This is a genomic window from Vibrio sp. 1-1(7) (assembly GCF_013048485.1).
GTDB lineage: Bacteria > Pseudomonadota > Gammaproteobacteria > Enterobacterales > Vibrionaceae > Vibrio > Vibrio fujianensis.
In genome coordinates this window covers 1,153,433-1,211,103 of sequence record NZ_VHSP01000001.1, presented here as the reverse complement: position 1 = coordinate 1,211,103, position 57,671 = coordinate 1,153,433, and the positions used below count along the sequence as shown (strand labels likewise).

At 43.5% G+C, this 57,671-nt stretch carries 49 protein-coding genes (2 of these 49 running past the window's edge); 22 read left to right on the top strand and 27 right to left on the bottom strand.

Going from position 1 to position 57,671, the window contains the following annotated elements:
* Positions 1 to 400, bottom strand: partial view of a PhoH family protein gene (locus FKN05_RS05570; RefSeq protein ID WP_170887057.1) — the 5' portion only. 701 nt of this gene lie to the left of the window's left edge; only the first 400 of its 1,101 coding nucleotides appear in the window; its start codon is at positions 398 to 400; its stop codon lies beyond the left edge, outside the window.
* A 109-nt stretch (positions 401 to 509) separates the two neighbouring features.
* Here FKN05_RS05570 and FKN05_RS05565 point away from each other — a divergent pair, with 109 nt between their 5' ends.
* On the top strand, positions 510 to 689 hold the full coding sequence (locus FKN05_RS05565) for a hypothetical protein (RefSeq protein WP_157928705.1): 180 nt from the start codon (positions 510 to 512) through the stop codon (positions 687 to 689).
* On the opposite strand, the gene miaB is transcribed toward FKN05_RS05565, so the two are convergent.
* On the bottom strand, positions 663 to 2,087 hold the full coding sequence (gene miaB, locus FKN05_RS05560) for a tRNA (N6-isopentenyl adenosine(37)-C2)-methylthiotransferase MiaB (protein ID WP_099612082.1): 1,425 nt from the start codon (positions 2,085 to 2,087) through the stop codon (positions 663 to 665). The two genes, FKN05_RS05565 and miaB, sit on opposite strands and share 27 nt — an antisense overlap.
* Positions 2,088 to 2,323: 236 nt before the next feature.
* On the opposite strand from miaB, the gene FKN05_RS05555 reads away from it, so the two are divergent.
* The gene (locus FKN05_RS05555) at positions 2,324 to 3,481 is read left to right on the top strand and encodes a 2-octaprenyl-3-methyl-6-methoxy-1,4-benzoquinol hydroxylase (protein WP_170887056.1); all 1,158 of its coding nucleotides are present in this window, start codon (positions 2,324 to 2,326) and stop codon (positions 3,479 to 3,481) included.
* 88 nt (positions 3,482 to 3,569) lie between these two features.
* Here the strand turns inward: FKN05_RS05555 and crr are convergent, their stop codons facing one another.
* The 5 genes from crr to cysZ all read right to left on the bottom strand — a co-directional run bounded on the left by crr (position 3,570) and on the right by cysZ (position 8,490).
* A complete protein-coding gene (gene crr, locus FKN05_RS05550; RefSeq protein ID WP_099612084.1) occupies positions 3,570 to 4,079 on the bottom strand; it encodes a PTS glucose transporter subunit IIA in 510 nt (169 codons plus the stop codon).
* Between the two features lie 128 nt (positions 4,080 to 4,207).
* Complete coding sequence (ptsI, locus tag FKN05_RS05545; RefSeq protein WP_161428168.1) at positions 4,208 to 5,932, bottom strand: phosphoenolpyruvate-protein phosphotransferase PtsI; 1,725 nt, start codon at positions 5,930 to 5,932, stop codon at positions 4,208 to 4,210.
* A 146-nt stretch (positions 5,933 to 6,078) separates the two neighbouring features.
* The gene (locus tag FKN05_RS05540) at positions 6,079 to 6,336 is read right to left on the bottom strand and encodes an HPr family phosphocarrier protein (RefSeq protein ID WP_099612086.1); all 258 of its coding nucleotides are present in this window, start codon (positions 6,334 to 6,336) and stop codon (positions 6,079 to 6,081) included.
* Positions 6,337 to 6,633: 297 nt separating this feature from the next.
* Complete coding sequence (gene cysK / locus FKN05_RS05535) at positions 6,634 to 7,602, bottom strand: cysteine synthase A (protein ID WP_170887055.1); 969 nt, start codon at positions 7,600 to 7,602, stop codon at positions 6,634 to 6,636.
* Positions 7,603 to 7,743: 141 nt separating this feature from the next.
* A complete protein-coding gene (gene cysZ, locus FKN05_RS05530) occupies positions 7,744 to 8,490 on the bottom strand; it encodes a sulfate transporter CysZ (protein WP_099612087.1) in 747 nt (248 codons plus the stop codon).
* Positions 8,491 to 8,718: 228 nt separating this feature from the next.
* Between cysZ and zipA the strand changes: the two genes are divergently transcribed.
* From zipA to cueR, 5 genes are all read left to right on the top strand, one after another.
* On the top strand, positions 8,719 to 9,546 hold the full coding sequence (gene zipA / locus FKN05_RS05525; RefSeq protein WP_099612088.1) for a cell division protein ZipA: 828 nt from the start codon (positions 8,719 to 8,721) through the stop codon (positions 9,544 to 9,546).
* A 63-nt stretch (positions 9,547 to 9,609) separates the two neighbouring features.
* A complete protein-coding gene (ligA, locus tag FKN05_RS05520) occupies positions 9,610 to 11,619 on the top strand; it encodes an NAD-dependent DNA ligase LigA (RefSeq protein WP_170887054.1) in 2,010 nt (669 codons plus the stop codon).
* Positions 11,620 to 12,093: 474 nt separating this feature from the next.
* On the top strand, positions 12,094 to 13,173 hold the full coding sequence (locus tag FKN05_RS05515; RefSeq protein ID WP_170887053.1) for a porin: 1,080 nt from the start codon (positions 12,094 to 12,096) through the stop codon (positions 13,171 to 13,173).
* A gap of 68 nt (positions 13,174 to 13,241) precedes the next feature.
* Complete coding sequence (locus FKN05_RS05510) at positions 13,242 to 13,889, top strand: DUF2057 family protein (RefSeq protein ID WP_170887052.1); 648 nt, start codon at positions 13,242 to 13,244, stop codon at positions 13,887 to 13,889.
* Between the two features lie 10 nt (positions 13,890 to 13,899).
* Positions 13,900 to 14,325: a Cu(I)-responsive transcriptional regulator gene (gene cueR / locus FKN05_RS05505; protein ID WP_099612091.1), complete on the top strand. Its 426-nt coding sequence runs from the start codon at positions 13,900 to 13,902 to the stop codon at positions 14,323 to 14,325.
* Between the two features lie 103 nt (positions 14,326 to 14,428).
* Here the strand turns inward: cueR and FKN05_RS05500 are convergent, their stop codons facing one another.
* From FKN05_RS05500 to FKN05_RS05480, 5 genes are all read right to left on the bottom strand, one after another.
* On the bottom strand, positions 14,429 to 14,899 hold the full coding sequence (locus tag FKN05_RS05500; RefSeq protein WP_170887051.1) for an NfeD family protein: 471 nt from the start codon (positions 14,897 to 14,899) through the stop codon (positions 14,429 to 14,431).
* The gene (locus tag FKN05_RS05495; protein ID WP_161428209.1) at positions 14,896 to 15,825 is read right to left on the bottom strand and encodes an SPFH domain-containing protein; all 930 of its coding nucleotides are present in this window, start codon (positions 15,823 to 15,825) and stop codon (positions 14,896 to 14,898) included. Before FKN05_RS05495 ends, FKN05_RS05500 begins: the two co-directional genes overlap by 4 nt.
* Before the next feature lie 308 nt (positions 15,826 to 16,133).
* Positions 16,134 to 16,988: a co-chaperone YbbN gene (locus FKN05_RS05490; protein WP_161428208.1), complete on the bottom strand. Its 855-nt coding sequence runs from the start codon at positions 16,986 to 16,988 to the stop codon at positions 16,134 to 16,136.
* A 316-nt stretch (positions 16,989 to 17,304) separates the two neighbouring features.
* Positions 17,305 to 18,132 (bottom strand): SDR family oxidoreductase, encoded by an 828-nt coding sequence (locus tag FKN05_RS05485; protein ID WP_099612094.1) that lies wholly within the window; start codon positions 18,130 to 18,132, stop codon positions 17,305 to 17,307.
* 10 nt (positions 18,133 to 18,142) lie between these two features.
* Positions 18,143 to 19,057: a TIGR01777 family oxidoreductase gene (locus FKN05_RS05480; RefSeq protein WP_099612095.1), complete on the bottom strand. Its 915-nt coding sequence runs from the start codon at positions 19,055 to 19,057 to the stop codon at positions 18,143 to 18,145.
* A 204-nt stretch (positions 19,058 to 19,261) separates the two neighbouring features.
* On the opposite strand from FKN05_RS05480, the gene yfcE reads away from it, so the two are divergent.
* Positions 19,262 to 19,810 (top strand): phosphodiesterase, encoded by a 549-nt coding sequence (gene yfcE, locus FKN05_RS05475; protein ID WP_099612096.1) that lies wholly within the window; start codon positions 19,262 to 19,264, stop codon positions 19,808 to 19,810.
* Positions 19,811 to 19,845: 35 nt separating this feature from the next.
* On the opposite strand, the gene FKN05_RS05470 is transcribed toward yfcE, so the two are convergent.
* Both FKN05_RS05470 and FKN05_RS05465 read right to left on the bottom strand, forming a co-directional pair.
* Complete coding sequence (locus FKN05_RS05470; protein ID WP_099612097.1) at positions 19,846 to 20,367, bottom strand: regulatory protein ToxS; 522 nt, start codon at positions 20,365 to 20,367, stop codon at positions 19,846 to 19,848.
* Between the two features lie 11 nt (positions 20,368 to 20,378).
* Positions 20,379 to 21,224: a winged helix-turn-helix domain-containing protein gene (locus FKN05_RS05465; RefSeq protein ID WP_099612098.1), complete on the bottom strand. Its 846-nt coding sequence runs from the start codon at positions 21,222 to 21,224 to the stop codon at positions 20,379 to 20,381.
* Between the two features lie 387 nt (positions 21,225 to 21,611).
* Here FKN05_RS05465 and htpG point away from each other — a divergent pair, with 387 nt between their 5' ends.
* The 3 genes from htpG (at position 21,612) to hemH (ending at position 25,545) form a co-directional block, all read left to right on the top strand.
* Positions 21,612 to 23,519, top strand: a complete 1,908-nt coding sequence (gene htpG, locus FKN05_RS05460; RefSeq protein WP_099612099.1) for a molecular chaperone HtpG — start codon at positions 21,612 to 21,614, stop codon at positions 23,517 to 23,519.
* A 314-nt stretch (positions 23,520 to 23,833) separates the two neighbouring features.
* Positions 23,834 to 24,478, top strand: a complete 645-nt coding sequence (gene adk, locus FKN05_RS05455) for an adenylate kinase (protein WP_099612100.1) — start codon at positions 23,834 to 23,836, stop codon at positions 24,476 to 24,478.
* Positions 24,479 to 24,579: 101 nt separating this feature from the next.
* Positions 24,580 to 25,545 (top strand): ferrochelatase, encoded by a 966-nt coding sequence (gene hemH, locus FKN05_RS05450; protein ID WP_099612101.1) that lies wholly within the window; start codon positions 24,580 to 24,582, stop codon positions 25,543 to 25,545.
* 112 nt (positions 25,546 to 25,657) lie between these two features.
* On the opposite strand, the gene dtpA is transcribed toward hemH, so the two are convergent.
* The gene (gene dtpA / locus FKN05_RS05445; RefSeq protein WP_346656353.1) at positions 25,658 to 27,235 is read right to left on the bottom strand and encodes a dipeptide/tripeptide permease DtpA; all 1,578 of its coding nucleotides are present in this window, start codon (positions 27,233 to 27,235) and stop codon (positions 25,658 to 25,660) included.
* Between the two features lie 379 nt (positions 27,236 to 27,614).
* Here dtpA and rfaH point away from each other — a divergent pair, with 379 nt between their 5' ends.
* Positions 27,615 to 28,121 (top strand): transcription/translation regulatory transformer protein RfaH, encoded by a 507-nt coding sequence (rfaH, locus tag FKN05_RS05440; protein ID WP_099612102.1) that lies wholly within the window; start codon positions 27,615 to 27,617, stop codon positions 28,119 to 28,121.
* 229 nt (positions 28,122 to 28,350) lie between these two features.
* Here the strand turns inward: rfaH and asnB are convergent, their stop codons facing one another.
* The 4 genes from asnB to nagA all read right to left on the bottom strand — a co-directional run bounded on the left by asnB (position 28,351) and on the right by nagA (position 34,256).
* Entirely contained in the window at positions 28,351 to 30,015 is a 1,665-nt protein-coding gene (asnB, locus tag FKN05_RS05435) for an asparagine synthase B (protein ID WP_099612103.1), read from the bottom strand.
* A gap of 217 nt (positions 30,016 to 30,232) precedes the next feature.
* Entirely contained in the window at positions 30,233 to 31,819 is a 1,587-nt protein-coding gene (locus tag FKN05_RS05430; RefSeq protein ID WP_170887049.1) for a cation:proton antiporter domain-containing protein, read from the bottom strand.
* Between the two features lie 83 nt (positions 31,820 to 31,902).
* Entirely contained in the window at positions 31,903 to 33,117 is a 1,215-nt protein-coding gene (gene nagC / locus FKN05_RS05425; protein WP_170887048.1) for a DNA-binding transcriptional regulator NagC, read from the bottom strand.
* Positions 33,118 to 33,119: 2 nt separating this feature from the next.
* On the bottom strand, positions 33,120 to 34,256 hold the full coding sequence (gene nagA / locus FKN05_RS05420; protein ID WP_099612106.1) for an N-acetylglucosamine-6-phosphate deacetylase: 1,137 nt from the start codon (positions 34,254 to 34,256) through the stop codon (positions 33,120 to 33,122).
* Between the two features lie 474 nt (positions 34,257 to 34,730).
* On the opposite strand from nagA, the gene nagE reads away from it, so the two are divergent.
* From nagE to purF, 9 genes are all read left to right on the top strand, one after another.
* A complete protein-coding gene (nagE, locus tag FKN05_RS05415) occupies positions 34,731 to 36,212 on the top strand; it encodes an N-acetylglucosamine-specific PTS transporter subunit IIBC (RefSeq protein ID WP_099612107.1) in 1,482 nt (493 codons plus the stop codon).
* 394 nt (positions 36,213 to 36,606) lie between these two features.
* Entirely contained in the window at positions 36,607 to 38,277 is a 1,671-nt protein-coding gene (gene glnS, locus FKN05_RS05410) for a glutamine--tRNA ligase (RefSeq protein WP_099612108.1), read from the top strand.
* A gap of 283 nt (positions 38,278 to 38,560) precedes the next feature.
* Entirely contained in the window at positions 38,561 to 43,336 is a 4,776-nt protein-coding gene (locus FKN05_RS05405) for a FimV/HubP family polar landmark protein (RefSeq protein ID WP_170887047.1), read from the top strand.
* A gap of 152 nt (positions 43,337 to 43,488) precedes the next feature.
* Positions 43,489 to 44,283, top strand: a complete 795-nt coding sequence (truA, locus tag FKN05_RS05400; RefSeq protein ID WP_170887046.1) for a tRNA pseudouridine(38-40) synthase TruA — start codon at positions 43,489 to 43,491, stop codon at positions 44,281 to 44,283.
* A gap of 165 nt (positions 44,284 to 44,448) precedes the next feature.
* Positions 44,449 to 45,375: an acetyl-CoA carboxylase, carboxyltransferase subunit beta gene (accD, locus tag FKN05_RS05395; protein ID WP_170887045.1), complete on the top strand. Its 927-nt coding sequence runs from the start codon at positions 44,449 to 44,451 to the stop codon at positions 45,373 to 45,375.
* Between the two features lie 43 nt (positions 45,376 to 45,418).
* Positions 45,419 to 46,684: a bifunctional tetrahydrofolate synthase/dihydrofolate synthase gene (folC, locus tag FKN05_RS05390; protein ID WP_099612111.1), complete on the top strand. Its 1,266-nt coding sequence runs from the start codon at positions 45,419 to 45,421 to the stop codon at positions 46,682 to 46,684.
* Positions 46,685 to 47,227: an SPOR domain-containing protein gene (locus tag FKN05_RS05385; protein ID WP_099612112.1), complete on the top strand. Its 543-nt coding sequence runs from the start codon at positions 46,685 to 46,687 to the stop codon at positions 47,225 to 47,227.
* Positions 47,228 to 47,289: 62 nt separating this feature from the next.
* Positions 47,290 to 47,781 (top strand): CvpA family protein, encoded by a 492-nt coding sequence (locus tag FKN05_RS05380; RefSeq protein WP_099612113.1) that lies wholly within the window; start codon positions 47,290 to 47,292, stop codon positions 47,779 to 47,781.
* Positions 47,782 to 47,815: 34 nt separating this feature from the next.
* A complete protein-coding gene (gene purF / locus FKN05_RS05375; protein ID WP_170887044.1) occupies positions 47,816 to 49,330 on the top strand; it encodes an amidophosphoribosyltransferase in 1,515 nt (504 codons plus the stop codon).
* Positions 49,331 to 49,429: 99 nt separating this feature from the next.
* Here the strand turns inward: purF and FKN05_RS05370 are convergent, their stop codons facing one another.
* Entirely contained in the window at positions 49,430 to 50,755 is a 1,326-nt protein-coding gene (locus FKN05_RS05370) for a Na+/H+ antiporter family protein (protein ID WP_099612114.1), read from the bottom strand.
* Positions 50,756 to 50,783: 28 nt separating this feature from the next.
* Positions 50,784 to 51,443, bottom strand: coding sequence for a ribonuclease T (gene rnt, locus FKN05_RS05365; RefSeq protein ID WP_170887043.1), 660 nt, complete (start codon positions 51,441 to 51,443; stop codon positions 50,784 to 50,786).
* 529 nt (positions 51,444 to 51,972) lie between these two features.
* On the opposite strand from rnt, the gene motY reads away from it, so the two are divergent.
* A complete protein-coding gene (gene motY / locus FKN05_RS05360; protein WP_170887042.1) occupies positions 51,973 to 52,857 on the top strand; it encodes a flagellar protein MotY in 885 nt (294 codons plus the stop codon).
* A gap of 97 nt (positions 52,858 to 52,954) precedes the next feature.
* On the opposite strand, the gene gloA is transcribed toward motY, so the two are convergent.
* The 6 genes in view from gloA to rsxC are tightly spaced (at most 30 nt apart) and all read right to left on the bottom strand, a layout consistent with a single transcriptional unit that may run on beyond the window.
* Entirely contained in the window at positions 52,955 to 53,371 is a 417-nt protein-coding gene (gloA, locus tag FKN05_RS05355; protein ID WP_170887041.1) for a lactoylglutathione lyase, read from the bottom strand.
* Between the two features lie 9 nt (positions 53,372 to 53,380).
* Entirely contained in the window at positions 53,381 to 54,022 is a 642-nt protein-coding gene (gene nth / locus FKN05_RS05350) for an endonuclease III (RefSeq protein ID WP_099612118.1), read from the bottom strand.
* A gap of 30 nt (positions 54,023 to 54,052) precedes the next feature.
* Entirely contained in the window at positions 54,053 to 54,745 is a 693-nt protein-coding gene (gene rsxE / locus FKN05_RS05345; protein WP_099612119.1) for an electron transport complex subunit E, read from the bottom strand.
* The gene (gene rsxG, locus FKN05_RS05340; RefSeq protein WP_170887040.1) at positions 54,738 to 55,376 is read right to left on the bottom strand and encodes an electron transport complex subunit RsxG; all 639 of its coding nucleotides are present in this window, start codon (positions 55,374 to 55,376) and stop codon (positions 54,738 to 54,740) included. Before rsxG ends, rsxE begins: the two co-directional genes overlap by 8 nt.
* A gap of 10 nt (positions 55,377 to 55,386) precedes the next feature.
* Entirely contained in the window at positions 55,387 to 56,433 is a 1,047-nt protein-coding gene (rsxD, locus tag FKN05_RS05335; protein ID WP_170887039.1) for an electron transport complex subunit RsxD, read from the bottom strand.
* On the bottom strand, positions 56,433 to 57,671 hold the 3' portion of the coding sequence (rsxC, locus tag FKN05_RS05330) for an electron transport complex subunit RsxC (protein ID WP_170887038.1). 942 nt of this gene lie beyond the right edge of the window; only the last 1,239 of its 2,181 coding nucleotides appear in the window; its start codon lies beyond the right edge, outside the window; it ends in the stop codon at positions 56,433 to 56,435. Before rsxC ends, rsxD begins: the two co-directional genes overlap by 1 nt.

The following is a 57,671-nucleotide window of genomic DNA, read 5'->3' as shown; positions in this document are numbered from 1 at the left end:
TGTTGACTAAATATTGAGCTTGATTCGGCGTGCGAGGTTTGATTACCCCTTTTTTCGTTTTGATCAACACCTCTTTACCATGAGTGATAGCGGATGCCTGATGTTGCTCTAAAACCCCAGCCTCTTTAATCGCAAGGTGCAGCTGCTCAGGGTCAATATCAGGAATTTGGCCACGAACCGGCGCAGTATCAACATAAAGAGTTTTGAGGAGATCTATCGCAGCAGAAGCTGTGTGAGCTTTACCAACAACGGTAAACAGATTACTACGGTGATTGATCTCCACCCCTAATCGACGCTCTAGCTGTTTGATATTATCGTCGAAAGGGCCACATAAACTGGCTAGGCGGTGGTTATCAGAAGGTTCAAGATTAATTTCTAAGGTTACGACTTTATTGCTCAAATTGGCCTCTCAATCAGTCATTGAATGGTGCCCGATGATAACGGGCATACAATGACACTATGTGCTAGTTTGGTGGTAAAATCAGCTGCGCCGATTTTAGTAACTAAGCGTGAGTACTCCTTTCTCCGAGCGAGATCCCTGTGATCTTAAAGTTGCCACTAAGCTCAATCGCCCCAATCACATGGTCAGTGCTATGTTCATGGGGCATGCTTATCACCTATCGGCAACGCCAAGTGATTTTGGCATTAAAGTTCATCAAGGTTTATGGGGTGAAAGTAGCCACACCTAGCTCATCTTCACGACGAGTTTTAGCCATCATTTGTGATGGAGAAATCAGGACGCGAAGGTTCATTTCTTGTTCGGTACGCACCAGTTCCCCACGTAAGGAATTTGGGAACACATCGACAATTTTTACATCAACAAACTGGCCGATAAGTTCAGCTGGCCCTTCAAAGTTAACGACGCGGTTATTTTCAGTACGACCACGCAATTCCATCAGGCTTTTCTTTGATGGACCTTCAACTAAGATGCGCTGTTCAGTGCCCAGCATTAGGCGCGAGTAACGCATCGCTTGACTGTTGATCTGTTGCTGTAATTCGTACAGTCGTGCTTTTTTGGTCTCTTCAGACAGGTCGCATGGGTAGTCTGCGGCCGGAGTTCCTGGTCGAGGAGAAAAAATAAAGCTAAAGCTCATGTCAAAATCAACCTCACGAATGAGCTTCATAGTGTCTTGGAAATCTTTATCCGATTCACCAGGGAAGCCGACGATAAAGTCGGAGCTGATTTGAATATCAGGACGAGCTTTACGTAGTTTACGAATGATCGATTTATACTCAATCGCGGTATGTGGGCGTTTCATCATGGTTAAGATGCGATCACTGCCACTTTGTACTGGAAGATGTAGGAAGCTGACGAGCTCTGGTGTATCTTCATAGACGGCGATGATGTCATCTGTAAACTCTAATGGATGACTGGTCGTAAAGCGAATGCGGTCAATACCATCAATTGAGGCGACTAAACGTAGTAATTCAGCGAATGAACAAATGGTGCCATCGTGCATGGGGCCACGATAGGCATTGACGTTTTGTCCGAGCAGGTTCACTTCACGAACCCCTTGTTCTGCTAGTTGGGCAATTTCATACAACACGTCATCCATTGGACGGCTAACTTCCTCACCACGCGTATAAGGCACAACGCAGTATGTACAGTATTTAGAGCAGCCTTCCATGATCGAAACAAAGGCGGTTGGCCCTTCTGCACGAGGTTCTGGCAAACTGTCAAATTTTTCAATTTCAGGAAAAGAAATATCCATCACTGGGGCTTCGGTCGATTGAGATTGTCTGATCATTTCAGGCAAACGGTGTAGGGTCTGCGGCCCAAAAATAACATCCACAAAAGGTGCACGCTCACGGATATGATCCCCTTCTTGGGTCGCGACGCAGCCACCTACGCCAATCACTACATTTGGCTTTTTATCTTTTAATGTTTTCCAGCGGCCAAGCTGGTGGAAAACTTTTTCTTGCGCTTTTTCACGGATCGAACAGGTATTTAGTAGTAGGACGTCTGCTTCCTCTGGCTCTTCCGTTAACTCATAGCCATTTGCTGCATTAAGCAGATCGGCCATTTTGGATGAATCGTATTCGTTCATCTGGCAGCCCCAGGTTTTTATTAGCAGTTTCTTACTCATCTCACTTTCGCTCGTTCAATAATTCGTTCAAATAGGAATCCGCCATCTCAGCGGTAGCGGCGTATTGTACTGCTTTCGTTTGTGACTGACTAGTGATAGACAAAAATCTCTGCTAACCATTTGTCAGTACTTAGTTTTTTCCTTACTAACAGCAAGGTTTTTAGTGAAATATATTCGCAAAAAAAGCCTTAACACGTACAATGGGTTACAAGTAAAATTAACCTAAAGTGGCGAAGATGAACCCGTTTGATGTGATTGTAATTGGTGGGGGAATGGTAGGTGCAGCAGCAGCATTAGGCCTTGCTAAACAGGGGCGACGAGTTGCTCTGGTTGAAGGGGAGGCTCCAGTGCTGTTCTGTCCAGAGCAGCCGATGGATGTTCGAATTTCAGCTATTTCGCACACCTCCGTTGCGTTACTCGATACGTTGGGAGCATGGGAAGGGGTGAAGCAAAAACGAGTTTGTCCTTACCGCCGCTTAGAAACGTGGGAACATTCAGCGTGTCGAACTCGTTTTACTAGTGAAAGTTTAGGTTTAGCCCAATTAGGGTTTATGGTTGAAAATCGAGTGATCCAATTAGCCATTTGGGAACAGTTCAGCCATTGTCCTGAGTTGACCGTTTTTTGTCCAGATAAACTGAGTAATATCCAGTATCAAGCAACCGGTGCACACCTAGTTACCTTGCAGTCGGGCACAACGCTGGCAGGCGAGTGGATTATAGGTGCGGACGGAGCCAACTCTCAGGTTCGTTCATTTGCCCACATCGGAGTGACCGCGTGGGATTATCGTCAACATTGCATGTTGATTAATGTGCAGACAGAAAAACCGCAACAAGATATTACCTGGCAACAGTTTTTTCCTTCAGGCCCTCGCTCATTTTTACCGCTGCAAGGCCAGCAAGCTTCATTAGTTTGGTATGATTCGCCGAGACGAATCAAGCAGCTTATGAACTTGAGTGATCAGCAGTTAGGTGATCAAATAGTCAGTCATTTTCCTTCTGAACTGGGCAAGATCTCCGTGATTCAACGAGGGGCGTTTCCATTAACTCGTCGTCATGCCCAGCGTTATGTTAAGCAAAGATGTGTTCTTATTGGGGATGCAGCTCATACGATTAATCCTTTGGCGGGGCAAGGGGTTAATTTAGGTTTCAAAGATGTTGCCGCTTTATTGGCTGTGACACAAGGAGAGCAAAAGCTGACAGAGGAACGGTTTCAATGTTACGAACGCAAACGTCGTTCGGATAACTTATTAATGCAAACGAGCATGGATCTATTTTATAAAACCTTCAGCAATCATTCGCTTCCATTAAAACTGATACGCAATATGGTGTTAAAAGGAGCGGAGCATTCAGGGCCGATTAAAACACAGATTTTACGGTATGCGCTTGGACTTTAGGTTGGGTTTAAATAACTAATGGTAACAATCTCAAAATAAAAAACGCTGCCGGGTAAGGGCAGCGTTCCAGTCAAGATATCGTATTGAATTACTTGGTTACACGAAGTACAGGTGTTTCACCTACGGTTACCGAGCCAGACAATTTGCTAAGCTCTTTAATTTCATCCATGTTAGAAATAACAACAGGAGTCAATGTCGATTTCGCTTTCTCTTCGAGTAGAGCAAGATCGAATTCGATGATGGTGTCGCCGACTTTTACCGCTTGACCTTCTTCAGCAATACGTTTGAAACCTTCGCCTTTTAGCTCTACGGTATCGATACCGAAGTGAACAAATAACTCAACGCCATCATCCGATTCAATAGAGAAAGCATGGTTAGTTTCAAAGATTTTACCGATAGTACCATTTACAGGGGCAACCATTTTGTTACCTGCTGGTTTAATCGCAATACCATCACCAACGATTTTCTCGGCAAACACGACATCTGGCACGTCTTCAATGTTTACAATTTCACCAGAGAGAGGTGCAATAATGTCGATTGCACCTGCGTCAGCGCTGTCGTCAGAGACTAGCTTCTTAAGTTTGTCAAACAGACCCATTGTGTCATGCTCCTAACGTTTAAATTTATTTTATTGAAGTATAGTATACCAATCCCAAACAATAGACGACTATTTTTATACCCTTCAAGGAGTTTGCTCATCATCACCTATTGTAGGGGAGATTTTTCTTATTGGCACTTCTCTGCGATGAATTTTTCAACGCAAGCTTCAATTTCTGCCGCAGTTGGTAGAGATAATGCTTTCTGTGCCATTGCTTTTACTTCGGCAAAGTTCGAGTTACGGATGACTTTCTTCACTTTAGGGATAGAAATGCCACTCATAGAAAACTCGTCTAAGCCCATACCTAACAATAACAGCGTTGCACGCTCATCGCCAGCAAGCTCACCACACATACCGGTCCATTTGCCCTCTGCATGGGAGGCATCAATCACTTGTTTGATGACCGTTAATACTGCCGGTGACAGTGGATTATAGAGGTGAGAAATCATTTCGTTACCGCGATCAACCGCGAGTGTGTACTGCGTTAAATCGTTGGTACCGATAGAAAAGAAAGACACTTCTTTTGCTAAATGATGAGCAATCGCTGCAGCAGCAGGGGTTTCTACCATCACACCAATTTCGATGTTTTCATCAAACGCTAACCCTTCGCGACGAAGTTCCGCTTTATATTCTTCAATCGCTTCTTTTAGGGCTCGAATTTCTTCAACTGATATGATCATCGGAAACATGATACGCAATTTACCGTGTGCGGATGCTCGTAAAACACCACGTAATTGGTCACGTAAAATTTCACGGCGATCTAAACTGATACGGACTGCGCGCCAGCCTAAGAAGGGGTTCATTTCTTTTGGCAGGTCCATGTATGGAAGATCTTTATCGCCGCCAATATCCATGGTACGAATAATAACAGATTGCCCATCCATCGCTTCAGCGACTTCTTTATAGGCTTGATATTGTTCTTCTTCGGTAGGCAGAGCATCGCGATCCATAAATAGGAATTCGGTACGGTAAAGGCCGACACCTTCGCCACCATTACGGATGATACCGTCACAGTCTTTCACGGTGCCAATATTACCGCACACTTCTACACGATGGCCGTCAAGCGTTTCTGCGGGTAAATCTTTCAGCTTTGCCAACTCTTCTTTTTCCGCTAGGAAAGCTTGTTGAACTTGTTTTGCCTGCTCAAGCTCAGCTTCTGTTGGGTTGACAAAAATTTGGTTATTGATCGCATCTAGAACTAACGTGTCACCATTTTTTACTTGTTTGGTGATGTTGTTAGTACCAACAATGGCTGGCAGCTCTAAGGAGCGAGCCATAATTGATGTATGTGAGGTGCGCCCCCCAATATCACAGGCAAAGCCAAGCACGTAATCAAGGTTGATTTGTGCCGTTTCAGATGGCGTTAGATCGTAAGCAACCAGAATGACTTTTTCGTCGATATCACTAATAGATACAATATGAATACCAAGTGCATTTTTTACAAAACGAGAACCAATATCACGGATATCAGTTGCGCGTTCTTTTAGGTATTCATCATCAAGAGATTCAAGCGCGGTTGCTTGTTCTTCGATCACTGTGTAAATAGCGTTATCAGCAGAAAGTTTGTCGTTTTTGATGAGCGCTAAAATTTCTTCTTCTAGCTCTTCATCTTCAAGCAACATGATGTGGCCTTCAAAGATGGCTTCTTTTTCTTCACCAAAAGTTTCCAGCGCTTTTTGTTTGATTACTTCAAGCTGAGCCGCTGATTTTTTACGAGCGTCATAGAAGCGTTGAATTTCTGAATCAACTTGAGCGTCTGAAATGGTGTTTGTGTTTAGGACAATTTCATCTTCTTGAAGTAGTAATGCTTTACCTATAGCAATACCAGGAGATGCTAGGATGCCTGAAATCATAGCCTTACCTTAAATTGGTCAACTGTAAACGGGAGAAAATGGACGTTAGTGCTAACGATAATATGTAGCCTATTCTCGGACATATTTCCAATAAAGCCATTTTGTTGAAGACAAAATGGCTTGGATTTTCCAATAGGAAATGCTTATTAGTGAAGCTGATCCATGAGTGCAACTAGGTGGTCAACCGCTTCTTTAGCTTGAGGACCCTCTGCAGAAATAGTCACAACAGTACCTTTTACTAGGCCTAGCGTTTGAAGTTTGAATAGGCTTTTGGCACTCGCACTTTTACCGTTTGAACTTACGGTGATGTCTGCATCAAAAGCTTTTGCTTCTTTAACAAATTGTGCTGCTGGACGAGTGTGAAGGCCGTTTTCTGCCGTGATTTCTACTTGCTTCTCGTACATGTTTTATACCCCAATTAATTTAGTTTTTGTAAGTTGTTAACTTGCATAAGCTTAACCTTAACCGATCATTTCTGCTAGAGCAGTAAACGTATTTTCGTGTTAGAGCTTATCCTCGTCTAAAACAATCAACAGTTTTTATTCGTCAAAGCGAATGGTAACCCTTGATTCTAATCTAGTTGGCTTCTTTATTTTGAAGCTAAAAATAAAACACCCCGATATTACCAAAGGTGGGGCAAGGATCAACAAAAAAGCCCCAGTACGGGGCATTTTTAAACGAAAATTTGATTTCACCACATATTATTGTTGGTTTTCTTTTTCAGTGAAAATACCCGAAAATAGCGCAGTGCTAAGGTAACGTTCAGCCGAACTTGGTAGAAGAGCAACGATGGTTTTTCCTTCAAATTCAGGAAGTTCTGCAAGTCTATTAGCCGCAACGACCGCCGCGCCTGAAGAAATGCCAGCTAAGATACCTTCTTCTTCCATAAGGCGACGAGCCATGTCAATGGCTTGATCGGATGTGACCGTTTCAACCCGATCTATCAGTGTTAAGTCGAGGTTGCCAGGAATAAACCCGGCACCAATCCCTTGAATTTTATGTGGTGCCGGTTTGATTTCTTCACCAGCTAAAGCTTGAGTAATGACAGGAGATTCGGCGGGTTCTACGGCAACCGATACAATGGCTTTTCCTTTTTCGCCTTTTATATAGCGGCTGGTTCCAGTGAGTGTACCGCCAGTACCAACTCCGGCGACAAATACATCAACTTGGCCATCGGTGGCATCCCAAATTTCAGGCCCAGTGGTTTTTTCATGGATCGCGGGGTTGGCTGGGTTATCGAATTGTTGCAGCAGTAAGTATTTATTAGGGTTGCTTGCTACAATTTCTTCCGCTTTGGCAATCGCCCCTTTCATCCCTTTCGCCGCTTCGGTGAGTTCAAGGTTGGCACCGAGCGCTTTTAATAACTTGCGACGTTCTAGGCTCATCGACTCTGGCATGGTTAACGTTAATTGATAGCCACGTGCTGCAGCAACAAAGGCAAGAGCGATGCCAGTATTACCACTGGTAGGTTCAACCAGCTCTATGCCTGCTTTTAGTTTACCTTGCTTTTCTGCCTCCCAAATCATGTTTGCACCAATACGGCATTTCACGCTAAAGCTTGGGTTGCGGGCTTCAATTTTTACCAATACGTTACCTTTGCTCACCTTATTTAAACGAACAAGTGGTGTATTACCAATAGTTAGTGAGTTGTCTTCGTAAATTTTGCTCATGGTGATATTCCTTCATTACGCAGATTTAGCGTGTGATGCGTTGAGATAATTAGTCAATACCGTCTCAGAATAGAGTTTGCTGAAAGAAGGTAAAAGGACTAAAAAGTTATAACTTATTAAAGATTTAACGGTATTGAGCCGTTACCGCTTATATTCGGCTTTAAATTCATGCACCCACATTACCGTCGCGCCACAGACGGCGACAGGCATAATAAAAAGGTTAACAATGGGAACAGCAGTAAGCATTGAGATGATCATACCAAACCCATAGGCTTTGCTTTGTTTTTGTTTCAAACTGTTTCGCATGGTATTGAAATCGATTTTGTGGTTATCAAAGGGGTAGTCACAATATTGGATCGAGAGTATCCATGCGGTAAAAATAAACCATAGTAGTGGGCCTATGGTTTGTCCTAATGCAGGGATCAGCAGTAACAGAAATAACCCGATGGCTTTCGGGAGCATATAGGCCATTTTTCGGCATTCTCTTAGCAAAATTCGTGGGGTATCTTTAATCAAGGCCCAAATACTCATCTCACTGGCGGCTACACCAGTAATTTTTTGTTCGACTTTTTCGGCGAGCAAACCGTTGAAAGGAGCGGCAATAAAATTAGCTAATGTACTGAAAAAATAGGAAAACGTGGCCAAGATAGTCAAGGCTAGCACAGGCCAGAGTAAATAACTCAGCCAAGATAAAAAATCCGGTAGCCCGTCGAGCCATTGATTAATCCAACCATCGAGATGAGTCAATAAATAATACATGGCTCCACCCACGAGCAGTAGATTCGCCACAAGGGGCAATAGCACAAACCGCCGAATACCGGGTGAAAAAGCGAGTTTGAAACCTTCAGTGAAATAGCCAAAACCTGAATGTTGTGATGTGATAGGCATAGTCAATCCCCTGATAAACGAAATCGCATATTAACGTATATCTTCAACGTAACGGAGCGATCCGCGAAGAAAAATTAGCGTATCGACGCAACTTCTAACATTAAGTTGTTCTAAAGTAGGGGGGAATTTTGGTAAAGTAGCCCACTAAACTGATATATCTACCTTGGTAAACGTGCGTCATAGGCGTTAGAGCTCAGAACATCAACACCGAGAAACTGAGAGTTTAAAATGCAGGAATTGCGATTCGTACTCATAATTGTTGGCGCGCTAGCGATAGCCGCTTTGCTATTTCATGGTCTTTGGACTAGTAAAAAAGAAGGGAAGTCTAAGTTTGGTGATAAACCTCTTAGTCGCATTGCGGTTGAACGACATGACGATATGGCCTCCGAATCCGCGCAGGATGATGTTGTTCCTAAAGAAAGAAAAGAACCTGATTTTGGCTTATCTGGTCATGATATTGATCCTTTGATCGCTGATTATGAGTTAGATATCCCTGTCACTCCTGTGCGTCTTTCTGATGACGTTGATGAGCAAATAACTTTAGCACAAACCGAACCAGATCCTAATTTAGACAACTCTTCTTCCAGCGAATTTGGGCCTGTTGAAACGGCGGCTGTCGAGCAGCCAAAGGAAGAAGAGCTACAAGTGGTTGTCCTCAACGTTCATTGCGCTGGCTCAGAACCATTTATTGGAACCAAGTTATTTGAGAGTTTGCAACAAAACGGTTTATTGTATGGCGAAATGGACATTTATCATCGTCATGCTGATTTATCTGGCACAGGAAAGGTTTTGTTCAGCGTTGCGAATATGATGCAGCCAGGAACACTCAAGCATGATGACCCTGCTGAATTTGCGACCAAAGGTATTTCCTTTTTTATGACGCTGCCTTGCTTTGGTGATCCTGAGCAAAACTTTAAGTTAATGCTCAAAACGGCTCAGCAAATTGCGGATGATTTGGGGGCCAATGTATTGGATGATGCACGAAATCTGATGACGCCTGATCGTCTATCTGGCTACCGTAAACAGATCCAAGCGTTTAAAGCCAAACAGGTTTAACTGATTACTAGTCAATCAAAGGCTCCTAGTCGGAGCCTTTTTTCTTGATTCGAGAGAATAACGATGCAACACGTAGAGCAAAGATTACAAGAGTTACGGCAAATTCTGCACGAGCATGCCATACGTTATTACGTAGAAGATGCACCAACCATTCCTGATGCGGAATACGATAGACTCATGCGAGAGCTATTAGACCTTGAAGCTCAACACCCGCAATGGGTGACGGCAGACTCACCCAGTCAACGAGTGGGCGGTGCACCGCTATTAGGCTTTGAGCCCGTTGTACACGAGCTTCCGATGCTATCGCTTGATAACGCCTTTGAAGATGCGGAATTAGACAGTTTTTATCGTCGTATGGGTGAGCGTGTGGCCGGAGCGAAACAGGCTTCATTTTGTTGTGAGCCTAAGTTAGATGGGCTGGCTGTAAGCTTACTTTATGTCGATGGTGTATTGGTACAAGCTGCCACTCGTGGTGATGGTACAACAGGTGAAAACATTACTGAAAATGTTCGAACCATCAAATCGATTCCCTTAAAATTGCGCGGTACTGGTTGGCCAAAACGGATAGAAGTCCGTGGTGAAGTTTTTATGCCGAAAGCGGGGTTTGAGCAAATGAACGCGCAAGCATTGAAAAAAGGTCAAAAAGTTTTTGTTAACCCGCGCAATGCAGCAGCAGGAAGTTTACGTCAGCTAGACTCTCGTATTACCGCAACCAGACCATTGGCTTTTTATGCGTATAGTGTTGGGGTTGTTGAGGGAGGAGCGTTAGCGGACAGCCACTATGAGCGTTTTTTACAACTAAAACAATGGGGATTACCCATCAGCCCCGAAGCAAAACGGGTTGAGAATTTAGCCCAAGTCAAACAATACTATCAAGATATCGTGGAACGACGCAGTGAATTACCTTATGAAATTGATGGTGTGGTGATCAAGGTTGATGATGTTCTTTTGCAAGAGCGGTTAGGATTTGTTGCGCGAGCGCCTCGCTGGGCAATTGCCTATAAGTTCCCCGCTCAAGAAGAGATGACCAGGCTGAATGAGGTAGAGTTTCAAGTCGGAAGGACAGGAGCGATCACGCCAGTGGCAAAACTTGAGCCGATATTTGTCGGTGGTGTGACCGTGAGTAATGCCACTTTGCATAATGCCGATGAAATTGAGCGATTAGGGGTCATGGTTGGCGATACGGTGATTATTCGTCGTGCAGGCGATGTGATTCCACAAATCGTTGCGGTAGTGCTCGAGTTAAGGACTGATGAAGCGAGAGCAATATCTTTTCCCACGCATTGTCCCGTTTGCCATTCTGATATTGAACGAGTGGAAGGTGAAGCCGTTGCCCGTTGTACTGGTGGGTTAGTTTGCCGCGCACAACGTAAAGAATCATTGAAGCATTTTGTCTCGCGTAAAGCGATGGATGTTGATGGGCTCGGTGATAAAGTTATTGAGCAGTTAGTCGAACGCGATATGGTATTGACGCCCGCTGATCTATTTAAACTCCGAGCAGGCGAGTTAACTGTTCTGGAGCGGATGGGGCCTAAATCTGCACAAAATATTACTCAGGCGCTAGAAAAAGCAAAACAAACCACATTACCTCGTTTTTTATATGCGCTTGGCATTCGTGAAGTGGGGGAAGCGACAGCGATGAACCTTGCCCAGCATTTCTACAACTTAGAAGCCATTATGCACGCTTCAGTCGATCAATTAATTAAAGTGCAAGATGTTGGCATAGTAGTAGCTAGCCATATTCGAGCGTTCTTTAGTCAAGAAAATAATCAACGGGTGGTTGAAGAGCTACTTGAATTAGGGGTTCATTGGCCAATCATCGAGCCGAAAAGTGATGGGCAACCACAGCCACTAGCCGGAAAGACAGTCGTATTAACGGGATCGTTATCACAACTATCACGCAGTGAAGCCAAGGCTGCGTTGCAATCGTTAGGGGCGAAAGTGACGGGCAGCGTTTCTAAAAATACTGATATTCTATTTGCAGGAGAAGCTGCCGGTTCAAAACTACTGAAAGCGCAAGAGTTAGGGATTGAAATCTTAGCGGAACAAGATTTAATCAATCTGATCCAATAACGATAATTTCATAGTAATAGAAACCCTCAGTTGCTCTACTGAGGGTTTTTTATGTTTTTAAAATAACTTAGTTGTTCATGGGCAATTTGTCTGCAATTAACGATTCATGCTTGAGTTTTTTGTCACCTTGTTTTTTCTATCGATGCGATCGACTTCAATTAATTCATTTTAAATTGACTTTAAATAATTGATATTTAATGTGATTATTTTGTTTTTGTCTGGTTGTCTAAATAATTAGATCTTGATCACTTACTGGTCCAAAGTTTGCCGTCGGTCATATTTTTTTAGTTAAAAATTAAGTTCTGATTGATGTTTTATCTGCGGCAGTTAGTCTTAAGGCATGGATACACCAAGGTGTATACAAACAGCGATGAGACTCTTTAAGGGGTGCTCATACAGCAAAAGTTTTCTCCCTTCGGCGGCCAACTTTGGGGAGAAAAATAAAACAGCTATCTTTATTTTTAGGAGTTTTCCATGGACAAAATGTTTAAACGTACTCTATTAGGTGCGGCCGTTGCTACTCTGTTGTCTTCTGGTGCAGCATTTAGCGTTTCGGCAGCAGAATCCGCAAACTATGAAGTTTATGGGGTAATCGCACTGCAAGCAGCTTATCGTGACTATGATGCGGGCAGTAAAGAAGCAGATGATAAATTAGGTGGTACTCAGTTTAACAACGAATCTCGTCTTGGTTTCCGTGGTGAGAAAGATTTCAAAAATATTGAATCTACTTTTATTTGGCAAATCGAAGCGGGCTATGTAGACCCATCCTTTGCTGATCCAGGTTCAGAATGGGGTACTCGTGATACCTTTGTTGGCTTTAAACATGACAGTTACGGTACTGTTCGTTTAGGTCGCGTTTTATCACCACTATATGAGTTGGTTGACTGGCCAGCCTCTAACCCAGGTTTGGGCGATGTCTATGACTGGGGTGGTGCGATTGGTGGTACTAAACACCAAGATCGCGCTTCAAACACCATTCGTTGGGATACACCAACATTGGCTGACAGCCTATCTATGAACTTAGCTTACGGCGTAGCAGGTAAAGATGGTGCACAAAAAGGTGACGGTAAAGACTACTGGATGGGTGCGGCAGCACACTACAAACTTTCTGTTTTCCAATTTGATTTAGCCTATGAAGGTAACCGTGACGTAGCCAAAGAAGGTACTGAATGGGATAACGATGCTTACCTATTTGGTGTACAAGGTTGGTTTGATAATGGGCTTTCTTTCTACGCTCAATATAAGATGATGGAAGCGAAACCTTCTGTTGGCGATAAAGAAAAGCAAAATGCCTACTCTGCGGGTGTTGCTTATACAACTGGTGACTGGCAGTTCAAGCTGGGTTATGCGAAAAATGATGAGCTTAAAGTGGGCGGCGATAAGCTAAAAGGTTCGGATGATGATGTATTATCAGTACAAGCGCTATACTTTGTTGACCCATCAGCGGTGCTGTATGCTCGTGCTCGTACCTTAGATTTTGGTAAAGCTTATAATGGTCGTTGGAAATCAGCCGATTATGATGAGTATTCAGTGGGTGTAGAGTATTACTTCTAAGCAAAGCGTAAATTTTTATTATAGAGTATGGCGAGCTTAGGCTCGCCATTTTATTTGAAGGAGAGATTATGAAATTACTTCCTATTAGCTTGCTGGCATCGTTGCTCTCTGTTTCGTTGGGAAGTTATGCCGACATTAATGTTACGTTTGATCGCGATATTCAATTGTTGGCTGTCAATGGTGAATCGGAAGGGTTTACTTTTGGACACCGTTCAGAGCTGACACTAGAATCGGGAGTACATCAACTACTGGTTCGTGCGGAACGAGTCGTGCAAATGTCGGGTAAAAAAAATAAATACAAATCGCCCCTGATGATTGTGAAAATTTCTGGTGATGAGGGTAAGCTAAACCTTGCACCCACTATGATTGTCCGTAATGAAGGCAATGCACTAGAGTTTGATCGTCATCCGGCTTTAAACATAGAGGTAATACAAGGGCCGCTGGAGGTAGAACAAGACTTTATTCCTGGCCGTTCTTTTGGTTTAATGGGCGATTATCGTAAAGAACTCAGGCAGTTTAACCGTACCGACAGTAAAGCAGCTATTCATCGCTCATCATTAGTTGCTCGTCCAGTGGTTGCGTCACACGTTGAAAAAAAATCAGCAATGATAGAGGATAATCTTGAAGCGGATAAACTTAAGATGCTCCAAGAGACTTATCTTGACCTTGATGAAGCACAACGCAAAGCGTTTCTGTCTTGGGCAATAAGTCAATAATGGGAACAAAATGCAAATTCGTGATGTGGCAAAAATTACCGGGTTAAGTGCTAAATCAATTCGATTCTATGAATCTAAAGGGTTGATTGCGGCTGCTGAGCGAGGCAGTAATGGCTATCGGTATTATTCGGAACATCACTTAGCGCAACTGCGCTTAATCGCTAGCGCTAGGCAAGTTGGGTTTAGTTTAGATGAGTGCGCCTCTTTATTACAACTTGCACAAAAAGAAGATCGAACCAGTGCGGAAATTAAGCAAAAAACGCAGCGTAAAGTGCAAGATATCGAGAGTAAAATAGCACAACTTGAGCAGATTAAAGCACAATTGCAATCTTGGATCAGTGAATGTCCCGGTGATAGTGGGCCAGCATGCCCTATTTTAGATAATCTTTATCACTATCCTGCGGCGCAAAAATCTTGTGGCATGAAAAAAAGTTAAGGTAATCGGTACGACGATAACAATCCTTGATTAAAAAAGAAGAAGAGTAACGTTGTAACGGCTCTTCTTCTTTTTGGTTATAATCTGAAATGTGATATGGCTATTATTGTGCACCAGATGCGCGGTAGGGTTTGATTTTTAGAGTAATTCCATCAAGGGCAATAATTTCCGCCATATTACCGGCATGAATATCCTCTTCACTGATGGCTGACCATGTACTATCGGCGAGGTGTATTCGTGTGACGATACCAGCTTTTACCTCATCCGTTATTGGTATTCGTTGGCCAATTAGCTGTTTCTCTTTTTGATTTAAAACGCGTTGACTGTCGCTAATGCGATCTGTTTTAAACTGACGACGCCACCATAACCAAGTGGTTATTAATGAGAAACTCGCAAATGTCATCCATTGCAACTGCCAACCGATGGGAATAAATAGCATTAATAGGCCAACCAGTAATCCGGAGAGCCCCAGCCAAAGAAAGTAACCCGCGGTGCCAAGCAATTCGATAGTGAGCAACGCTAAACCCAATGCTAACCAGTGCCAATAGTTGAATTGTGTTAACCAGTCAATCAAGCTTGATTTCCTTTATCTGCTGAATGCTGAAACATCTCTGCGATGCCAGCGATTGATCCCATGAGGCCTGTTGCTTCCAGCGGTAGCATAATAATTTTTCCATTTTCTGCTTGGCCAATTGATTTTAGCGCTTCGGTATACCCTTGAGCAATAAAGTAATTAACCGCTTGCATGTCTCCTTTAGCAATCGCTTCAGAGACCATTGAGGTCGCTTTTGCTTCAGCTTCTGCTGCGCGTTCACGAGCTTCAGCTTGTAGAATCGCGGCTTGCTTTTCCCCTTCGGCCTTTAATATTTCCGATTGTTTTTGTCCTTCGGCGCGTAAGATTTGTGCTTGACGAATTCCTTCCGCTTCTAAGACTTCGGCGCGTTTATTTCGCTCAGCTTTCATTTGCGCATTCATTGCCGCCGTTAGATCGGCGGGGGGTTGTACATCTTTGATTTCAATTCGAGTGATCTTGATGCCCCATGGATTGGTGGCTTGATCAATGATGGATAATAATTTGGTATTAATCATATCCCGTTGACTGAGCATTTCGTCCAGTTCCATTGAGCCGAGTACAGTACGCATGTTAGTTAATGTTAAATTACGGATAGCGTGCTCTAAATCGGTCACTTCATAAGCGGCTCGTGCCGCATCGATGACTTGCACAAAGCAGACCGCATCAATGACGACGCTGGCATTATCTTTACTGATCACTTCTTGAGCGGGAATGTCGAGTACCCTTTCCATCATATTAATTTTTTGGCCGATGCGGTCGACAAATGGAATGATAATATTTAAGCCGGGTTTTAATGTATGGGTATAACGGCCAAAGCGTTCGACCGTCCAGTGTTTACCTTGAGGGACGGTTTTTACTGCAGAAATGATAAAGACAACAGCGACGACGACAAATACGCCGATCGTAATAAGGGAGTCTATAGCCATGACGTATCCTTGTGGAGTGAAATAAAATACTAATATAATTGAATATCAATTGTGCAGTAGAGTTGAGTCGCTGGCAAGCCAACTTAGCGATAATTGATCAGCTTCGTATAAAATCAGGCGGCCCAGCCTTTGATTTTAGTGGTGGGGATCACTTTTGGCTCTTTTGATGTTGCTGGGGGGGTGTTATCTCGACATTTCTCTCCTTGTCGTTAACGCCCCCAATCGGATAGTCTGTCTATGTTCATGGGGGACTCGCTCACTGGCTGCCTACCTGCAATTCCAAGTGGTTTGGGTATCGAGTTGCATGCTTAATAAAGCAATGAGTATAACTGGCGACGATAACGACTAGCGATCGGGTTACTTTGCCCCAATGCATTTAATATATCCATGAATGTTTTTTTCATATCGCCGTCTAACGTATTCAGATCGCGGTTTAGAAAACGCCATAACAAAGCAAGGGCTTCTTCATCACGTTGTACTTGGTGATATTGACTGGCAAGCTCATTGGCAATTTTTGCATTGCTTGGTTGTTCGGTCAATGCTGTCTCAAGTGCTTGAATTTCTGGGCTATCAGCTGCTTGTTCGTACAGCTCCACTTGGGCGATTAACCGTTTGTAATAGCTATCTTGATATTCCAAAGGGATAGCCGATAAACGTTCTTTTGCTTCATCGAATCGTCGATTTGCCAATAAACAGTCGGCTAGAGCCAGTTTGATTTCGCCCTTATTTTGCCATTGTTCATCAAGTGCCATGAGCAGAGGTAAGGCTTGCGCATATTGCTGTTCGCTGACCAGTTTTAGTGCTTGTTGTGCCGTACGCTCTTCTTGACTCGGCAAGTGGCGGGCTAACATCTCTTTAATGGTTTCGATTGACTGTAACCCACTCAACCCATCAACTGGCTGCCCGTTGACAAATAGAGCTAAAGTTGGCAATGCCTGAATGCCAAATTGAGCGGCAATCTGTTGCTCTTCTTGACAGTTTAAAGTTGCCAACTGGAATGCGCCTTCATACTGTTGAGCAAGTTGTTGTAATTGTGGAACAAGTTGGGCGCTTTCGTCACTCATTGGGGCCCAGAAATAAAATAAAATAGGTTGATTCACCGAGTCTGCTAATACGTCGCGGAAATTGTGTTGAGTAACATCGATACTATGAGCTGAATGCATGGTGATTCCTTATGGCTATGTATATAAACCAAACATGGGGGAGCGCGCGATAAATCTCAAGGTGTGACATAAGATTGTTAGCGTTTTCTAGGGGCAATAGACCTTAAGTATTAGAGCACCCATCAAAGCCATGAATAGGTTTTGATGGGTGCTAAGTAGCAGTAAGCAAAGGTTAAAAAAGAATTAGCAGTGCCAAAGTAATTATGACACCGAGCCAATTCCATTGATTTAATGTCATTGGGCGATACTCAATGTCTTTGTGAATGTACTGGTGACTATGGCGAAAAAACATGACGAATTAATGACAAAATACCATTTATGCTGATTTATTGAGCAATTTGTCAAGAGTTCTGCCTGGTAATACTCGTTTGAGAATCGCAAACAATTTGGTCGGAAAGGTGATTCGATACCTAAGTTTAGGTCGCTTGGCTTCTAAAGCATGGAGTAATGGAGCAAGGCAAGCGTGTGCTGGAAGTGCAAATGGATGATTGGACTTTTCATTCGCGAGACGTGAAATTTGCTGTTGATAGGCTTGATGATGAATAGATGAATCGATGTTAATCCAGTTGGTCAAGGCTTGTAATGCGTTGGCTCTAAATTGAGTATTAATCGGCCCAGGTTCTAGTAAGCTAATGTGGATGTTTGAACCGGCCAACTCTAGGCGTAATGTGTCAGTCCAGCCTTCTATGGCAAATTTTGAGGCGTTATAAGCGCCTCGATACTTCATGGCTGCAAAGCCTAAAATAGAGCTATTTTGAATAATTCGGCCATAACCTTGTTGACGAAAATGGGGCAGTAATAGTGTGGTTAATGTATGCCATCCAAAAAAATTACTTTCAAATTGAGCCCGTAATGCTTCGGTGGGTAAATCTTCCAAGGCTCCTGGTTGACCATATGCTCCATTATTAAATAGGGCGTAGAGTTGATGGTTGGAGAGGGTTAATGCCATTTTGACAGCAGATTTAATACTTCTTTCATCAGCTAAATCTAACTGAATGCAGGTAAGCCCTAGTGCTTGTAAGCGTTGAACATCATGATGATCACGGCAAGATGCAATGACGTGATAACCTCGCTGCTTAAGCTCTAGCGCGGCCATATAACCAATACCTGATGAGCAGCCGGTAATAAGAATTGATCGGGTCATAACCTATCCATTAATGATGATGTTGAAGAAGCTGTTTGAGAGCGGGCTCAAGTCGTGAATACGTGAATTGAAAACCGAGTTCGGTCAATTTTTTCGGTTTGGATCGGATGCTGTCAAAAAGCAGAATGCTTGCTTCGCCCATCAGTAAGCGTATCGCCCATTTAGGGGTGAACAATAGATGAGGACGTTTCAGTGTCGACGCTAAGCATCGGCTGAATACTCGGTTTGTGACAGGATGTGGCGCACAGAGATTAAAAGCGCCGTGAGCATGTTCTGTCTCTAATAAGTAAGTGATGGCTCTGACCATATCGATAATATGAATCCAAGGCATGTATTGATCGCCTTTGCCTATTGGTCCACCTAGCCCATAACGGTAGGGAAGCAGCATTTTCATTAGCGCTCCGCCGTCTGTTGAAAGGACGATTCCTGTTCTCAATAGACAGACTCGTGTTCTTTCGGTTTGTGCTCTTCGGGCAATTTGTTCCCACTTTGCACAGATTTGATGTGGAAATTGTGACGAGTGTACTTGGCGGCTCTCATCGAAAGGATGAGCTTGTTGATCGCCATAATAACCCACGGCAGAGCCGCTGATAAAAACAGAAGGGGGAGCGGTACTGGCGTGAATTAATGCAACTAATTTTTCTGTGATAGACCAGCGGCTTTGGCAGATACGTTGTTTTTGTGATTCGGTCCAGCGTTTATCAGCAATAGGCTCTCCTGCTAAATTAATGACCGCGTGGTAACCATCTAAATTACTCAGCACATCAAGGTTGTTAATAAAAGAGAGGCTTTGCGCATGAACATGGATCAGTTGCTGTTTGGCTCGATCAATGTCTCGGCTTAGAATCACTAAATCATGGATCATGAGATGTTTTACCAACTCTCGTCCGATAAGCCCTGTAGCGCCTGTTATCAGTATCTTCATAAAGCTCTCCTTGCACAGTGGTGAGTACCATGGCTATTGGGTAATCATCAGCTTATGTGTATCCTTTCATGGGTTCAAGTTTTTACCATTGATTTATCGCTTTCTCCATGTGAAGCGACAACTGGAGTGGCGATGTTGGCCATAATGATGACGCGAACACTGCAAGTACGTACAATGGTTTGATTATCGATTAAGAGGTAGCAGATGAAATTATTTATTGCGTCAGATCTTCATGGTTCATTACCTGCAACAGAAAAAACCATTCAAGCATTTACTCAATCGGGGGCGAATACGTTAATTTTATTGGGTGATTTACTCAATCATGGCCCAAGAAATCCCGTCCCGACTGGCTATAACCCACCAGCGGTAGCAGAATGCTTAAACCAATATGCACAACAGATTATTGCGGTGAGAGGAAACTGTGACAGTGAAGTTGATCAAATGCTGTTCGATTTCCCGATGATGAGCGATTTTGCTTGGGTGTTACTGGAATCTGGTCGTCGATTATTTCTAACCCATGGGCATCTTTATCAAAAAGACAATCGCCCTCAACTTCAGCATGGCGACGTGTTTGTCCAAGGCCATACTCATATTGCTCTTGCTGAATTACAAACGGGAGTCTACCAGTTTAATCCCGGATCCGTTACTTTTCCGCGCCAAGAAGGCATTGCTAGCTATGGTCTGTTGGAAGGAGAACATTTGACGGTATACAGCTTTCAGCAAGACGTTTTGGCACAAATCCATTTGATCTAAACGTCAGAGGGGCGCGAAGTCCCCTTTGACATCAATTATCCATTGCCAAATAGCACCGTTGAACCATGGCTTAAGCTAGTAAGCAGTAAGGTTTTATCGTTAACTACATCAATGCGCCGACTCTGTTGAGCATCAACTTTAAATAATTGGGTAATCAGTTGTAGCTGCTCTGGGGTAAACTCTTTTGTATAAGCCGAAGACATATCCTTAAATTCCGTAGGAGAAATAAGCAGATAATTACTGCTAATATTCCATTGTCCCGATTCGGAAATATTAATAACATTTTCTGCAATGGTTTGTTCAGCAGAGTACAGTTTCACGGTCGATACTCGTAAATAGCTACCATTCGGTAAATATTTGACATTTGATACCACATCGACCCGATGCAGTGGCCCAACGGCATTGTTGGGTAATTTGTGCTCGATTAATGTGACCAGTTTTGATTGCCATTCACGAGAACAGAGAATTTTCTCGAGTTTAATTTCACTGTGTTGATAAAGCCACAGGCTTGCTATTGCTGAAATTAAAAAGAGTAGGGCGGCGACTTTTTTCATCATGCGTATATCCCTCACTGGCAAACCTTCTCTGTGTCGTTGGTATTGGCAAAAATTCTTAATGTGATGTTTTTCCCTGAAAATCGTGTGGTATGGATATAATTCAACATCAATTGGTTGTTTTCTCCGCCAGTCGCAATCACTTGTTTTAGATTGAGAAAGAGCTCTTCACCATGAATGGTGCGATATTTTTTTACACAGGTTTCAATCGAAGGCAACCAAGATGAAAGATCAGGATGATTCACTGGTGCACTGATGGTTACCTCATCAATAACGGCTAATCGGCGAAATTTCGATGCAGGGGGAGCGGTGAGTAAATAAGTTATCAACGGTAAAAGAAGCGCACTGATGAGTAAAATCGTTGTGGTTACATCAAAGCGGAATTTTTTGCGGGCCGTTTTTGTGTCTGAGCCACCGGCGTGATGAGTGACTTTGGGTTCATCCACTCTCGATGATATCGTGCTTGGTTCTGTTAATGTCTCGGCGGTTTTAGATTTTTCTTTGTTGGGTTCAGATACGAGACAGTCAACATGAGCAATCAATTGGTAGCCGCGTTTAGGCACCGTTTTGATAAACTGTGGTGCTTTCGTTGAATCCTTCAGCATTTTGCGTAGCGTCGAAATTGCTTGGGTCAAACTAGAATCGTCGACTTCAAAGCCTTGTTCTCGCCATACATAGTTATGTAGTTCATGACGAGTAATCACGTTATTAGGATGTTGAACCAGCATAAATAGGATGCGACTTTCGTTGCTGCCGAGGCGAATTTCTTCCTCACCCATTTCCGTATCAACTAATAAGTTGCTGGTTGGATCGAAAATAAAACGGTTGGCAAGAATGAATTTAGTGTCGAATTTACTCATGAGATCTTCTTTTTTAATCGGTATTTCCGGACAACGGCAGAGCATTGTTCGGTTTTACCTACTTAGTATTAGGGTCTCTTGGAACTGTAAATGAGATCGAACAGCGAATCAGTCATATCCCTATAGCAAATTCACGACTGTAAAACAGTTTAGAATTACTCTAACTTTTGATTCTATTTACATACCTTGTCAGTAATAACAGCGTTCGTACGGTCTTTAGACCGATAGACTTAGCAGAGCATAATCAAAAAAAATAAAAAAAACAGTGTTTTTATGGTTTTTGACCTTGAATTTACATTCATGAGCCACATGTTAATAGCAAATCGATGTTCTTCCTACCCTTTTCAGCTTTATTGATAGGGTTTGATATGATGTAACGGAGCAAAAATGAGCGAAACAGTAACCAACAATAAAGAAACGCGTGGTTTTCAATCAGAAGTAAAACAACTACTGCATTTGATGATTCACTCTTTGTATTCGAATAAAGAAATTTTTCTACGAGAGCTGATTTCCAATGCTTCAGACGCAGCCGATAAGCTACGCTTTCAAGCTTTATCAAATCCAGATCTCTATCAAGGTGATGCCGATCTAGGCGTGAAACTTTCTTTTGATAAAGACGCGAATACTTTAACGATATCTGATAATGGTATTGGCATGAGTCGTGAGGATGTGATTGAGCACCTAGGGACGATTGCAAAATCAGGTACAGCTGAATTTTTCTCAAAGCTTTCTCAAGAACAATCAAAAGATTCTCAGTTAATTGGACAATTTGGTGTTGGTTTCTATTCCGCATTTATTGTCGCTGATGCGGTCACCGTACGCAGCCGAGCTGCTGGATTACCTGCTGATCAAGCCGTTCAGTGGTATTCTGAAGGTGAGGGAGAGTACAGCGTTGAAACAGTAGAAAAAAATACTCGCGGTACAGATATCGTATTGCACCTCCGCGAAGAAGGAAAAGAATTCTTATCGGAGTGGCGTTTACGAGATGTCATTTCTAAATATTCAGATCACATTGGTATTCCTGTTTATATTCAAACGCCTGAGCGTGATGATGAAGGAAAAGAAACCGGTGAGTTTAAATGGGAGCAAATTAACAAAGCCCAAGCGTTATGGACTCGTGCGAAATCAGAAATCAGCGATGATGAATATAACGCGTTTTATAAACATGTTTCTCATGACTTTACGGATCCGCTAGTTTGGAGTCATAACAAAGTTGAAGGGAAAAATGATTATACGAGCTTGCTATATATTCCAGCCAAAGCACCATGGGATTTATACAACCGAGAGCATAAGCATGGCTTAAAATTGTATGTTCAACGCGTTTTTATTATGGATGATGCAGAACAATTTATGCCATCGTATTTACGTTTTGTTCGTGGTTTGATTGACTCCAATGACTTACCACTCAATGTATCGCGTGAGATTTTGCAAGATAATAAAGTTACTCAGTCTTTGCGTAATGCATGTACTAAGCGTGTCTTAACCATGTTAGAACGTTTGGCGAATAATGATAGCGATAAATACCAAACTTTCTGGAAAGAATTTGGCCTGGTGATGAAAGAAGGCCCAGCTGAAGACTTTGCTAATCGTGAAAAAATTGCTGGGTTGTTACGCTTTACCTCGACTCATACTGACAGCTCAGAGCAAACGATCAGTCTAGCTTCCTATGTAGAGCGAATGAAAGAAGGGCAGGAAGTTATTTATTATCTCACTGCTGATAGTTACCTTGCAGCGAAAAATAGCCCACATTTGGAGCAATTTAAGTCAAAAGGGATTGAAGTTCTGTTGATGTCTGATCGCATTGATGAGTGGCTGATGAATTATTTAACCGAGTTTGACGGTAAATCGTTCCAGTCTATCACGAAAGCGGGCCTCGATTTAAGTAAGTTTGAGGATGAAGCAGAGAAAGAGAAGCACAAGGAAACAGAGCAAGAGTTCCAGTCAGTCGTTGAGCGAGTTAAAGCCTATCTTGGCACACGAGTGAAGGATGTTCGAACCACATTTAAATTAGCGTCAACCCCTGCTGTGGTTGTGACCGATGATGGTGAAATGGGGACACAAATGGCCAAGTTACTTGCTGCGGCAGGACAAGCGGTGCCTGATGTGAAATATATTTTTGAGATTAACCCAGAACATGCGATGGTGAAACATATGGCTGATGAGGCCGATGAACAAGCCTTTGGTCGTTGGGTGGAAGTGTTATTGGGCCAGGCAATGTTGGCCGAGCGTGGTTCGATGGAAGATCCAACTCAATTTGTCACCGCTATCAATCAGCTACTGACTAAAGTGGAATAATGATCATTAACGCAAGCCAATGTGATGTTGGCTTGCGTTTTTTCTAACCGTTTCTGCGTAAAGGGGCTTAGGAAATCTTAATGTAAATAACGGCTTTGATCGGTATTCTTTCGTCTTAGATTCCGTTTTTGACCGTTTTTTATGATAGAATTAGTCTCTTGAATAGTCAGATTTGTCAGTTCGATTTTTCATGCTTTTTGCTTAAGCAAATTCAAATTTGTCTCCTTATACCGAAACTTATCGTCGTACTATCGTCGTACTATCATCGTACTGTGAGCTTCGGTATAACATTATTTTCTTAAAGAGGATTAAACATGCGCATCATTCTTCTAGGTGCTCCGGGTGCAGGTAAAGGCACACAAGCTCAATTCATTATGGAGAAATATGGTATACCACAAATCTCTACTGGTGATATGTTACGTGCTGCTATCAAAGCGGGTACTGAGCTTGGTAAACAAGCAAAGTCAGTGATTGATGCGGGTCAATTAGTCTCTGATGAAATCATCTTGGGCCTCATCAAAGAGCGCATTGCTCAACCAGATTGCGAGAAGGGTTTTTTGCTTGATGGTTTTCCTCGTACCATTCCTCAAGCGGATGGTTTGAAAGAGATGGGAATTGAGGTTGATTATGTGATTGAGTTCGATGTTGCCGATGATGTGATTGTTGAGCGTATGGCTGGACGCCGTGCGCATCTTGCTTCTGGTCGTACTTACCATGTTATTTACAACCCACCTAAAGTTGCTGGTAAAGATGATATTACCGGTGAAGATTTGGTTGTACGTGATGATGATAAAGAAGAGACAGTACGAGCTCGTTTAGGGGTTTATCATGAACAAACCGCTCCGCTTATTGCCTACTACGGTAAAGAAGCGGCAGCAGGTAACACGCAATATTTAAAATTTGATGGGACAAAACAAGTTGCTGAAGTCAGTGCTGATATCGAAAAAGCACTCGCATAAAATGGCTCGTTTGCCCAATATAACCGAGCGAGGCGGCCTTTAGGGTCGCCTTTTTTACTCTTTTTGTCGTGATGTACAAAGGTAAACATGGAATGGACGTTATGCATAATGGTAAGCAATTAGGCGTTTTACTGGCAAACCTAGGAACACCACAAGAGGCAACGCCAAAAGCCGTTAAACAATTTTTAAGTCAATTCTTACATGATAAGCGTGTTGTGGACTTAAGCCGTTGGTTATGGTGTCCCTTATTACATGGCATTATTCTTCCAACGCGCGCTCCGAAAGTGGCTAAGCTTTATCAGTCCATTTGGATGGAGGAGGGATCGCCACTGATGGTGTATGCCAAACGTCAGCAAGAAAAACTGCAAAAGCAGCTTTCTATTCCGGTTGAACTCGCGATGACCTATGGTGAACCAAGCCTAGCTCGTGGCGTGCAGGCTTTATGTCAACAAGGTGTTTCTTCGATAATTGTATTACCGCTTTATCCCCAGTACTCAGCAACCACAACTGCTGCTGTGTTTGATGGTTTAGCCAAGGTGATGAAGCAACAAGTGGTTGTTCCGGAACTGACGTTTATTCAAGATTATCATGATCATCCCCTCTACATCCGAGCGTTAGCAGAAAAAGTCCGTGATGCTTGGCAACAGAATGGTCGAGGCGATAAATTGATCTGCTCTTATCATGGTATTCCTAAGCGTTATGCTGATAATGGCGATATTTATCCGATACATTGCCAACAAACCACTCGTTTATTGGCGCAAGAACTCGGATTAACGGATCAACAGATCATGATGACCTATCAATCTCAATTTGGCAAAGAAGAGTGGTTGCAGCCCTATACTGATAAAATGATGGAGCAATTGCCTCAACAAGGAATAAAACGCATCGACATTATTTGTCCGGCTTTTTCAGTTGATTGTTTGGAAACACTGGAAGAAATAGCAGGTGAAAATAAGCATCTTTTTCTTCAGTCAGGAGGAGAAGCTTTTAACTATATCGAGTGTCTAAACGATTCGGATGCTCATATTCAGATGATGGCGGCTTTAATCCATCAACGATGTGGATAATGGCCGTCGAAAGAGTTTTACCATAGAAATGGTTTTACCATATAAGTTTTACCATATAAATAGTTCAAAAGCCTTATCCAAGAGGCTTTTGAACCATTTGACAGTCTGTGGTTTATGCTTCGGCAGGTGCTAATTCAACCTCGACATTGCCTTGACATATTTTAGTCAACATTGGTGCGATTAAGAAGGTAATCAGTGTGATTCCTGCGGTGGTATAGCCAATTTTTCCAAATACATCGCCATAGATAGCAAGTGATTCATGTGCACCGGTAATCTGATCGGGAACAGAGGTTAAACTCGCAACCCATCCAGCAATAACGGCAGCCGTTGCTGAAGTAAGAAACCACATTCCCATCGCAAAGCCCATCATACGCTGTGGAACCAATTGTGCCACCATGGCTAAACCAAGCCCTGAAACCAGTAACTCACCAACGGATTGGAAGGCATAGCTCAGAACTAACCAGTCTGCACTGATGATGCCTTGATGATTCGCAAATCCGGTTCCCCACGATAGAACTAAAAATGAGAGTGCGCAAAATCCCATGCCTATTGCAAATTTAAATGGCATAGCGAGGCGCTCGCCTAATTTACCATAAAGCATTGCCAATACTGGGCTGGCGATCATAATCCAAAAAGGGTTTAACGCTTGAAATTGCTCTGGTTCAAAATGAAAACCGAACAAATTTGGATCAACATTGTGAATAGCAAAAAAGTTCAGTGACGTTGGCATTTGAAAGTAAAGTACAAAGAACACCACGCCTTGTAACATCAGAACAAAGGCAACCAACATTTTTTGTCGTTCAATCCCAGTCATTGAAAATGTTTCTTTAAAGTAAAAGGTTACGATCATTAGCCCTGCAATGACTAAAATCGCATGTGCTAGGAACAAGTTTTGTAATAAATAACTACAGAAAAAACTCATCATTATGGAACCGATGACCACCAAGCTTAAGCGCGTTTTATTCACCGATTGGAGATCAGCGGGTGAACCGACGTTTTTAAGCATCTTTTGACACAGAATAAAGTTAACAACGGTAATCGCTAAACCGATCGCACTGACGCCAAAAGCCATCCCATAACCGGCTCGTTCAGCAACCATCGGAGTTAGAATCATAGAGAAGAAAGAACCGAGGTTAATTGCCATGTAATACATGGTAAAGGCACCATCCAATCGAGGATCGTTATCGTCATATACTTTGGCAAGTAGGCTTGATGGATTGGCTTTAAATAGCCCGTTTCCGACCGTAATAAATCCCATCGCGATATAGATGAGCGTTTCCCCACCTAGGTGCGCTTTTGTCGTTGAAAGCCCTAAAAGTAGGTAGCCAAACATGAGAATAATTGCGCCTAAAGTGATCGCGCGTTTGGTGCCAATAATTTTATCACCAATCCAGCCTCCGGCTGCGACAAAGCCGAAAACCAATGCTGAAAAAGCACCGAATAATACGAAAGAGTTGGATTCATTCATGCCTAAGATTTTAACCATGTAGACGGTTAAAATTGCTTGCATACCATAGAAGCCAAAACGCTCCCAAAGCTCAATAGAAAAAATCAGATAGAACGGTTTTGGTTGCTTGAATATATTCAAGTCGGATGACATATGGGGCTTCCTGTTGTGATTGCTCAATAACTTGCGGATGATTCTCTTACGCGATAAGGGAAAGAAATGGACTGCAAGGAGAGAGGTTATTCATGTATTATTTATTTTTATTCTGAATTCGAACTGAACCTGTCGTATAACAATTTAGTATCAGTGAGTTATCAGTGTGAACAATGAACCAATACGTATACCGCTAAGTTTATATGTCTGCAATATGCAGATTTGCTGGATTTTAGCTCTATTTTTCTTATCTTTATGAAATAAATAATTTTTTAAGGTGATTTTGATTGCGTCAAGAGAGCGAAAACTAACATTTCATATTTGATCGTATTTTTAGAATGGATAGTGGGGTTATTGATTGATTCATGTGATGGCGACCGGTACTGCCTGGAAAATTTACCATTTTTGATTGTGTTGTGTTCTGATGAGAAGGTTTAGGTAAACAAAACTAAAATAGGTTGGCTAGAAAATGAAATGCTGGTACTTGGTTTATTGTAAGCGAGGCGAACAAACAAGAGCAAAGGCTCATCTTGAGAATCAAGGCGTTGAGTGCTATTACCCACAAATTAAGGTGGAAAAAATTATTCGAAATAAAAGAAAAATCGTGATTGAGCCGTTATTTCCCTCATATGTTTTTGTGTGCTTTGATTATGAGCAAGGGCCGACCTTTACCACAGTTCGTTCAACTCGAGGTGTGGTTGATTTTATTCGTTTTGGCCCTGAACCTAAAGCGCTACCCAATGAATTGGTTCACGAGCTAAAGCAACTGGATCATTTAGCAAAAGAGTATTGCAAACAAGAAATGCCTTCTGCCGGACAAGCGATAGAAGTAAAAAGCGGGCAATTTTGTGGAATGAAAGCGATATATCAAGAGCCTGATGGCGATACCCGTTCTATTATGCTGGTAAAAATGATTAACCAACCGGTTATGATGAGTATTGATAATAAGCATCTAGCGCTTAAATATCCTCAATAGTTAAGCGCTATCGGCTATACCCTTCCTACTTGAAGCTGCCGGGGGGAGTACACTCGTTCACCCCAATCACATAGCTTGCCTATACTCATGGGGATGATGAGAGCCATCCGTGGCTCTCATCAAAGGCCAACCTACGGCTGTTCAAATTTGTTCCAGACAAATTTATCGCCTCACTTGCTGCCGATTATAAGCCGTTTGGACATCGCGCCTTTATGGCTGGCTTGGTAACTCAGTAAGCTTCGTTATGAACGGCTTTGACGGCTCGACCTGATGGGTCAATGCAGTTTTTAAATGACTCGTCCCATTCAACGGCTTTTGCAGATGAACAGGCTACAGAAGGCCCTCCTGGCACACAACGGGCTGCGGACTCCAAAGGAAATAACTCTTCAAAAATTTCCCGATAAACATACCCTTCTTTTGTAGTTGGTGTGTTGTAGGGGAAACGGAATTTTGCGGTTGCCATTTGCTGATCGCTAATTTTTGCCTCTGCCGTTGCTTTTAAGGTATCAATCCAGTTATAGCCAACCCCATCTGAGAACTGTTCTTTCTGACGCCAAGCGATAGAATCAGGAAGATAGTGTTGGAAACATTCTCGTAAAATATGTTTTTCCATTTTACCGTTGCCACACATTTTATCTGCTGGGTTGAGCCTCATGGCGACATCAATAAACTCTTTATCTAAGAAGGGGACTCGTCCTTCGACCCCCCAAGCCGCTAGAGATTTATTAGCTCGTGCGCAATCAAATAAGTTGAGTGCTAATAACTTACGAACCGTTTCCTCGTGAAACTCTTGAGCATTCGGCGCTTTATGGAAGTAAAGGTAGCCGCCGAAAATTTCATCAGCACCTTCACCAGAAAGTACCATTTTAATTCCCATTGCTTTGATTTTACGACCTAGTAAAAACATCGGTGTTGAAGCTCGGATGGTCGTTACATCATAGGTTTCAATGTGATAAATCACATCGCGAATGGCATCAAGGCCTTCTTGAATGGTGTAAGTCATCTCGTGGTGAACTGTACCAATTTTTTCAGCAACTTCACGTGCTGCTTTTAAGTCGGGAGCACCTTCTAAGCCAATGGCAAAGGAGTGAAGTTGTGGCCACCAAGCTTCAGATTGTTCATCGTCTTCAATGCGCATGGCGGCAAAGCGTTTAGCAATAGCAGAGGTGATCGATGAGTCGAGCCCTCCTGATAGTAACACCCCATAAGGCACATCCGTCATTAATTGACGTTTAACCGCCGCTTCTAAAGCTTGAGTGAGTTCTTCTTTATTACTGATATTGTCTTGTACTGAGCGGTATTCATTCCAGTCTCGAACGTAATAACGGTGAGGTTCAGGCTCAGTCGAGCTAAAATAGCAACCAGGAGGAAATTCACTAATAGATTTACACACAGGGACTAATGCTTTCATTTCAGAAGCGACATAGTAGTTTCCATGCTCGTCATGGCCTTGGTAAAGTGGAATGATTCCAATATGATCTCGGCCAATAAGGAAGACATCTTTTTCTTGGTCATACAAAGCAAAGGCAAAAATACCATTCAGCTCCTCTAATAGCTCAGCACCTTTATCTTGGTACAAGGCAAGGATAACTTCACAGTCAGAGTCAGTTTGAAAATCGTAGGTATCTTGGTAGCGAGCGCGAATTTCTTTGTGGTTATAAATTTCACCGTTAACCGCTAAAATAAGATTGCGATCTGGGCTATAAATGGGTTGAGCTCCACTATTGAGCCCGACAATCGCTAAACGTTCATGAGCAAGAATCGCTCGCTCTGATGCGTAAATTCCTGACCAATCAGGGCCGCGGTGACGAAGTTTTTTAGACATTTCTAATGCGACTGAGCGTAATGCACTGGCATCGCTTTTAATATCTAAAATACCAAAGATTGAACACATACAACTTCCTTAAATGAAACACGTTTTAAGCAGATGAGTACAATTTGCCACTTTGGTTAAAAAAGGCAATCGATCTTTGATTGAAAATTTAAATTATAGCCAATGTGATGGATAATATTTAATATTTTTATTGTTTTATTAAACATATTCTACTTTGTGGCGAAGTGGTGTGCATCTGGCTAACGAGATCCATCTCGTTAGCCGTAAATTAAGGCCATTAATGGCGAGTCAATGTCGGTTGTAAATGTTCGCATACGTGGCGAGCAAATCCAGTTCCAGCCTCACTATAGATATTAAAAGCCGCATGCGCACCTTCTTGAAGTAAGATGTCCATTTGATCTGAGTACTCGGCGATCGCGGCAATTTGTCCAGTAAACTGACGTTTATTTAATTCAGCGAGCGCAATTTGATTGGCTTGATGGTGGGGCATGGCTAAAAGTATGAGTTTCACCTTGCCTGTATGTAAAATACGCGCCCAAAAATCAGGATCAGTCGCATCACCACTAATGACATTCCGTCCTTCATTTTGATGCTGTTTTGCCGCCTCTTCACGTAGCTCAACCCCTAAGCAGATATCACCATAACGTGAATAAAACTCATCATACGCGCCAGTTCCGATCCTTCCCATGCCAAGAATGATGACTTGAGCCTCACCAGGATTAATTACCGAATCTCTTAGATTCAGCGTTTCCGGTTGAGGATCGCTAAACCATGATGATGAGTGTTGATATACCTCATTCCCTTTACGGCTCAGTGGCGCAGCAATGAGAAACGAAAGTGATACAGCGATAGCCAAAGCAACCAGGATATCTCCTGGTAACCAGCCCAGTTTAAAGGCTAAACCGCCAACAATCAGGCCAAACTCACTAAAGTTAAAAAGCGAGAGCGAAGTAAGCAGTGAGGTACGAACCCGAAAATGAAATTGATTGAGAACCCAAAAGTATAGTGCTCCTTTTAATGGAAGCAGGATCATGAGCAATAAAGCCAATAACAAGCCGGTTAACGTTGGTTTTTCTGCCAAGCCTATATTTAAGAAAAAACAGACTAAGAATAGCTCTTTGAGATTAAAAAGCGCTTTAGATAGCTCAGAGGCTTTACTGTGCTTGGCAAGTAACATGCCTAGGATTAACGCCCCTAGATCCGGTTTCATACCAACGAGTTGAAAGCCGCCTGCACCGATCACTAAAGCAAGAAAAATACCCAATAGAACCAAAAGCTCACCATGCCCGGCGTTATCGAGTAGACGGAAGAACAAGGGTCGTAATAGTGGTAGGGCAAACAAGCTAATGGCATACCACTCTGGTAACTTACCTGTTGATGCGGTCAAAAAGATAACAGCAAAAATATCCTGCATGACTAAAATACCAATGGCGAGGGTGCCATAGGTTGAGTTCATTTCTCCCTTTTCTTGCAAAGATTTGACAGCAAAAACGGTACTAGAAAAAGAGAGGGCAAAACCAAGCAATAATAAACTCGTAAAAGGGAGCTCACTAAGGCTGGTCAGCCCGAGATATTTAAAGCCGATTAGCGCGAGGGTAAATATGCTGGTTGCGAGAACATTATGAATTGTTGCACCAGCCCAAATTTCTTTTTCAAGCAAAGACTTAATATCGAGCTTTAACCCGATGGTGAATAGCATCAGGGTGACCCCGAGGTCTGCTAATGTCGCTAACGTTTGGTTTGACTCGAAACCGTAGAGATTCAGGCCAAAACCTGCGATAAGGAAACCAACGAGAGGAGGAAGATGGCACTTTTGTGCAATATAACCAACGATGAAAGCGGCACTGATAAACACTAAATCCATGAGATTTCTTTATAGGTTGGGTAATAAAAAGGCTGTATTGCTTGAAATCAATACAGCCTCAACATTATAGAACACTTTGCTTATCAGTCTTCAAGTAATTTTTGTAGCAAGACCCCGTTTAGCATCGCGCGTTTTATTGTAGCAAAAGCACCAATGGTCGGGTGCTTATCCATTTGTGAGGCAACGATAGGAAGATGTTGATGGAATTTCTTAAGAGATTGGTTTTCTACATTGCGCAAGATGGCTGGAAAGATAATATCTTGGGCTGCGGTAATTTTTCCCGCGACGACTATCTTTTGTGGGTTAAATAAATTAATGGTGATCGCGATGGCTTTTCCTAACTGATTTCCGACTTGTACCAAAGCTTGTTTGGCTAACTCGTCACCTTGTAGGGCATGTTGACAAATATCATCAATGGTGATTTCTCCAAGTGAGGATAAGCTTGATTCATAACCTTGAACTAAGCGCTTTTTCACTCGTTCGATGATGGCTGGATTGGTCGCAACCGTTTCTAAACAGCCAAAATTACCGCATTGACACCGCTCACCCAATGGATCGATCTGAATATGGCCTATTTCGCCTACATTTCGGTTAGAGCCTAAGAACACCTGCCCGTTTACAATGATCCCAGCACCGGTACCGCGGTGAACACTGACTAAGATCGAGTCTTGACAGTCTTTGCTGGCTCCAAAATAATGCTCTGCCAATGCCATGCCTCGGACATCATTACCGATAAAACATTCCACATTAAAATGTTCACGTACAATGTCGCCCAATGCTAGCGCATTAATCTCAATATTGGGCATATATTCCACCACTCCGAGTTCAGGGTTGACTAGTCCGGGCAGTGAAATACCAATAGCAATTAATTGGTTTATTTGATCTTTTTGTTGTGAGATGAACGCCTTAATGTGGTTAATTAACCCTTCTATCAACTGCGGTTGATGAGCGTAATGAAAATCATGGGCCGAGGAGACCAGTTCTTCTCCTCCGAGGTTATATAAGCTGAGTTGAATATAATCTCGGCCAAGTCTAACCGCGATGGAGTGAAAAGGGGTGACCTCTGTGGTTAAAGAGATGGCGCGACGTCCACCAGTTGATGCTTGTTGAGCCACCTCTTTGATTAGGCCTCGTTCAAGGAGTTGGCGGGTTATTTTGGTCACACTTGCAGGCGCAAGTTGACTTACATCGGCAACTTGGATCCGTGAAATCGGGCCTTGTTGGTCGATTAAACGGTAAACTGCTGCACTATTGAGCTGTTTAACTAGATCTACGTTACCTATTTGTCCGCCATTCATGATTATTTTTGCTCGTATTGTCCGTTAACTACCGTCGCTTTTACATTAAAATCCCGATCAAAAATGGTTAGATTCGCAATATAACCTTTCTTCACTCGACCTAATATTTTTTCCACTCCAATCGCCTTGGCTGGATACAAGGTTGCCATTTTGAGAGCTTCATCTAAAGCGATACCGACATGCTCAACCGAATTCTGAACCGCTTCTATCATCGTTAAGGCCGAGCCGCCAAGAGTGCCATTTTCATCGACACATTTGCCGTTGCGATAATATACTTTCTTACCGACAAAAATAAAGTAATCCATCTCTGCGCCTGCAGGAGCTGTGGCATCGGTCACTAATATGAGTTTCTCACCTTTAATTTTATGAGCAATTCGAATGTTAGCGTAATCAACATGGAACCCATCGGCAATCACACCCGTGTAGACTTCAGGCGTGTCATAAATTGCCCCAACAACACCGGGTTCACGCCCTGCCATTGGGGTCATGGCATTAAATAAATGCGTTGCAAACGTAATGCCGGCATCAAATCCTTTGCGTGCTTCCAAGTAAGTTGCATTGGTATGGCCGATAGAGACAACAATGCCCGCCGCGACCAGTTTTTCAATATGACGAGGATCATTATTTTCCGGTGCTAGTGTCACTTTAGTGACGACATCATTATTTTGACAGATAAAATCAATCATCTCGTCGTCAGCTTGACGAATGTAATCAACGCAATGAATGCCTTTTTTCATCACATTCAAATAAGGGCCTTCTAGATGAAGTCCTAATGATTGATGTGGATATTGGTTTTGATATTCACGCTGCGCCTGAATGGCTTGACGCATATTTTCATCTGAGGAGGTTATCAAGGTGGGAAGAAAGCTAGTACAGCCTGATTTTAAGTTTGCTTGGTGCATGGTATGAATGGTGTTTGCACTAATCTGATCGTTAAACATCACACCACCACACCCGTTGAGTTGCAAGTCGATAAACCCAGGGCTGAGATTCGCCCCTTGTAGATCGATGATGTGAACGTCTTGCGGTAATTGAGTCAGAGGGCAAACAGTTTGAATTCGGTCGCCATCTATAATGACAGCGTGTTGAGAAAGCACATCGCTGCCAGTATATATTTTACAGTTGGTTAGTGCGTACATAATCAGCTAATCCTTATCTGTTGAATAGGGTCAATCAGTTGGGCGACACGAATTCAGCTTTTCAGTGCCTCATCGGCTGAGTTTGCTGACTTCAAGTAAGTCGCGAAATATCTTTATAGTCATCATACTCGGAACAAAAATGGATAAAATAAGTATGAAATACATTGCTATATAAGGTGCTAGGTCTAATGAGCAAGCATAAAACTTTAATCACCATACCTCTGGTATGGTTCCTTTTTACTCGATAACTGCGGTTATCATAGCGTCAAAGTTATGTTTTTTTATATGGTAAAATAAGTTTTATGATCTCGCTAGCAAAATCCTTCACTTCCCCCTTTTTCTGGTGATTATGATCACAATTGATGAGGTTTTAATTTGCGGAGCAAAATTAATAACATAAACTGAACATGACTAAATTGGGTGACTAAAATAAGTCTCCAATTTTATACCAAAATCCTATAGGGGGACATTAAGGTGAACATTCTTGGTTATTTTCAAAAAGTAGGTAAGGCCCTAATGGTGCCGGTTGCTACTTTACCCGCAGCCGCGATTTTAATGGGGCTCGGATATATGATCGACCCAAATGGTTGGGGAGCAAACTCTGCATTGGCCGGTTTTTTGATCAAAGCGGGTGCGTCGATTATTGATAACATGTCGTGGCTATTTGCTGTTGGTGTTGCATACGGTATGTCCAAAGATAAAGATGGGGCAGCGGCTCTTGCCGGATTAGTGTGTATGTATGTCGTGACTACACTATTATCACCGGGAGCGGTTGCTCAGATTCAAGGCATTGATCTATCAGAAGTACCGGCGGCATTTGGCAAAATTCAAAACCAATTTGTCGGTATTTTGGTGGGTATTATTTCTGCTGAAATCTATAATCGCTATTCTAGCGTTGAGTTGCATAAAGCATTATCCTTTTTCTCAGGTAAACGTTTAGTACCGATTTTGACTTCTTTTATCGGCATTATTTTATCTTTTGTATTGATGTATATCTGGCCAACAGTCTATGGCGGTTTGGTTAATTTTGGTGAATCTATTCAAGGGCTTGGTGCGACTGGGGCGGGTATTTATGCTTTCTTTAACCGTTTACTGATTCCTGTTGGGTTGCACCACGCATTAAATTCCGTATTCTGGTTTGATGTTGCTGGAATTAACGATATTCCTAACTTCTTGGGGGGGGCTAAATCTATCGCCGAAGGTGTTGCTACACCAGGCATTACTGGGATGTATCAGGCTGGTTTCTTCCCAATTATGATGTTTGGTTTACCTGGTGCTGCGTTAGCCATTTACCATACCTCCACGGCTAAAAACAAAGAGAAAGTAGCAGGTATCATGCTCGCTGCGGGCTTTGCTTCATTCTTTACCGGGGTGACTGAACCGCTAGAGTTTTCTTTCATGTTCCTTGCGCCGGTCTTGTATGTTTTACATGCACTTTTAACGGGGATTTCGGTCTTTATCGCAGCATCAATGCAGTGGATTGCAGGTTTCGGTTTCTCAGCCGGTGCTGTCGATATGTTCTTATCTTCACGTAACCCGCTTGCGATCCAATGGTATATGCTCATTGTCCAAGGTTTAGTGTTCTTCGTTATTTACTACGTCGTGTTCCGTACCGTAATTGTGAAATTTGGTCTGAAAACTCCGGGTCGTGAAGATGATGACGAGTCAGCTACGGTGACAAAAGGTTCACAAGAAACCTCTGAGCTAGCGAAACAGTACTTAGAAGTTTTAGGTGGGCATAGTAACTTGTCGAATATTGATGCATGCATTACTCGCTTACGCTTAACTGTGAATGATATGTCTATCATTGATGAAAAAGCGTTGAAAGATCTCGGTGCAATGGGCGTTGTGAAACTAGGGGCGAACAACTTACAGGTTATCCTTGGCCCATTGGCTGAAATTATTGCAGGTCAAATGAAAAATATTCAATCTAATGATAATCACGAGTTGAAATAAATAGAGGGGTTTCCTTTATTACTAAGCAAAGGCCTTCGCGTTATGCGAAGGCCTTTGCATAACACGTGAATATTTAAAAAACAAAAAGTTGTTCCTTTCTACTTGAATCCGTAGCGGTGCCAGTGACTTTATTGAGGCTTACTCATGTCTCGCTTACTGGCTAGGCCAAGCGGTTTGTGGAGCGTAGCTTGCTTCATTCCTTGGATTGTTGAGATAAATTCCACCTTTTGAACGCACTGATTTAGCAAATATTCTGAGTAAAACCGTAGTTTCTATTGTGAATTGAACTGGAATTGTGGATCATTAGTGGTAATCCGTCTGCGCTACTGGGCTTTCTTGCCTGATGATGCAGAATATTTTTCTGACAATACTAATAAATTTTGAGGTGCTATAGATGAGTGAAGCTGAGGCTCGTCCATCGAACTTCATTCGCCAAATCATTGATAAAGATTTAGCGGATGGTAAACACACTAGCGTGCATACTCGTTTCCCGCCAGAGCCGAATGGTTATTTGCATATTGGACACGCGAAGTCAATCTGTTTGAATTTTGGTATTGCTCAAGATTATCAGGGCCAGTGCAACCTACGTTTTGATGACACCAACCCTGAAAAAGAAGATCTCGAATACGTTGAATCGATCAAGAAAGATGTCAATTGGCTCGGTTTTGAGTGGTCAGGTGACGTTTGTTATTCCTCTGATTATTTTGATCAACTGTATCAATATGCTATTGAGCTGATCAATAAAGGGTTAGCTTACGTTGAAGAGCTTACTCCAGATCAGATCCGTGAATACCGTGGTACGTTGACCGCGCCAGGCAAAAACAGTCCTTATCGTGATCGTCCCGTGGAAGAGAACTTAGCGCTATTTGAAAAAATGCGTGCGGGAGAGTTTGAAGAAGGCACAGTGTGTTTACGTGCAAAAATTGATATGTCATCTTCTTTTATGGTGATGCGGGATCCCGTTTTATACCGTGTTCGTTTTGCTGAGCATCATCAAACGGGCAATAAGTGGTGTATTTATCCTATGTATGACTTTACGCACTGTATTTCAGATGCGTTAGAAGGCATTACTCATTCATTATGTACTTTAGAGTTCCAAGATAACCGTCGTTTATATGATTGGGTGCTCGACAATATTACCATTGATTGCCATCCTCGCCAGTACGAGTTTAGCCGTTTGAATCTAGAATACACGGTCATGTCTAAGCGTAAACTCAATCAGCTGGTGGCAGAGAAATTAGTGGAAGGATGGGATGACCCGCGTATGCCTACCATTTCTGGTTTACGTCGCCGCGGTTTTACTCCAGCCTCGATTCGTGAGTTTTGTAAGCGAATTGGTGTGACTAAACAAGACAATATGATTGAATTTAGTGCACTTGAATCTTGTATTCGTGATGACCTCAACGAACATGCCCCTCGTGCTATGGCGGTGCTTGACCCGGTCAAAGTCATTATTGAAAACTTTACTGCTGATCGCGTAGAAGTATTGCAATTAGCAAACCATCCGAATAAGCCTGAAATGGGCGAGCGTGAGGTTCCTTTTACGCGCGAAGTGTGGATTGAACGTGACGATTTTCGTGAAGAAGCTAACAAAAAATATAAGCGCTTAGTTTTGGGTAAAGAAGTTCGTTTACGTGGCGCTTATATCATTAAAGCTGAGCGTATAGAAAAAGATCAACAAGGTAACATCACTGCGATTTATTGTACTTATGATCCTGATACGTTAGGGAAAAACCCAGCCGACGGACGTAAAGTCAAAGGGGTTATTCACTGGGTATCGGCCGATAAAGGATTACCGGCAGAGTTCCGTTTATATGACCGTTTGTTTACCGTGCCTAATCCGGCTGCGGCTGATAACTTTGCTGAAACCATTAACCCGGATTCACTGGTGAAGTTACAAGGATTTATCGAGCCTAGTCTCGCGAATGCTGAGCCAGAGTTTGGTTATCAATTTGAGCGTATGGGGTATTTCTGCGCGGACAGTAAAGTATCAAAACCTGATGCATTGGTTTTCAACCGTACGGTCGGTTTGCGTGATACTTGGGCGAAAATTGAGCACGAATAATTAACTTGTTAGTTATTTCTTTGGTCAATAAAAGCCAGCCCGGTCAGGTTGGCTTTTATTTTAAGGGATGAACGAATAGCACGAACGTTGCATGAGAACTGATTTAAGTCGCCTTTATTGAGAGTGAAAATCACAATCAGCGTATAATTTGTGTGAGATTCCTGCGATTATTGTGGGTAAGGCACACTTTTTAGCTCTTAGCCTATAGTTTTACCCGATTAATCCGATATATTTAACAGATCGTTGTATTCATTTTATTTTAAAGCATCTAGCTGAGCCTTTTATGTGTCAATTTTTTAAGCGATTACTGTTACCTTTGGTAATGGTCGCCGTGACTCAGACTTCTATCGTTAGTGCAGAAGGGATTCGTCTGATCGGCCCCAGCGGTGAGGTTCAATCAGCACCACAGTTTAGTCGTGAGATTGTGCGAAGCACCGCTCCACAGGCTGAGCCATCACAATTTTTCGGCCCAACGTCTGAGCAAGAAACATTATGGTCAATTGCCTCTCAATTAAGACCATCTGCTGACGTATCCGTACAACAAACCTTGTTGGCTATTTACCGGTTAAATCCTCAAGCTTTCGAAGCACAAAATATTCATAGCTTATTACCGGGAAGTACTTTACGCATCCCTTCATTAGAACAGGTTCGTAAAGCGTCAACACAAGAAGCCGTAAGGATTATGGAGGCACATCAAGCGCGCCTCTCATCAACAGTAGAGCCTTCCAGTCCCACCGCTCGAGTTGAGTCTCCGGCCATTGAATCGCCGGTAGTTGAAGCCCCCGTTACTGAGACGGCTTTGCCTGATAACGTGAAAGCTCCCGAAGAGCCAGCAACGCAAACACCTAGTGCCCCTGCGGTTGAAGCAACAACCGATGGGGCTATTGCGCAAGCAGAGTTACTTGCATTAGAAGAGAAAAATCACAGGTTAAGACTGTTAATTGCACAAATGCAGTCTGAAGTGGCTGATTTAAAGCAGGAACTAGGCGATGAAACCCGTATTCGTTCGGAAGTTGAACGAATTTTACAAGAAGAGCGAATAAAAAAAGAAGAAGCCGAACGGATTGGCCCATCAACGTTTGATCAGTTATTAGCTAACAATTGGTTTGTCGCGTCACTTGCCTTGATACCAGGGTTGCTGATTGCTTTGCTGATTGTCATGCTAATGAGACGTCGCTCAAGCTCTAGCGATAACCAGATACAACCAACACCGATTCGAGAACCAGAACCTAGCCAAACCATGACGCCAATTCCGGCTGAGGATGCTGAAATCGACGAGTTATCTGATGAACTTCTGTTAGATGATGATCTGTTTGGGGATACTGAAAGTAGTGAAGCTCTATTCACCGAAGAGGATGAAAATAAAGAAGAAGATATTTTCGCCGACCTTGATGAAAGCGATTTAGACTTCAACTTAGAAAGCGAAGAAGGAGACGATCCCTTTGCTAGTATTGATGATGACGGAGACTTAGATCCTAATTTTACCGATATTGTTGATAAAGACAGCGATGATGCAGAACAAGCGAACGAACAATCGGTTGATTTGGATGAAGAAATATCACAACAAGATCAAACAGAATTGGAACTTTCTGATGAGCCAGCATTATCTCAAGACGATATGGATGCGCTTCTTGCGAGTGATGAGTTGGCGAGTGATACCATCGATCAGTCTTTGCTTGATGATTTACTGGCTGGCGAGGACGATATTGACGATGCCGAACTTGATTTTGATAGTCTATTAGAGAATGACGCTTCGACAGATTCTGAGCTGCCTACATTAGATGATGTTGACGTTACTTCAGACCAAGAGATTGAAGATTTACTCAATCAGGTTGAATCGCAAGCTACAGATAGTTCTGCCCCAGATGCTGTTGATGCCCCTTCGGATCGAGCGCAATCGAACGAGGATTTAGCTGATAACGAGGATTTAGCTGATGATGTGCCGTTTGACTCAAACAGTACTGATTTATTAGATGAGTGGTTAGATGATGAGTCTGATGATGAAAAGCTGTCTGATCAAGATCTTGATAGTACGGTTGATCAGTTATTAGATGAATTATTGGGCGAAGAGCCTGATGATCAAGGTAGTGAATTTGATCGTGAAAGTCCGACATTATTGGATGAGTGGATTGATGAGGTCGATGCAACATCAACCGGTGAAGCGTTTGATCTTGAAAAAGACGCTTTGAGCGATAAATCGATTGATGATGGTACCGAGTTTCTTGATGAGCTTCGCGAGATTGAACAACAATCAGATAACAGTACCGCATTTGATAGTGAACATTTTATCGATGATTTGCTAAAGAGTGCTCCTGAACAAGATCCTTTACTGGATGAAGTTGATTTAACCAGCGAATCTTCTGAACCAGAATCAGAACCAGAATCTGAGGATGAGTTCGATTTTAATCCTCAAATTGAAGGAAGTGAAACGGCCTTATCGAGTAACGTAGAACCGGCTGCTAATGAATTTGGTATACCTCAAGATGATGATTGGCTGGTTGAGGATGAGATTGATCCAGTTGCTGAAATCGAACCAGCTGCTCAAGAGGCTGATAGCGATTCCGAGCATGAATTAGCGCCAGAACCTGCCGCGTTAGATGAGCCAACAGCAGCCAGCGAAACTACAACGTCAGACGAAATAACGTCAGACCAAACAACAGAAAGCCAAATAGCCGAAAGTGAGCTGGCGGAGCAAACCGCAGAGCCAGCCGCTGAGGTTGAGCCCGAATCCGAACCGTTGGTTTTGGATGACAACGAGTTACCAGAGTACAGCGAAGCGGACGCTTTGGCTGATAGTGATGTCGAGCATGAATTAGCGCCAGAATCTGCCGCGTTAGATGAGCCAACAGCAGCCAGTGAAGCCACAACGCCAGACGAAACAACAGCAGACCAAGCAACAGAAAGCGAAATAGCCGAAAGTGAGCTGGCGGAGCAAACCGCAGAGCCAGACGCTGAGGTTGAGTCCCAATCCGAACCGTTGGTTTTGGACGACCACGAATTATCAGAGTACAGCGAAGCGGACGCTTTGGCTGATAGCGATGTCGAGCATGAATTAGCGCCAGAATCTGCCGCGTTAGATGAGCCAACCGTAGCCAGTGAAGCCACAACGCCAGAGGAAACAACGTCAGACCAGACAACGGCAGACCAAACCACAGAAAGTCAAATAGCCGAAAGTGAGCTGGCGGAGCAAGCCGCAGAGTCAGCCGCTGAGGTTGAGCCCGAATCCGAACCGTTGGTTTTGGATGACCGCGAGTTACCAGAGTACAGCGAAGCGGACGCTTTGGTTGATAGTGATGTCGAGCATGAATTAGCGCCAGAATCTGCCGCGTTAGATGATCCAACAGTAGCCAGTGAAGCCACAACGCCAGAGGAAACAACGTCAGACCAGACAACGGCAGACGAAACAACGGCAGACCAAACCACAGAAAGCCAAATAGCCGAAAGTGAGCTGGCGGAGCAAGCCGCAGAGCCAGACGCTGAGGTTGAGCCCGAATCCGAACCGCTGGTTTTGGATGACAACGAGTTACCAGAGTACAGCGAAGCGGACGCTTTGGCTGATAGTGATGTCGAGCATGAATTAGCGCCAGAATCTGCCGCGTTAGATGAGCCAACAGCAGCCAGTGAAGCCACAACGCCAGACGAAACAACGGCAGACCAAACCACAGAAAGTCAAATAGCCGAAAGTGAGCTGGCGGAGCAAGCCGCAGAGCCAGACGCTGAGGTTGAGCCCGAATCCGAACCGTTGGTTTTGGATGACCGCGAGTTACCAGAGTACAGCGAAGCGGACGCTTTGGCTGATAGCGATGTCGAGCATGAATTAGCGCCAGAATCTGCCGCGTTAGATGAGCCAACAGTAGCCAGCGAAACTACAACGTCAGACGAAATAACGTCAGACGAAACAACGCCAGACCAGACAACAGCAGACCAAACCACAGAAAGTCAAATAGCCGAAAGTGAGCTGGCGGAGCAAGCCGCAGAGCCAGACGCTGAGGTTGAGTCCCAATCCGAACCGTTGGTTTTGGACGACCACGAATTACCAGAGTACAGCGAAGCGGACGCTTTGGCTGATAGTGATGTCGAGCATGAATTAGCGCCAGAATCTGCCGCGTTAGATGAGCCAACAGCAACCAGTGAAGCCACAACGCCAGACGAAACAACGGCAGACCAAACCACAGAAAGTCAAATAGCCGAAAGTGAGCTGGCGGAGCAAGCCGCAGAGCCAGACGCTGAGGTTGAGCCCGAATCCGAACCGTTGGTTTTGGATGACCGCGAGTTACCAGAGTACAGCGAAGCGGACGCTTTGGCTGATAGTGAACTTGAAACCGAATCTGATGTTATTTTTGATGGAGAAGGACAGCCTGATCGGGCGAATATCGAAAATGATGCTCAGCCTCGGTCAGCGCTCGAAGAGATAGACTTTAGCCAATTAGCCAGTGATAAATTTAGCGAACAACAATTAGATGCATTGTTGGATGAAGGTATTGAGCAGGCAGATGAACGGTTTAACGGGCCTCTCGATACTCAAACGATTGATAGTGCTGGTATGGACATTGATGCCATGCTGCAGATGGGGGGAGAAGATTGGAATGGATTCAATCTCACCGAAGATCAAAAAGCGACCATTCCAGATGAGGTCCCCGCAGAGGATCAAGCCATATGGCAGCCCGACATTCAAAATCAGCAACCGGAAGTTGAGGTTGAAAATTGGGGCCATCAAGAAGATATTGTCGATTTTGATCCTGAAAAAAGCGAGTTTATGACCATCGATGAATTGATGGCTCAAGTAGAGAGAGAAGAAGGGACTCTCAACCCTGATGATGAAGAACTCAAGTTGGAGGTTGGGTTAGATGAATTTCCTGATGTTATAGGTGATGTCAGCGATTTTGACGTCGATAGCAACGCCGAAGCGGCGGGTAAATTAGATCTTGCAAAAATTTATATGGAAATGAATGATCGAAAAGGGGCAATAAAACTGCTAGAGGAAGCCATCGTTGATGGTAGCGATGATATTCGTCGTCAAGCAAAGCACCTTATTGATGTGATTAATGGTCGAGGGTAGTCATAACTAAGTGAAGAGATCAATGATGAGCGACTATAGGCGGTGTGCAATGTCATTGCATTTCATAGCAAAGCCATTGATTCGTTTGAGCCTAGCATCTCCAACTCACTTAGGTATATACTGCCCCCCCCATTTTTAACGAGAAGTAGATCATGAGAATTGCTCTAGGTATTGAGTATGATGGCACTCATTACTTTGGCTGGCAGCGCCAACGAGACGTTATCAGTGTACAAGAACAGTTGGAAAAAGCGTTATCGACGATTGCCAACCATCCCGTTGAAGTGCAATGTGCCGGACGAACCGATGCCGGAGTTCACGGAACAGGGCAGGTTGTGCATTTTGATACCACCGCCGATCGAAAAATGGTGGCATGGACTATGGGAGCCAATGCTCATTTACCTAAAGATATTGCGGTTCGTTGGGCAAAAGAAGTGACGGACGATTTTCACGCCCGTTTTAGTGCGACAGCACGTCGTTATCGTTACATTATTTATAACCATGCTTATCGACCTGGCATTTTATCTTCAGGTGTCAGTCATTACCATGGTGAACTTGATGCGGAACGAATGCATCAGGCTGGGCAATATCTCTTAGGGGAGAATGATTTTACTTCATTTCGAGCCGTGCATTGCCAGTCTCGTAGTCCTTGGCGTAACATGATGCATTTGCATGTTATCCGCCATGGCCGATATGTGGTCATCGATATTAAGGCGAATGCGTTTGTCCATCATATGGTGCGTAATATTGCCGGTAGCCTTATTGCTGTTGGTCGAGGTGAGCAGGAACCGCAGTGGATAGCATGGTTGCTGGCGGCTAAAGATCGTAAGCTTGCAGCAGCGACAGCGAAAGCAGAAGGGTTATACTTGGTTGGCGTTGATTATCCAGAGCAGTTTGAGCTACCGCAAGCTCCGCTCGGCCCGCTATTTTTAGCAGATAGCTTGGACTAATTGATGATCATCCCTTCCACAATATGAAGGTATCGTAGGGATAAAAATAGGTACAACCAGTTTTTTATCTACAGTTGGCATTTTGTATGCTTTAATCCCTCGCGTTAATGTCTAATTTATATCTTTCGTAATCAAGCGGGAGATGAGAAAGTAAAAAGGTCTTGCATGAGTTGGCTTGAAAAGATTTTAGAGAAAAGCAACATCGTCAGTTCACGTAAAGCGTCAATACCTGAAGGGGTATGGACCAAGTGTACAGCATGTGAACAGGTGCTTTATTACGCTGAGTTAGAGCGCAACCTCGAGGTTTGCCCTAAATGTAATCATCATATGCGAATGAAAGCTCGCCGACGTCTTGAGACGTTTCTTGATGAAGGAAATCGTCATGAAATCGCAGATGAACTGGAACCGAAAGATATTCTGAAGTTTAAAGATTCAAAACGCTATAAAGAGCGTATTGCAACGGCTCAAAAAAACAGCGGCGAGAAAGACGCATTAGTGGTAATGACTGGCGAAGTTATTGGTGTTCCTGTGGTCGCTTGCGCATTTGAATTTTCTTTTATGGGCGGTTCAATGGGCTCAGTGGTGGGTGCACGTTTTGTACGTGCGGTTGATGCTGCAATTGAAAACCATTGTGGGCTGGTCTGCTTTTCTGCCAGTGGTGGCGCTCGTATGCAAGAAGCATTAATGTCTTTGATGCAGATGGCCAAAACCAGTGCAGCATTACAGCGTCTATCTCATCAAGGACTGCCTTTTATCTCTGTGATGACAGATCCAACCATGGGTGGCGTCTCCGCCAGTTTGGCAATGTTAGGGGATATTAACATTGGTGAGCCAAAAGCATTAATCGGTTTTGCTGGACGCCGGGTCATTGAGCAAACGGTGCGTGAAGATCTTCCTGAAGGATTTCAGCGTAGTGAGTTTCTTTTGGATCATGGTGCGATTGATATGATTGTCGATCGTCGAGAGATGCGTCAACGGGTTGCTGGATTATTAGCCAAAATGACCAAACATGCTTCTCCTTTAGTTGTTTCTGTGGATAGTGCGCCTCAGGAAGAAACTTATTCTGTACCAGAAGTGGATAAAAAAGGGTAAAGTAACGGCTAACTAAACCAGAATAATTACGGTTCTACGTTAGATGACTCAAAACTCAATTCCTCAAGCCACCTCTCCACTCGCGACGTGGCTTGATTATTTATCTCATATTCATAGCTCAGCCATTGATCTCGGATTAGAGCGCGTTCAGGCGGTTGCTGAAAAAGCGCAGTTGACCCAACACACAGCAATGGTAATTACGGTTGCGGGTACCAATGGTAAAGGTTCTACTTGTGCTTTAATGGAGAGCATTCTTCTGCATGCTGGTTATTCAGTGGGAGTGTATAGCTCACCCCATTTAATTCGTTATAACGAACGTGTGCGTATCAATGGACAAGAACTTCCGGATGAAAAACATGCTCAAGCTTTTGCTTTTGTAGAGGCTCAAAGGGGAGATATTTCCTTAAGTTTGTTTGAATTTGGAACATTGGCAGCGTTACGACTTTTTCAAACCGAGTCTGTTGATGTCATTTTATTAGAAGTTGGGCTTGGTGGACGTCTTGACGCGACCAATGTTGTTGAACATGACATTGCCGTTATTACTAGCCTTGCTATCGATCATGTTGATTGGTTAGGCAGTGATATCAATGTCATTGGTTTTGAAAAAGCGGGAATTTTTCGTACAGGAAAGCCTGCTATTTGTGGTCAACCTTATCCACCTGCAACAGTTGCCGCACATGCCGATGATATTGGCGCGATATTTTATCAAGTTGGCATTCAGTTTGATTATCAATTGTCGTCTGAAAATCGGTGGAATTGGAAGAGTGGTTCATTTCAGTTAACGGATTTACCTTTGCCCAACCTACCGTTACCAAATGCAGCAACAGCGTTAATGGCGCTTGGTTGTTCCGGTTTGAATGTCAGTGATGTCGATGTAATTGAAGGTTTGCGTCATGCATCGCTGGCTGGGCGTATGCAACGACTCAATACGCAACCGACGATTTTATTAGATGTCGCGCATAATCCGCACTCGGCTCTCTACCTTGCCTCGCAACTTGAGCGTCAATATCCGACCCAAAAAGTTCATTTAGTGATTGGCATGTTGCATGACAAAGATATCAAATCGACCTTAGAAGCGTTAGCTCCTATTGTGAAGTGTTGGTATCCAGCCTCGCTTTCTGGCCCTCGTGCCGCAATGGCACAAGAGCTTGCTGAGTATCTTTCTGGTGAACAAAAACAGTATGATAACCCTGTGATGGCATTGAAAGCGGCTTTAGTACAAGCTCAGCCGGATGAGATTATCGTCGTGGCAGGTTCGTTCCATACGGTTGGAGAGGTGTTGGAATATTGGCAAGAGAAAGGAGAATAAATGGCAAGTAAATTTCAAAGCCGATTAGTGGGAACGATCATTTTGGCTGCGATTGGTGTCATCGTGCTGCCAGACTTATTGGATGGAAAAAAAATGCACTATCAAGAGGAGATTGCAAGTATTCCTCTCAAGCCTGAGTTAGATAGTGCAGTTGAAACATTTGAAATTTTAGACCCAATTGAAGATCAAACCACATTGCCAGATTCTCCGGTTACCGCAGTGGAGACGGCTTCCACGATACAAGATAAAGGAGGAGAAAAACTGACTACCGTGATTCGGCCTGTGCATGAGCAAAATGACTATCAAGATAGTGCTTGGATCATTCAGCTGATGGCACTGAAAAATGCCGAAAATGCCAAAACGGTCGTTGTTGATTTACAAAAACGGGGATACCAAGCCCATACAAAACAAGAAAATGGCTTTACTCGAGTGATCATCGGCCCAGATGTGTCAAAAAGTAAGTTAGAAAAACAGCTGGTGGAATTAGAGAAAATTACTGGTTCAAAAGGTCAATTGCTCAAATTTAAGCCAATAAATCCATAAGAAAACGTTTGCGTCGTGTTTTTTTCTGTTAAAATGCGCGCCAACTTAGAATGTAAAAACTCATGAACTGGTTAGATATTGTCATTTTAAGTGTGATCGGCTTGTCTGCGTTGATTAGCCTTGTACGTGGCTTTGCTAAAGAAGCCTTGTCGTTAGTGATATGGTTTGCAGCGTTTTATATCGCTTCGGAATATTACGCAAGATTAGCGGTGTATTTCAGCAATATTAACGATGACACATTTCGAAATGGTGCGGCCATTGCGGTGTTATTTGTTGCGACATTGATTGTCGGTGCGATTGTAAACTATGTCATTGCCCAGTTAGTGCACAAAACTGGGTTATCAGGAACAGACAGAATTCTCGGTGTCGTTTTTGGCGCATTACGTGGGGTTCTGATTGTTGCTGCCGCCTTATTTTTTATGGATGCCTTTACCGCATCCCCAAGTGCAGAATGGTGGAAGAGTTCGCAGCTAGTGCCGGAATTTAGCCGCATTATTGCTCCGTTTTTTGAACACCTACAAGCAACATCAAGTTTTCTTTCTGGCGCGATTTAAGCGCCAGTTATTGTCGCAAATCGAGGATCAGGACATGTGTGGTATTGTTGGAATCGTGGGTACAACGCTGGTAAACCAGTCAATTTATGACGCGTTAACGGTATTGCAGCATCGTGGCCAAGATGCCGCGGGTATTTGCACCATAGAAAGCAATCGTTTTCGTCTGCGTAAGGCGAATGGTTTAGTCAAGGATGTTTTTGAAGCTAAGCACATGCAACGTCTTCAAGGAACCGTGGGGATTGGACATGTGCGTTATCCTACGGCCGGCAGTTCCAGTGCATCGGAAGCTCAACCTTTCTACGTCAACTCTCCATTTGGCATAACCCTTGCCCATAATGGTAACTTAACCAATGCGGCAGTCGTGCGACAAAAACTGTTTGAAAAAGATCGTCGCCATATCAATACCACTTCAGATTCTGAAGTTTTATTAAATGTACTTGCGCATGAGATTGATACTGTAAAAGGGAATGTTGCCGCGGAAGATGTGTTCCGTGCGGTGGCAAATGTGCACCGTACAGTTCGTGGTGCTTATGCCGTGACAGCGATGATCATTGGCCATGGTATGATTGCTTTTCGTGATCCACATGGTATTCGTCCGCTTTGTTTAGGTAAGCGTGAAGTCGGAGAGCGAACGGAATATATGGTGGCTTCTGAATCGGTTGCTCTGGATGCAGTGGGCTTTAACTTTATGCGAGATATCGCACCTGGTGAAGCTATCTATGCAACCTTTGATGGTCAATTGTTTACCAAGCAATGTGCAGATAACCCTGTACTCAATCCTTGTATTTTTGAATACGTCTACTTTGCTCGTCCAGATTCATTTATTGATAAAATTTCGGTTTATAGTGCCCGAGTCGAAATGGGTAAAAAATTAGGTCAACGAATCAAAGAAAACTTTAGCCAATTAGATATTGATGTGGTGATCCCTATTCCGGAAACGTCGTGTGATATTGCTCTGCAAATTGCGCAAGCAATCGATAAACCTTATCGACAAGGATTTGTGAAAAATCGTTATGTAGGACGGACATTTATTATGCCAGGCCAGTTACAACGGATAAAATCGGTCCGTCGTAAACTGAATGCGATTCGCTCTGAATTTAAAGATAAAAACGTACTTTTAGTTGATGACTCCATTGTGCGTGGTACCACCTCTGAGCAAATTATTGAAATGGCTCGTGATTCTGGGGCGAAAAAGGTTTACCTAGTGTCCGCTGCACCTGAAATTCGTTTCCCTAACGTTTATGGTATTGATATGCCAAGTGCGAATGAATTGATTGCCCATGGCCGTGATAATGAAGCCATCTGTCAGCAGATTGGTGCCGATGCTTTGATTTTCCAAACATTGGAGGATCTGGTACAAGCTGTTGGCTTAGGTAACCCGGATATTAGTCAATTTGAAGCGTCAGTGTTCAATGGTGAATATGTCACGGGTGATATCGACCATGCTTACCTAGAGTACCTTGAGTCGATGCGTAGTGATGATGCAAAAACACAAGCAGAAATCCAACAGGATCTCGCTAACCTTGAACTATATAATGAAGAGGCTTGAGCCTATTTATTTTTCTCGATGGCATTCATAGCGACAAAGTTAACGAGAGCACTAAATCAGCGCTCTCGTTTTTGTTTTCTACAATACCGTTTTTGTTTTCTACAATACCATTGCAGCAAGCCAACCAAATGCAATTAGCGGTAAATTGTAGTGAATAAAGGTTGGCACAACCGTTTCCCAAATATGTTCATGTTGCCCATCTACATTGAGGCCAGATGTCGGACCTAGCGTCGAATCTGAAGCAGGGGAGCCCGCATCGCCTAGTGCTGCCGCTGTACCGACGAGAGCAATGGTTGCCATTGGTGAAAAACCAAACGCAAGGCAGAGAGGAACATAAATCGTCGCGATAATCGGGATGGTTGAAAATGAAGAGCCAATGCCCATAGTGACTAATAAGCCCACCACCAGCATCAGCAGGGCCGCAAGGGGTTTGTTGTCACCAATACTGGTTGAGAGCGCAGTAACGAGAGATTCAACACCTCCTGTTGATTTCATCACAGCAGCAAATCCCGCAGCAGAAATCATAATAAAGCCGATCATGGCCATCATATGCACACCTTTGGTAAACACATCATGAGTTTCTTTCCAAGCGATGACACCACCAAAGGTAAAGACCATAAAACCCGCTAAAGCCCCAATAATCATTGATCCGGTTGCCAGTTGTACGGCCAAAGCGGCGACGATCCCAACCGCTGCAGTTAAAATATGCTGGTGTTTGATCGTGTTACTTTCCGAATCGCTTACCGTTAACTCTGTTTCGCGATACTCACGCGGTTTACGGTAAGTAAAGAAGATAGCAATCAGTAAACCAACAAGCATTCCTAACCCTGGCAATAACATAGCGATAGGCACTTGGCTTGCTGTTACATGTTCTAAACCGTTATCTCTTAGGTTTTTCAGCAAAATATTGTTGAGGAAAATACCACCAAAACCGATAGGTAAAATCATATAAGGGGTGATTAATCCAAAGGTAAGCACGCAGGCAATCATCCGACGGTCGACTTTTAATCGAGCAAATACACCTAATAGTGGCGGGATCAGAATCGGAATAAAGGCGATATGCACAGGAATAACGTTTTGCGAAGACATGGCCATTAGCAGTAGGGCGACTAATACGGCATATTTCACTCCAGTTGTTGCCGCCGCGCTCTGTTTGCCATGCAAACGTTTTATGACGGTTTGGGCTAAGACATCTGTGATGCCAGAGCGAGAAATGGCGACGGCAAAGGTTCCAAGCATGGCATAGCTGAGAGCAATCGTTGCTCCGCCGCCTAAGCCACTTTCAAAAGCAGAAACCGTTTCATTAAGGCTCATTCCAGCGACGAGCCCTCCTACAATTGCACTGAACGTAAGTGCAACGACAACATTAATGCGCATTAGAGCTAAAATTAGCATCACGCAGACAGAAATAACGACAGGATTCATAAACTTCTCAATTCATTCCATTTATTTATTATTCATCGGTAGTGTTAGCCAGTTCAGCGAGTGGCCAGCCTCCGAGAGCTTTCCATTTGTTGACAATACCACAGAATAATTCTGCGGTTTGTTGGGTATCGTAAAGGGCAGAGTGTGCCTCTCGACTATCAAATTCCATCCCTGCTGCTTTGCATGCTTTCGCTAACACAGTTTGCCCATAGGCTAAACCACTGAGCGCCGCCGTATCAAAGGTCGCAAAGGGATGAAAAGGGACTCGTTTTAGTTTGCAACGGTCATTGGCGGCCATGACAAACCCATGATCAAAGGCGGCGTTATGCGCCACAATGATGGCTCGGCTACAATCTGCTGCTTTCTGTTCTTTTCGGACCTGTTTGTATATTTCTTTTAAAGCGTACTCTTCACTTACTGCGCCACGAAGGGGACTAAAGGGATCATAAATGCCAGTAAACTCCAAGGCCGCTTTTTCTATATTTGCGCCCTCAAAAGGTTCGATATGGAAATGGATGGTCGACGCTGGATGCAAATTCCCTTGTTCATCCATTGTTAAAGTGATTGCACAAATTTCCAATAAAGCGTCGGTCAGTGGGTTAAAACCTGCGGTTTCTACATCAATAACAACTGGAAAATAGCCCCTAAAGCGTTTTTTTAGTGTGAGAGCTTCATTAATAACAGTCATGTGAGCCTAATTTATTTAAACATAAGGCCATTATTACAGATTCTATGGCTAAGAAAAACCGAATCTCAGCGATTTCACCACAATAGTTTCAGCTGATATCGATCACTTAACGATGTGTTTTATGAATATCTATCCCCTTTCTACTTGAAGCTGCAGCGGTGTTGGCTACGTTCGTTCCCCCCAATGACATCGCCTGTCTATGTTCATGGGAATGATGAAATCCATTCGTGGCTTTCACCAAAGGCCAGCCTACGGTTGTTCAAATTTATTCCAGACAAATTTGTCACTCACTGGCCACCTACCTGCAACGCTAAGTTGTTTGGGTATATGCTGATAAAACTGAAACTCTGGTGCATGATTTAACAAGCCTAGGTTGATTTTCTAAACGACGGTTAGACTGAGTTTAGACATGGTGTGTTTTTTGCATGTATTTTATATCAGAGTGACTTGATGAAATCAGAGGTAATGATCGGTATCCTATGAGCGGAAACCTGTCGTTGCCTATCTATAAGTGGTAAGAGAATACATTATGAATAAATGGGTTATGGCCAGCTTTTGCGTAATCGGTTCGATAACTTCGCTGACTACATCTGCGATGATTAAGCAGTATGTTGCCTCACCACAACAATCAACATGGCAAATGGTCACCAATACCCCTTTAGAATGCCGTTTGGTTCATCCTATTCCTAATTATGGAGATGCGGTATTTACTTCTCATGCCAGTAAAAAAATCAACCTTGATTTTGAATTGAAAATGCGCCGGCCAATGGGAGAGACGCGTAATGTCAGTTTAGTTTCTATGCCTCCGGTATGGCGGCCGAGTGAAAGTGCTGATCGTATGACGAACATCCAATTCTTTAAACAGTTTGATGGTTATATTGGTGGACAAACGGCTTGGGCGTTATTGAGTGAGTTGGAAAAAGGGCGCTATCCTACATTTAGTTATCAAGACTGGCAAAGTCGTAATCAGCGAATTGAGATCATGTTGTCATCGGTACTTTTTCAGCCGCAGTACAATGTATTTAGTGACTGCATTGCTAATTTATTACCTTATAGTTTTGAAGACATTGCGTTCACCATTTTGCATTATGATCGCGGTGATAGTGTTGAGCTGAATAAAGCATCACAAAAACGATTAGCGCAAGTCGCGGAGTATATTCGTTATAATCAAGATATTGATCTTATTCTTGTTGCGACGTATACCGATAGTATTGACGGAAAAAATGAGAGTCAGCACTTGTCAGAAAAAAGAGCTGAGGCTTTGCAGACTTACTTCCAATCACTTGGTTTACCTGAAGACCGAATCCAAGTTCAAGGTTATGGACGTCGGCGTCCGATCGCAGATAATACGTCACCAGTTGGGCGAGATAAAAACCGTCGTGTGGTTATTTCTTTAGGTAGAACAAATATTTAACTTTAGATTCGAAGTGCTTGTTGCAAATAAACACACCCCCACTTATATAGGTATAGGGTGGGGGTGTGTTCTCAAGCTCACGGTTAAACCGTTTTTATTAACCTTCTAATCCTGCGCTCGCTTGCTTATTTTGGATCAGTTCAATCATGTAGCCATCCGGATCTTTAATAAAGGCAATGTGTGTACTGCCGCCTTTCACTGGGCCTGCTTCACGGGTTACATTTCCTCCCGCGGCTTTGATGGCATCACAGGTGGCATAAATATCATCCACACCAATCGCAATATGACCATAGGCATTACCCATATCATATTCGGTGACTCCCCAGTTATAGGTCAACTCAATTACTGCACCTTCTGATTCATCACCATAACCGAGAAAGGCAAGGGTGTATTTATATTCGGTGTTTTCATTTTTACGCAGTAGCTTCATTCCCATCACATGGGTATAAAATTCGATAGAACGGTCAAGATCTCCTACACGTAACATGGTATGAAGAATACGATTATTTGACATAACAAACTCCTAGCTTTCCGGGTAAACTTTCTCTTTATATTCACATAAATCTTCAATAATGCAGCTAGCGCAACGCGGCTTACGAGCGATGCAAGTGTAACGGCCATGAAGAATTAACCAGTGGTGGACATCAATTTTAAATTCGTTAGGAACGACTTTGAGCAGCTTTTGTTCCACTTCATCTACCGTTTTTCCGACCGCAAACTTGGTGCGATTCGATACTCGGAAAATATGGGTATCCACGGCAATCGTCGGCCAGCCAAAAGCTGTGTTTAATACCACATTTGCTGTTTTTCGTCCGACGCCAGGCAGGGATTCAAGTGCTGCACGATCTTCAGGGACTTCGCCTTGATATTTATCTAATAGAATACGACATGTTTTGATAACATTTTCAGCCTTTGAATTAAATAGGCCGATGGTTTTAATGTATGACTTTACTCCCTCGACACCCAAATCCCAAAGAGCTTGTGGGGTATTGGCAACCCGATAAAGTTTATCCGTCGCTTTATTAACACTGACATCCGTGGCTTGCGCTGAAAGCAAAACGGCAATTAATAATTCAAAAGGGCTGTTCCAGTGTAATTCTGTTTGTGGATTAGGATTATTGGCTCTTAGCCGCTGAAGAATCTCCACTCGCTTAGCATTATTCATGGTTATCTCGCTTCCTGTTTACCGTGACGCTTAAACATTGGTGACTCGAGCGCGCTCAATGGTTGGTTTTTCTGGTTTTGGTTGACGCTGAGCGAGTTGTCGGTCAATGATGTTTTTAACTGCAATAAGGAAACCAACACCAATAAATGCGCCCGGTGGCAGTAGAGCGAGTAGAAAACTATTATCTAAGTGGAATACGTCGATACGTAAGACGGTTGCCCAGTCTCCAAGTAGGAGATCGGCACCATCAAAAAGAGTGCCATTGCCGATGATTTCACGTAGCGAGCCGAGTACCACTAATACCGACGTCATACCAAGCCCCATCCAAAATCCATCTTGTGCGGCGGGTAGGACATTATTTTTTGAAGCAAAGGCTTCAGCTCGTCCAATAATAATGCAGTTAGTGACGATTAACGGAATAAAAATCCCTAATGAGAGGTACAAGCCATAGGCATACGCATTGATCAATAGCTGAACGCAGGTAACCAAGGCCGCAATAATCATGACAAAGACAGGAATACGAACTTCTTTAGGCACGTAATCCCGAACCAGAGAAACGATCACATTTGAGCCGACTAAGACAAATAAAGTAGCCAGACCAAGGCCGAGTGCGTTAGTGACAGTCGAAGAAACCGCAAGTAATGGACATAAACCCAGTAGTTGCACTAACGCTGGGTTATTATCCCAAAGGCCATTTTTGATCAAGGTCTTGTGATTATTCATTGTTTTCCCCTCCACAATTGAGTGGCTGACGCAGGATTTCATGGCGGTGTAGATTAACGTAATTCACCGTTTGTTTCACCGCTTTAACTATCGCTCGTGGCGTAATGGTGGCTCCAGTAAATTGGTCAAATTGACCCCCGTCTTTACGGACTTGCCACTGCTGTTGGTTCTCTTCTGTAACTTGTCGGCCCGTAAAGTTTAAGATCCAATCACTGATTCTCAGGTCTATTTTATCGCCCAATCCAGGGGTTTCTTGGTGGGAAAGTACTCGTGTACCAATAACAGTGCCTTGATTATCAATACCGATGATGAGTTTGATCGCGCCGTTATAGCCATCGGGAGCGATGGTTTCAATTGCTAAAGCGGTTGGCTCTCCTGCTAGACTAGCGTGATAAACATGCATGGCTTGATTTGTACCAAGTAAGGGGTCACTGACTAATGTACATGTCTGTGACAGCTCATTATCGTGTAAATGAGGAGGAACCACTTGGTTTAATACAGATAACAACTGGGCCGTTTCTTGAGCTTGTATTTGACTGGCAGTTAAATATTGGGTTAAGGCGACGACGCCCGTCGATGCACAAGCAAAGACAGCAAGAATTAGTCCATTTTTACGTATAGCAGTCAACATCGTTTTTTCCTCAGTGCCCGTAAGTACGCGGTTTGGTGTAATAATCGATCAATGGTACACACATGTTGGCTAATAGTACGGCAAAAGCGACCCCGTCAGGGAACCCACCCCAACTACGAATGATAAACACCATGCAGCCAATGAAAAAACCATACACTAAACGCCCTTTAGGCGTAGTCGATGCGGTAACTGGATCGGTTGCTATAAAGAAAGCTCCCAGCATGGTTGCTCCAGAGAGTAAATGCAGCATAGGGGAAGCGGTGGTACCTGGAGCCAATAACATGATCAGCGTACTTGATGCAATAAGCCCCGCGAGGAAAGCGGTGGGAATATGCCAGTGAATAACGCGTAACTTAATCAGCGCTAAGCCTCCGATGAGGTAGGCGAGGTTAACCCACTCCCAGCCAATGCCAGCCAAACCACTAAATTGTGGTTGTCGCAAGATTTCTGTGACGGTATGCCCAGCATGAATTGAGGTCTTAAAAGCATCTAATGGCGTCGCCATTGTGATGCCATCAACCCCTGCTCTGACTTGTTGTAGTGATAACCCATCTTGATTAAATCCCGATATAATGAGTGACCAAGAATCGGTAAAAGAGACCGGATCGGGGGCTAATTGATTCGGAGCTATCCAACTTGTCATTTGCACTGGAAAAGAAATAAGCAAAACGACATAAGCAATCATAGCTGGATTAAATGGGTTCTGTCCTATTCCGCCGTATAGTTGTTTGGCGATTAAAATCGCAAACAAAACACCAATAGCAATAATCCACCAAGGAGAAAGGGGAGGAATGGCAATAGCGAGTAGCCACGCCGTCACCAAGGCGCTGTAATCCCGAATAGTGGTGAGCGGGGAACGCTTACGTAGCCGCATGACAATTGCTTCTAATGTGAGAGCGAAAGTAATGGCTAACAACAATTGAATAAAGGTGCCCCATCCGAAAAAGTAGCTTTGGGCAAGCAGACCCGGCAAAGCACAAATGGCGACCCATTTCATTAAATCGGCAGTACTGCGTTTATTATGTGCATGTGGGGAGCTGGCAATAAAAAAGGCCACTATTTGTTCTCCTCAACGTTATTTTGTGGGTTATTGGTTTGTTGGGCTGCTTTGCGCGCTTTAGCTCGAGCAATAGCGGCAGCCACGGCTGCTTTTTTGGGATCGGCTGTGTTATCTGACGCTTGTTCAGCTGGCTTTTGCGCCGAGAGTTGCTGTGCTTTACGCACTTTAGCTCGAGCAATAGCGGCAGCCACGGCTGCTTTTTTGGGATCGGCTGTGCTATCTGACGTTTGTTCAGCTGGCTCTTGCGCCGAGAGTTGCTCTGCTTTACGCGCTTTAGCTCGAGCAATAGCGGCAGCCACGGCTGCTTTTTTGGGATCGGCTGTGCTATCTGACGTTTGTTCAGCTGGCTCTTGCGCCGAGAGTTGCTCTGCTTTACGCGCTTTAGCTCGAGCAATAGCGGCAGCCACGGCTGCTTTTTTGGGATCGGCTGTGTTATCTGACGTTTGTTCAGCTGGCTCTTGCGCCGAGAGTTGCTCTGCTTTGCGTTGTCGGGCCAACTGTTTGCGCTCTTCACGAAGCCTAACCATTTCTGTGTTATCTGGTTCATGTGCTCCGGTTTGTAGCGCTTTGGCTTGTTTTGCTTTCGCTCGCGCAATGGCATCTGCTACGGTTGATTTTGTCGTATTATTTTGCGTTTCTTGAGATTGTTTTTGTGCTTTTACGCGGGCGATAGCTGCGGCAATGGCATCTTCGCTGCCACTTTTTTGCATCTCTTCCCGGCGATCTTCAGCCGCTTTCTTAAAGCGATTTTCTCGTTCTTGTTTTTCTCGTTCCATCCGTGCTTTTTTTTCTTCAAAGCGCTGTTTAGCGCGTTCGGCAGCTTCCGCTTCTCGCTTACGAGTACGAATTTCAGCTTTAGCTTGACGATAATAATGCACCAATGGAATTTCGCTTGGACAGACATAGGCACAAGCACCACATTCAATACAGTCTCTGAGGTTCAGTGCTTCACACTTTTCATATTCTTGTGCTTTGGCGTGCCACAGTAACTGCTGTGGTAATAATGTTGCTGGGCAAGCATCAGCACATTGGCCGCAGCGAATGCAGGACATCTCCGTTTGTATCGGTGCAATCTCTTTACGTGTTGGAGCCAAGATGCAGTTTGTGGTTTTCGTTATCGGCACATGGGCATGGGGCAGGGTAAAGCCCATCATTGGGCCGCCCATGATCAAACGAGGTAATTGTTTATCAGCTTGATAATTAAAACTATTAAGCAGTGTTTGTACGGGTGTGCC

Coding starts and splice junctions, on each gene's coding strand:
- miaB (WP_099612082.1), bottom strand. CDS start 2,087: ATGAGTAAGAAACTGCTAATAAAAACCTGGGGCTGCCAGATGAACGAA.
- FKN05_RS05555 (WP_170887056.1), top strand. CDS start 2,324: ATGAACCCGTTTGATGTGATTGTAATTGGTGGGGGAATGGTAGGTGCA.
- crr (WP_099612084.1), bottom strand. CDS start 4,079: ATGGGTCTGTTTGACAAACTTAAGAAGCTAGTCTCTGACGACAGCGCT.
- ptsI (WP_161428168.1), bottom strand. CDS start 5,932: ATGATTTCAGGCATCCTAGCATCTCCTGGTATTGCTATAGGTAAAGCA.
- FKN05_RS05540 (WP_099612086.1), bottom strand. CDS start 6,336: ATGTACGAGAAGCAAGTAGAAATCACGGCAGAAAACGGCCTTCACACT.
- cysK (WP_170887055.1), bottom strand. CDS start 7,602: ATGAGCAAAATTTACGAAGACAACTCACTAACTATTGGTAATACACCA.
- cysZ (WP_099612087.1), bottom strand. CDS start 8,490: ATGCCTATCACATCACAACATTCAGGTTTTGGCTATTTCACTGAAGGT.
- zipA (WP_099612088.1), top strand. CDS start 8,719: ATGCAGGAATTGCGATTCGTACTCATAATTGTTGGCGCGCTAGCGATA.
- ligA (WP_170887054.1), top strand. CDS start 9,610: ATGCAACACGTAGAGCAAAGATTACAAGAGTTACGGCAAATTCTGCAC.
- FKN05_RS05515 (WP_170887053.1), top strand. CDS start 12,094: ATGGACAAAATGTTTAAACGTACTCTATTAGGTGCGGCCGTTGCTACT.
- FKN05_RS05510 (WP_170887052.1), top strand. CDS start 13,242: ATGAAATTACTTCCTATTAGCTTGCTGGCATCGTTGCTCTCTGTTTCG.
- cueR (WP_099612091.1), top strand. CDS start 13,900: ATGCAAATTCGTGATGTGGCAAAAATTACCGGGTTAAGTGCTAAATCA.
- FKN05_RS05495 (WP_161428209.1), bottom strand. CDS start 15,825: ATGGCTATAGACTCCCTTATTACGATCGGCGTATTTGTCGTCGTCGCT.
- FKN05_RS05490 (WP_161428208.1), bottom strand. CDS start 16,988: ATGCATTCAGCTCATAGTATCGATGTTACTCAACACAATTTCCGCGAC.
- FKN05_RS05485 (WP_099612094.1), bottom strand. CDS start 18,132: ATGACCCGATCAATTCTTATTACCGGCTGCTCATCAGGTATTGGTTAT.
- FKN05_RS05480 (WP_099612095.1), bottom strand. CDS start 19,057: ATGAAGATACTGATAACAGGCGCTACAGGGCTTATCGGACGAGAGTTG.
- yfcE (WP_099612096.1), top strand. CDS start 19,262: ATGAAATTATTTATTGCGTCAGATCTTCATGGTTCATTACCTGCAACA.
- FKN05_RS05470 (WP_099612097.1), bottom strand. CDS start 20,367: ATGATGAAAAAAGTCGCCGCCCTACTCTTTTTAATTTCAGCAATAGCA.
- FKN05_RS05465 (WP_099612098.1), bottom strand. CDS start 21,224: ATGAGTAAATTCGACACTAAATTCATTCTTGCCAACCGTTTTATTTTC.
- htpG (WP_099612099.1), top strand. CDS start 21,612: ATGAGCGAAACAGTAACCAACAATAAAGAAACGCGTGGTTTTCAATCA.
- adk (WP_099612100.1), top strand. CDS start 23,834: ATGCGCATCATTCTTCTAGGTGCTCCGGGTGCAGGTAAAGGCACACAA.
- hemH (WP_099612101.1), top strand. CDS start 24,580: ATGCATAATGGTAAGCAATTAGGCGTTTTACTGGCAAACCTAGGAACA.
- rfaH (WP_099612102.1), top strand. CDS start 27,615: ATGAAATGCTGGTACTTGGTTTATTGTAAGCGAGGCGAACAAACAAGA.
- asnB (WP_099612103.1), bottom strand. CDS start 30,015: ATGTGTTCAATCTTTGGTATTTTAGATATTAAAAGCGATGCCAGTGCA.
- FKN05_RS05430 (WP_170887049.1), bottom strand. CDS start 31,819: ATGGATTTAGTGTTTATCAGTGCCGCTTTCATCGTTGGTTATATTGCA.
- nagC (WP_170887048.1), bottom strand. CDS start 33,117: ATGAATGGCGGACAAATAGGTAACGTAGATCTAGTTAAACAGCTCAAT.
- nagA (WP_099612106.1), bottom strand. CDS start 34,256: ATGTACGCACTAACCAACTGTAAAATATATACTGGCAGCGATGTGCTT.
- glnS (WP_099612108.1), top strand. CDS start 36,607: ATGAGTGAAGCTGAGGCTCGTCCATCGAACTTCATTCGCCAAATCATT.
- FKN05_RS05405 (WP_170887047.1), top strand. CDS start 38,561: ATGTGTCAATTTTTTAAGCGATTACTGTTACCTTTGGTAATGGTCGCC.
- truA (WP_170887046.1), top strand. CDS start 43,489: ATGAGAATTGCTCTAGGTATTGAGTATGATGGCACTCATTACTTTGGC.
- accD (WP_170887045.1), top strand. CDS start 44,449: ATGAGTTGGCTTGAAAAGATTTTAGAGAAAAGCAACATCGTCAGTTCA.
- folC (WP_099612111.1), top strand. CDS start 45,419: ATGACTCAAAACTCAATTCCTCAAGCCACCTCTCCACTCGCGACGTGG.
- FKN05_RS05385 (WP_099612112.1), top strand. CDS start 46,685: ATGGCAAGTAAATTTCAAAGCCGATTAGTGGGAACGATCATTTTGGCT.
- FKN05_RS05380 (WP_099612113.1), top strand. CDS start 47,290: ATGAACTGGTTAGATATTGTCATTTTAAGTGTGATCGGCTTGTCTGCG.
- purF (WP_170887044.1), top strand. CDS start 47,816: ATGTGTGGTATTGTTGGAATCGTGGGTACAACGCTGGTAAACCAGTCA.
- FKN05_RS05370 (WP_099612114.1), bottom strand. CDS start 50,755: ATGAATCCTGTCGTTATTTCTGTCTGCGTGATGCTAATTTTAGCTCTA.
- rnt (WP_170887043.1), bottom strand. CDS start 51,443: ATGACTGTTATTAATGAAGCTCTCACACTAAAAAAACGCTTTAGGGGC.
- motY (WP_170887042.1), top strand. CDS start 51,973: ATGAATAAATGGGTTATGGCCAGCTTTTGCGTAATCGGTTCGATAACT.
- gloA (WP_170887041.1), bottom strand. CDS start 53,371: ATGTCAAATAATCGTATTCTTCATACCATGTTACGTGTAGGAGATCTT.
- nth (WP_099612118.1), bottom strand. CDS start 54,022: ATGAATAATGCTAAGCGAGTGGAGATTCTTCAGCGGCTAAGAGCCAAT.
- rsxE (WP_099612119.1), bottom strand. CDS start 54,745: ATGAATAATCACAAGACCTTGATCAAAAATGGCCTTTGGGATAATAAC.
- rsxG (WP_170887040.1), bottom strand. CDS start 55,376: ATGTTGACTGCTATACGTAAAAATGGACTAATTCTTGCTGTCTTTGCT.